Source organism: Mesorhizobium sp. B1-1-7 (genome assembly GCF_006442705.1).
In the GTDB taxonomy this organism is placed as follows: Bacteria; Pseudomonadota; Alphaproteobacteria; order Rhizobiales; family Rhizobiaceae; genus Mesorhizobium; species Mesorhizobium opportunistum.
Map to the genome: position 1 here is coordinate 56565 of NZ_VFWQ01000020.1, position 49331 is coordinate 105895.

45 protein-coding genes (1 of these 45 only partly in view) are annotated in these 49331 nt (G+C 63.0%); 23 read left to right on the forward strand and 22 right to left on the reverse strand.

From position 1 onward, the window contains the following. A protein-coding gene (locus tag FJ978_RS27825) for a glycosyltransferase (protein WP_140575800.1) crosses the window boundary here: on the reverse strand, window positions 1–39 show its beginning. Its footprint begins 1029 nt before the window's first position; only the first 39 of its 1068 coding nucleotides appear in the window; its start codon is at window positions 37–39; the stop codon falls past the left edge of the window. Between the two features lie 147 nt (window positions 40–186). Here FJ978_RS27825 and FJ978_RS27830 point away from each other — a divergent pair, with 147 nt between their 5' ends. Next, window positions 187–372: a hypothetical protein gene (locus tag FJ978_RS27830; protein ID WP_140575802.1), complete on the forward strand. Its 186-nt coding sequence runs from the start codon at window positions 187–189 to the stop codon at window positions 370–372. Window positions 373–392: 20 nt separating this feature from the next. Here the strand turns inward: FJ978_RS27830 and FJ978_RS27835 are convergent, their stop codons facing one another. Further along, a complete protein-coding gene (locus FJ978_RS27835; RefSeq protein ID WP_013896436.1) occupies window positions 393–1181 on the reverse strand; it encodes a fumarylacetoacetate hydrolase family protein in 789 nt (262 codons plus the stop codon). A 374-nt stretch (window positions 1182–1555) separates the two neighbouring features. On the opposite strand from FJ978_RS27835, the gene FJ978_RS27840 reads away from it, so the two are divergent. From FJ978_RS27840 to FJ978_RS27905, 14 genes are all read left to right on the forward strand, one after another. Continuing rightward, window positions 1556–1963, forward strand: coding sequence for a DUF3168 domain-containing protein (locus FJ978_RS27840; protein WP_013896435.1), 408 nt, complete (start codon window positions 1556–1558; stop codon window positions 1961–1963). Between the two features lie 173 nt (window positions 1964–2136). After that, window positions 2137–2436, forward strand: coding sequence for a hypothetical protein (locus FJ978_RS27845; RefSeq protein ID WP_013896434.1), 300 nt, complete (start codon window positions 2137–2139; stop codon window positions 2434–2436). A 143-nt stretch (window positions 2437–2579) separates the two neighbouring features. Next, the gene (locus FJ978_RS27850) at window positions 2580–3245 is read left to right on the forward strand and encodes a response regulator transcription factor (RefSeq protein ID WP_013896433.1); all 666 of its coding nucleotides are present in this window, start codon (window positions 2580–2582) and stop codon (window positions 3243–3245) included. After that, window positions 3229–4656, forward strand: a complete 1428-nt coding sequence (locus tag FJ978_RS27855) for an ATP-binding protein (RefSeq protein ID WP_013896432.1) — start codon at window positions 3229–3231, stop codon at window positions 4654–4656. The genes FJ978_RS27850 and FJ978_RS27855 overlap by 17 nt, the downstream gene beginning before the upstream one ends. A gap of 187 nt (window positions 4657–4843) precedes the next feature. Then, window positions 4844–5281, forward strand: coding sequence for a hypothetical protein (locus FJ978_RS27860; protein WP_140575803.1), 438 nt, complete (start codon window positions 4844–4846; stop codon window positions 5279–5281). A 118-nt stretch (window positions 5282–5399) separates the two neighbouring features. Then, window positions 5400–6539 carry a c-type cytochrome biogenesis protein CcmI gene (gene ccmI, locus FJ978_RS27865; protein ID WP_140575805.1) on the forward strand — a complete coding sequence of 380 codons (1140 nt, stop codon included), beginning with the start codon at window positions 5400–5402 and terminating at the stop codon, window positions 6537–6539. 3 nt (window positions 6540–6542) lie between these two features. Then, window positions 6543–6986, forward strand: a complete 444-nt coding sequence (gene ccmE / locus FJ978_RS27870) for a cytochrome c maturation protein CcmE (protein ID WP_013896429.1) — start codon at window positions 6543–6545, stop codon at window positions 6984–6986. 38 nt (window positions 6987–7024) lie between these two features. Then, the gene (locus FJ978_RS27875) at window positions 7025–9010 is read left to right on the forward strand and encodes a heme lyase CcmF/NrfE family subunit (protein WP_140575807.1); all 1986 of its coding nucleotides are present in this window, start codon (window positions 7025–7027) and stop codon (window positions 9008–9010) included. After that, window positions 9007–9474, forward strand: a complete 468-nt coding sequence (locus FJ978_RS27880) for a cytochrome c-type biogenesis protein (protein ID WP_013896427.1) — start codon at window positions 9007–9009, stop codon at window positions 9472–9474. Before FJ978_RS27875 ends, FJ978_RS27880 begins: the two co-directional genes overlap by 4 nt. 165 nt (window positions 9475–9639) lie before the next feature. Then, window positions 9640–11190: a Do family serine endopeptidase gene (locus FJ978_RS27885; protein WP_140575808.1), complete on the forward strand. Its 1551-nt coding sequence runs from the start codon at window positions 9640–9642 to the stop codon at window positions 11188–11190. Window positions 11191–11547: 357 nt separating this feature from the next. Beyond that, a complete protein-coding gene (locus tag FJ978_RS27890) occupies window positions 11548–12222 on the forward strand; it encodes a response regulator transcription factor (protein WP_023764356.1) in 675 nt (224 codons plus the stop codon). 131 nt (window positions 12223–12353) lie between these two features. Then, the gene (locus FJ978_RS27895) at window positions 12354–13832 is read left to right on the forward strand and encodes an ATP-binding protein (RefSeq protein WP_140575810.1); all 1479 of its coding nucleotides are present in this window, start codon (window positions 12354–12356) and stop codon (window positions 13830–13832) included. Continuing rightward, a complete protein-coding gene (locus FJ978_RS27900; protein ID WP_140575812.1) occupies window positions 13832–16792 on the forward strand; it encodes a bifunctional [glutamine synthetase] adenylyltransferase/[glutamine synthetase]-adenylyl-L-tyrosine phosphorylase in 2961 nt (986 codons plus the stop codon). Before FJ978_RS27895 ends, FJ978_RS27900 begins: the two co-directional genes overlap by 1 nt. A 45-nt stretch (window positions 16793–16837) precedes the next feature. Next, complete coding sequence (locus tag FJ978_RS27905) at window positions 16838–17233, forward strand: hypothetical protein (protein ID WP_140575813.1); 396 nt, start codon at window positions 16838–16840, stop codon at window positions 17231–17233. Window positions 17234–17328: 95 nt separating this feature from the next. Here the strand turns inward: FJ978_RS27905 and FJ978_RS27910 are convergent, their stop codons facing one another. The 4 genes from FJ978_RS27910 to pepN all read right to left on the reverse strand — a co-directional run bounded on the left by FJ978_RS27910 (window position 17329) and on the right by pepN (window position 23298). Further along, window positions 17329–17766 carry a type II toxin-antitoxin system PemK/MazF family toxin gene (locus tag FJ978_RS27910; RefSeq protein WP_013896421.1) on the reverse strand — a complete coding sequence of 146 codons (438 nt, stop codon included), beginning with the start codon at window positions 17764–17766 and terminating at the stop codon, window positions 17329–17331. Continuing rightward, window positions 17763–18017, reverse strand: coding sequence for a type II toxin-antitoxin system Phd/YefM family antitoxin (locus FJ978_RS27915; protein WP_224728940.1), 255 nt, complete (start codon window positions 18015–18017; stop codon window positions 17763–17765). The genes FJ978_RS27910 and FJ978_RS27915 overlap by 4 nt, the downstream gene beginning before the upstream one ends. Window positions 18018–18141: 124 nt before the next feature. Beyond that, window positions 18142–20463 carry a PAS domain-containing sensor histidine kinase gene (locus FJ978_RS27920; protein ID WP_140575815.1) on the reverse strand — a complete coding sequence of 774 codons (2322 nt, stop codon included), beginning with the start codon at window positions 20461–20463 and terminating at the stop codon, window positions 18142–18144. 189 nt (window positions 20464–20652) lie between these two features. Continuing rightward, window positions 20653–23298: an aminopeptidase N gene (gene pepN / locus FJ978_RS27925; RefSeq protein WP_140575817.1), complete on the reverse strand. Its 2646-nt coding sequence runs from the start codon at window positions 23296–23298 to the stop codon at window positions 20653–20655. 151 nt (window positions 23299–23449) lie between these two features. On the opposite strand from pepN, the gene FJ978_RS27930 reads away from it, so the two are divergent. Continuing rightward, complete coding sequence (locus FJ978_RS27930) at window positions 23450–25756, forward strand: xanthine dehydrogenase family protein molybdopterin-binding subunit (RefSeq protein ID WP_140575819.1); 2307 nt, start codon at window positions 23450–23452, stop codon at window positions 25754–25756. Further along, window positions 25753–26718, forward strand: coding sequence for a DMT family transporter (locus FJ978_RS27935; protein WP_140575821.1), 966 nt, complete (start codon window positions 25753–25755; stop codon window positions 26716–26718). Before FJ978_RS27930 ends, FJ978_RS27935 begins: the two co-directional genes overlap by 4 nt. On the opposite strand, the gene FJ978_RS27940 is transcribed toward FJ978_RS27935, so the two are convergent. The 3 genes from FJ978_RS27940 to FJ978_RS27950 all read right to left on the reverse strand — a co-directional run bounded on the left by FJ978_RS27940 (window position 26719) and on the right by FJ978_RS27950 (window position 29394). Further along, window positions 26719–27531: a helix-turn-helix transcriptional regulator gene (locus tag FJ978_RS27940; protein ID WP_013896415.1), complete on the reverse strand. Its 813-nt coding sequence runs from the start codon at window positions 27529–27531 to the stop codon at window positions 26719–26721. Window positions 27532–27796: 265 nt separating this feature from the next. Continuing rightward, entirely contained in the window at window positions 27797–28672 is an 876-nt protein-coding gene (locus tag FJ978_RS27945) for a uracil-DNA glycosylase (RefSeq protein WP_181176733.1), read from the reverse strand. Window positions 28673–28749: 77 nt separating this feature from the next. Beyond that, window positions 28750–29394 (reverse strand): hypothetical protein, encoded by a 645-nt coding sequence (locus tag FJ978_RS27950; protein WP_140575823.1) that lies wholly within the window; start codon window positions 29392–29394, stop codon window positions 28750–28752. Between the two features lie 241 nt (window positions 29395–29635). Here FJ978_RS27950 and FJ978_RS27955 point away from each other — a divergent pair, with 241 nt between their 5' ends. Both FJ978_RS27955 and FJ978_RS27960 read left to right on the forward strand, forming a co-directional pair. Then, window positions 29636–31315 (forward strand): electron transfer flavoprotein-ubiquinone oxidoreductase, encoded by a 1680-nt coding sequence (locus FJ978_RS27955; protein ID WP_140575825.1) that lies wholly within the window; start codon window positions 29636–29638, stop codon window positions 31313–31315. A gap of 139 nt (window positions 31316–31454) precedes the next feature. Further along, the gene (locus FJ978_RS27960) at window positions 31455–32051 is read left to right on the forward strand and encodes a DUF922 domain-containing protein (RefSeq protein WP_140575827.1); all 597 of its coding nucleotides are present in this window, start codon (window positions 31455–31457) and stop codon (window positions 32049–32051) included. A gap of 29 nt (window positions 32052–32080) precedes the next feature. Here the strand turns inward: FJ978_RS27960 and FJ978_RS27965 are convergent, their stop codons facing one another. From FJ978_RS27965 to FJ978_RS27980, 5 genes are all read right to left on the reverse strand, one after another. Then, window positions 32081–33091 (reverse strand): endonuclease/exonuclease/phosphatase family protein, encoded by a 1011-nt coding sequence (locus tag FJ978_RS27965; protein ID WP_140575829.1) that lies wholly within the window; start codon window positions 33089–33091, stop codon window positions 32081–32083. A 134-nt stretch (window positions 33092–33225) separates the two neighbouring features. Further along, the gene (locus tag FJ978_RS27970) at window positions 33226–34686 is read right to left on the reverse strand and encodes an AMP nucleosidase (protein ID WP_224728929.1); all 1461 of its coding nucleotides are present in this window, start codon (window positions 34684–34686) and stop codon (window positions 33226–33228) included. A gap of 117 nt (window positions 34687–34803) precedes the next feature. After that, complete coding sequence (locus FJ978_RS27975; protein WP_140575832.1) at window positions 34804–34998, reverse strand: hypothetical protein; 195 nt, start codon at window positions 34996–34998, stop codon at window positions 34804–34806. A gap of 35 nt (window positions 34999–35033) precedes the next feature. Then, the gene (locus tag FJ978_RS32890; RefSeq protein ID WP_181176734.1) at window positions 35034–35189 is read right to left on the reverse strand and encodes a hypothetical protein; all 156 of its coding nucleotides are present in this window, start codon (window positions 35187–35189) and stop codon (window positions 35034–35036) included. Window positions 35190–35403: 214 nt separating this feature from the next. Then, window positions 35404–35745, reverse strand: a complete 342-nt coding sequence (locus FJ978_RS27980; RefSeq protein ID WP_013896406.1) for a DUF2147 domain-containing protein — start codon at window positions 35743–35745, stop codon at window positions 35404–35406. A gap of 438 nt (window positions 35746–36183) precedes the next feature. On the opposite strand from FJ978_RS27980, the gene FJ978_RS27985 reads away from it, so the two are divergent. Together FJ978_RS27985 and FJ978_RS27990 are read left to right on the forward strand one after the other, a co-directional pair. After that, entirely contained in the window at window positions 36184–36450 is a 267-nt protein-coding gene (locus tag FJ978_RS27985) for a sel1 repeat family protein (RefSeq protein WP_010915070.1), read from the forward strand. Window positions 36451–36884: 434 nt separating this feature from the next. Then, window positions 36885–38006, forward strand: a complete 1122-nt coding sequence (locus tag FJ978_RS27990; protein ID WP_013896405.1) for a branched-chain amino acid ABC transporter substrate-binding protein — start codon at window positions 36885–36887, stop codon at window positions 38004–38006. 121 nt (window positions 38007–38127) lie between these two features. Here FJ978_RS27990 and FJ978_RS27995 read toward each other — a convergent pair whose 3' ends face one another. The 6 genes from FJ978_RS27995 to FJ978_RS28020 form a co-directional block, all read right to left on the reverse strand. Then, window positions 38128–40092 (reverse strand): acetyl/propionyl/methylcrotonyl-CoA carboxylase subunit alpha, encoded by a 1965-nt coding sequence (locus FJ978_RS27995; protein ID WP_140575834.1) that lies wholly within the window; start codon window positions 40090–40092, stop codon window positions 38128–38130. A gap of 49 nt (window positions 40093–40141) precedes the next feature. After that, window positions 40142–40516 (reverse strand): hypothetical protein, encoded by a 375-nt coding sequence (locus FJ978_RS28000; RefSeq protein ID WP_140575835.1) that lies wholly within the window; start codon window positions 40514–40516, stop codon window positions 40142–40144. A 131-nt stretch (window positions 40517–40647) separates the two neighbouring features. Next, window positions 40648–42255, reverse strand: coding sequence for a carboxyl transferase domain-containing protein (locus FJ978_RS28005; RefSeq protein WP_140575837.1), 1608 nt, complete (start codon window positions 42253–42255; stop codon window positions 40648–40650). Between the two features lies 1 nt (window position 42256). Then, the gene (locus FJ978_RS28010) at window positions 42257–43420 is read right to left on the reverse strand and encodes an isovaleryl-CoA dehydrogenase (RefSeq protein ID WP_140575839.1); all 1164 of its coding nucleotides are present in this window, start codon (window positions 43418–43420) and stop codon (window positions 42257–42259) included. After that, window positions 43389–44030 (reverse strand): TetR/AcrR family transcriptional regulator, encoded by a 642-nt coding sequence (locus FJ978_RS28015; RefSeq protein WP_140575841.1) that lies wholly within the window; start codon window positions 44028–44030, stop codon window positions 43389–43391. Before FJ978_RS28015 ends, FJ978_RS28010 begins: the two co-directional genes overlap by 32 nt. 85 nt (window positions 44031–44115) lie before the next feature. Then, the gene (locus tag FJ978_RS28020) at window positions 44116–44400 is read right to left on the reverse strand and encodes an acylphosphatase (protein ID WP_140575856.1); all 285 of its coding nucleotides are present in this window, start codon (window positions 44398–44400) and stop codon (window positions 44116–44118) included. A 136-nt stretch (window positions 44401–44536) separates the two neighbouring features. Here FJ978_RS28020 and FJ978_RS28025 point away from each other — a divergent pair, with 136 nt between their 5' ends. Continuing rightward, on the forward strand, window positions 44537–45112 hold the full coding sequence (locus FJ978_RS28025) for a MarR family winged helix-turn-helix transcriptional regulator (protein WP_246678217.1): 576 nt from the start codon (window positions 44537–44539) through the stop codon (window positions 45110–45112). A gap of 4 nt (window positions 45113–45116) precedes the next feature. Here FJ978_RS28025 and FJ978_RS28030 read toward each other — a convergent pair whose 3' ends face one another. Further along, window positions 45117–46229 carry a pyridoxal phosphate-dependent aminotransferase gene (locus FJ978_RS28030; RefSeq protein WP_140575843.1) on the reverse strand — a complete coding sequence of 371 codons (1113 nt, stop codon included), beginning with the start codon at window positions 46227–46229 and terminating at the stop codon, window positions 45117–45119. A gap of 119 nt (window positions 46230–46348) precedes the next feature. On the opposite strand from FJ978_RS28030, the gene FJ978_RS28035 reads away from it, so the two are divergent. Then, window positions 46349–48013, forward strand: coding sequence for a sulfotransferase (locus FJ978_RS28035; RefSeq protein WP_140575846.1), 1665 nt, complete (start codon window positions 46349–46351; stop codon window positions 48011–48013). A gap of 250 nt (window positions 48014–48263) precedes the next feature. Here the strand turns inward: FJ978_RS28035 and FJ978_RS28040 are convergent. Next, window positions 48264–49331 (reverse strand): porin (locus FJ978_RS28040; RefSeq protein ID WP_140575848.1); only part of this gene is annotated, 1068 nt, incomplete at its 5' end.

A 49331-nucleotide genomic window follows, 5' to 3' on the forward strand; every position in this document is an offset into this window, starting at 1 on the left:
AATAATGGATACCGGGATTTTGTGGGCGGTGGACTGCATCGCATTCGACCTCGCGTCTTAGGTTGATTTTGGCAAAACCCGCCCGTGGGCTGGCTCCTCTTCAAACTCGCGCCGATCCGTCGGGAGACGGATCACGTCTCTCTTTTGCGACTTCATGCAAAGCCGCTATCGCCTTCGAGGATCGCGGTGGCCGACTGGGTCAAGTGTGTGGCCGGCCAGCAAAGCGCCGACGCTCCGGCCATCGACCAAGCTCGACGAAAATGGCGTCGCGTTCGATCGCAGTGGGACCGAAGCGGACGCCTTGAAGGCACGGCCGATGCTGGCCTTCAAATGCGGCTGGAACAAGCCCGCCGCCTGAAAATTGGCATGTGAACGCGTGGCCGTCGGACGGACTAGACAAACCGCACGGAAACGCGGCCGAACCTGCCCAGGTCGCCGGTGACCTCGTCGCCGGCCTCGACGCCGATCGGCGTCACGCAGGTGCCGGTGATCACCACCTGTCCCGGCTCCAGTGCTATGCCTAGGCCCGACAGTTCGTTGACGATCCATGTCAGCGCAATGCGAGGGTCGCCCAACACGGCTGCTCCCGATCCGTTGTGCTGCGACTTTCCGGAGACGAAACCGACCACCGGGTGCTTCGCGAGATCCACGTCGCGCCAATCGTCTTCCACCGCCTCGCCGATGACAAACAGATTGGCGCAGGCGTTGTCGGCTATGAGCTGCGGCGCTCCAACGGCGCAGAAATCGTCATAGCGTGAGTCCGGTATTTCGATCGCCGGGTGCAAGGCCGCCACGGCATCCACCACCTCAGCGATTTCATAGGGTGCCGGACGCGGCGGCAATTGCCGGCCGAAGCGGAAAGCGAATTCGATCTCGGCCACGCACATCTTGCTCGTCGCCAGGGAAACGGTCCCGCCAACCTCGACAGCCTTCTCGGCGAGGAGACGGCCGGCCATCGGGCCGTCGACGTTGATATGCCTTTGTCCGGCCAGGCTGGTTGCCGCGATCTTCCAGCCGAAAAGCGGAGCGGCCGAACGACCCATGACATGCGACTGGATGGCGTACCCTTCGATCCGCGTTTCTGGCCGTAACTCCCGTGGTATGGCGTCGAGACGGGTGCCCCGGTCCCAATGACCTACCAACAACATGGACGCGGCCCTGGTCTTTTCTGGATCGAGCATCATCAACTCCGGAAATTAGGGGAAAATGCCCTGCCATCGTCGCTTCACGGATCAAAGCGAGCAAGGACGTTCCATCCCGTGGGCCGTCCATACGGGGCAAGGATAGGTCACCGGGAATCGAGAGTCCACGTTCACGCTCCGCTGCCAGGCATGTCATCCCATCGCGGTTGCGCTTGGCTATTTCATCGTTAGGTTGCGCGACATCGGCCGAACGGGGTATCGGCAGGTCGTATTTTCGAGATCATCGGCGTTCATCATTCTGATGACGAATCGCCATCGTCTTCGCGTCGCGAACGTTTATATCTGGCAGAACATGCAGACGGACAGGCTTGCGAAAGCCGATGTCGGTGGCGCAAGGCTTGAGGAAAAGGACGATGACCGCGCCCGGCGATTTGCAGCAGGCACTTTTTTTGAGACTGAAGGGCGACGCATCCCTGTCGGCGTTGCTGGGCGGTGCCGGGCTGCTGGAACGGGCGGCCGACAATGCCGCTTTTCCCTACGTGACCTGCGGTCAGACCAGTGCCTTCGACTGGGATACGGGCGTCGAGAACAACGACGATCAGCTGATCACGCTGCACGTCTGGTCGAAAGCCCAGGGCGAAGCCGAAACGCTTGCAATCATGGACGCCATCAAGGCACGCCTTGACGACGCGGTGCTGGTCATCGGTCCTCGCGGCCAGACGCGGCTGTCGCTCGAGTTCACCGAAGCCCGCTACGACGAGGAGCTCCTGGTGCATCACGGGCTGCTGCGGTTTCGCGCCCTGACGCAGGAAAATGCCTGACGCGCTTTCAATATGACCGAAACAGAGTCTAGACTGCCGTTTCCCGGATTTCGTCGGGTTGGGGCGTCGAAATCACGATTGGTCATCTGTGTTTTCAGGGGTGTAGCGGACATGTTTTTTGCGTCGATCACCGTTCATTTCACGTTCAGCACCGATGCGTTACAACGCCGGTCATGAAAACGCTCCGCTCCCATTTCCGAACCGCGACACTGGCGCTATGTGCTGCCGGGCTGTTTGCGTCGCAGGCGGTGGCGATGCCGGTCATTGCCCCCGGTCAGGCCAGCCCGATCGTTCTGGCCGCGTCCGACTGCTATGCGATTGGTCAACAGGTTGCCCAGCAGAATGGCGGAACGCTGGCCAAGGCCTCGCAGTCGACGCGCGGCGGCCAGCCGGTCTGCGTCATCGTCGTGCTGGTGCCCGGCAAGGACGGGCAGCGTCCGCGCCGTTCCGAGATCGTCGTGCCGCAGAACTGACCGGATCTTTCATCTTACGGGCCTCGTTTCCCAGGCCGCCGGAATCGGCCTATATCTGACCCCAACCTTTAATCCGACCCCAACCCTTCGATCTGACCAAGTCTTCAGTCCAAAAAAGCTCTTCAACAGGTATCGATCTCCGCATGCGCGTACTCGTCGTCGAGGATGACAAGGATCTCAACCGCCAGATAGCCGACGCGCTGGTCGATGCCGGCTATGTCGTCGACCGTGCCTTCGACGGCGAGGAAGGCCATTTCCTCGGCGACACCGAGCCTTACGACGCCGTCGTGCTCGACATCGGCCTGCCGCAGATGGACGGCATCAGCGTGGTCGAGCGCTGGCGCCGCGGCGGCCGCAAGATGCCGGTGCTGATCCTGACGGCGCGCGACCGCTGGAGCGACAAGGTTTCCGGCATCGATGCCGGCGCCGACGACTATGTCACCAAGCCGTTCCATATCGAGGAAGTGCTTGCCAGGGTCAGGGCGCTTATCCGCCGGGCCGCCGGCCACGCTTCGTCCGAACTCACCTGCGGGCCGCTGCGTCTCGACACCAAGGCGTCGAAGGCCGATGTCGACGGTGTGCCACTGAAGCTGACCTCGCACGAATTCCGCCTGCTCGCCTACCTGATGCACCACATGGGCGATGTGGTCTCGCGGACCGAACTGGTCGAGCATCTCTACGACCAGGATTTCGACCGCGATTCCAACACCATCGAGGTCTTTGTCGGGCGGCTGCGCAAGAAGATGGGCATCGACATGATCGAAACCGTGCGCGGCATGGGCTACCGCATGCGTGAGCCGGAGGCGTAACTCGGAACCGCTCAAACCAATCGCAAGGACGCCGCTTGCGCTGCGTTTGTGGCCGCGCTCGCTGACGTTCCGCGTCATCGCCTTCTCCACGGTCTGGGCGATCCTGACCCTGGTCGTCATCTTCACCCTGATCACCACGCTGTACCGTCAGGCCAGCGAACGCGGCTTCGACAGCCTGCTTTCGGCGCATCTGTTCAATCTGATCGGCTCCATCGGCATTTCCGATACCGGAGCGCTCACCGGCGCCCCCGACCTCGGCGACCTCCGCTTCTCCGAGCCCAATTCGGGCTGGTACTGGTCGGTGGAACCGGCCTCGGAAGGCGTGCATGGCGACCTCCACTCCTCTTCGATGACCAGGACCATCCCGTCGCCAAGCGTCGCTGAAGTGCCTTTCAATGCCAGCTTCCAGCGCAGCTATTCGGCCGAGGGTATCGACGGCGAGCAACTCGAAGTGTTCGAGAGCGAATTCGTCCTCGACGCCAAGAACCGTGCCGCGCGTTTCCGCGTCATGGGCAACCAGAGCGAACTCGAACAGGAAATCGGAACCTTCCAGCGCCGCCTGCTGACCTATCTCGGCCTGTTCGGCATCGGCATGATCGCCATCAACGCTATCGCTATCCTGCTTGGCCTGCAGCCGCTGCGCCGGGTCAGGAACGCGCTCGCCATGGTGCGCGAGGGCACCGCGCAGCGGCTCGACGGCCGCTTTCCAGCCGAGATCGAACCGTTAGCCAACGAAACCAACGCATTGATCGAAAACAACAAACGCATCGTCGAGCGGTCGCGAACCCAGGTCGGCAATCTCGCCCATTCGCTGAAAACGCCGCTCGCGGTGCTGCTCAACGAGGGCCGCGCGCTCGGCGGCCCAAAGGGGCAGTTGATCGCCGAACAGGCTGCCTCCATGCAGAAGCAGGTCGATCACTACCTGCAGCGTGCTCGCGTCGCGGCGCAGCGCGACAGCGTCGTCTACCGTACACCGGTGGCGCCGCTGGCCCAGCGCATGGTGCGGGTCTTGCAGAAGCTCAATCCGCAGACAAGCCTGTCGCTGACGCTGCCGGCATCCGAGATCGTTTTTGCCGGCGAGCGCGAGGATCTCGAGGAACTGCTCGGCAATCTTCTTGAAAATGCGATGAAATGGGCAAGGAGCGCGGTGTCGGTCTCGGTCGCACCCTTGGTCGGCAAGGATGATCATCTGTTCGAGATCAGCATCGACGATGACGGCCCCGGCATTCCCGAGGACAGAGCGCGCGACGCGCTGAAGCGCGGAAGACGCCTGGACGAGACGAAACCGGGCACAGGTCTGGGGCTTGCCATTGTCGCCGACCTCGTCAACGAGTATGGAGGCGTTCTCGCGCTCGAACGGTCCGGCATGGGCGGATTGAAGGCGGTGGTGCGGTTGCGGAGCCTTCAGTGACGTTTCCCAGCGCCAATCGACACCGATGGACGGCACATGTTATGGCGGCATATCGATTGGTCCCGGAGCGGCCGGCAATGGCCAAATTTCCGACAAATATCAATACTATGGCGACGCCCACTTCTCCGATGACGCGGCCCCAGGCGCATCCATGGCAGGCTCCAACTCAAGAAAACCGGTTGTTGGCATGAAGATTCGCGTCGCGTTTGTTTCCGCATTGCTGGCCGTCTCCGGCTGCACTACCTTGAGCGGCAAGGGCTCCACCGTCGCGCCGACACCGGCCTCGACGCCTCCTTCGGGCGGCAAGGTCACCACCTCGATCATATCCGCGATGGGCGGTGGCCTGATTGGCGGTTCGATCGGCAGCAGCCTCAGCGCAACGGAGAAGCGCAGCGCGCTCGAGGCCGAATACAAGGCGCTCGAATATACGACAAGCGGCCAGAAGGTGACGTGGAAAGGCGACCAGGCCTCGCGCTATGGCGAGGTGGTGCCGGCCCAGCCCTATCGCGTCGGTTCACAGGACTGCCGCCAGTACACGCAGACAGTGTTCACCGGCGGAGCCGGCGTCACCGCCCGCGGAACCGCTTGCCGCAACACCGACGGCAGCTGGACGCCGCTGACCTGATATCCCGGTTGGGAACTGGTCGCTTGACGTCGATCAAGGACGTCAGGCGCGTCCGCCGTCAAAGCGTCGCAGGATGGACATGTTGGCAGGGCAAGTCTCTGCCTTTATTGGAAGAGCCATGCTGTTCTGGGTCATAGCCGCAATCCTGACGCTGGGCGCGAGCCTGGCGGTGCTGTTGCCGTTGGCTGCCGGCTCGAAAGGTGCCGCATCGAGCGGCGACCACGATCTGGAAGTCTATCGCGATCAATTGTCCGAGCTTGACCGCGACGCCGCACGGGGCCTGATCCAGCCGGCGGAGGCAGCCGAGGCACGCGCCGAGATCGCCCGCCGCATCCTGCGCCTCGACAATGCGGATCCAGCTGGCAAGGCATCGGCCAGGCCGGCGTCGGCCACGTCAAGAGTTGTCGCGACCGTCGCGGTGCTGGCGGTGCCGTTGGTCAGCTGGGGGCTTTACAGCCAGCTCGGTTCGCCCGACCTGCCGTCACAGCCGCTTAGCGAGCGGTTGGCCAAGAACCCGGCCGACAGCTCGGTCGACGAGTTGGTCGCGCGGGCGGAAGCTCACCTTGCCGCCAATCCTTCCGACGGCCGGGGGTGGGATGTGCTGGCCCCGGTCTATCTGCGCATGCAGCGCTTTTCCGACGCGGCCGCCGCTTACCGCAACGCCATTCGTCTCGACGGCGACAGTGCTGTCCGTCAGGCCGGCCTTGGCGAGGCGATCGCCGGTGCGGCGGGCGGCATTGTTTCGGCCGACGCACAGGATGCCTTCGAGGCGGCGCTGAAACTCGATCCGGCCAATGCGAAAGCCGGTTTCTATCTGGCGGTGGCGTTGGCGCAGGAGGGGCGAACCAAGGAAGCGGTTGCCTCCTGGCAGGCGATGCTCGGCACGCTGCCGCCGGATTCACCGTGGCGCGGCGCCGTCGAGCAAGCATTGGCCAAATCCGGCAACCCTGAAGTCGCTTCCGGCGCGGCCGCGAAAGGTCCCGATGCCGCCGATGTCGACGCCGCGTCCTCCATGTCGCCGCAGGACCGCGAAGCCATGATCAACACCATGGTCGCGGGTCTCGACGACAAACTGCGGCAAAATCCGCGTGACGCGGAAGGATGGATGCGGCTCGTTCGTTCCTACGTCGTGCTGGGCAAGGCCGATGAGGCGCGCGATGCTCTTCATCGCGCCATTGCCGTTTTTGGGGCCGACAGTGACGAAGCGAAGAAATTCACCATCTTTGCCGCCTCGCTCGGCCTGGCGGCGACGGAGTAGAGCATGACGCGCAAGCAGAAACGATTGTCGGTCATCGTGGGCGGACTGGCTTTCCTGGGCGCCGCCACCGGACTGACCTTCTACGCGCTCGGCCAGAAGGCGTCCTATTTCTACATGCCGGCCGATCTTGCCACAGCCAGCGTCCAGCCGGGACAGCGCATCAGGCTGGGAGGGCTGGTCGAGAAGGGCACCATCGAGCGCGGGCAGGGCGCGACCGTCGCCTTTTCGGTCACCGATACACACAAGTCGGTCAAGGTCACTTACACCGGCATCCTGCCGGACCTTTTCCGCGAAGAACAGGGCGTCATCACCGAGGGCACCTTCGGCCCGGACGGCGTCTTTGTCGCCGACAGCGTGCTGGCCAAGCACGACGAGCGCTATATGCCCAAGGAAGTGGCCGATGGCCTGAAGGCCAAGGGCGTCTGGCAGGAGAGCAAGAGTGAATAGCTCTGGCAGGAGAGCAACGGTGAATTACAGGTACAGTCATGGTTGAGACCGGACATTTCGCCCTGGTCCTGGCATTCGCGCTTTCGCTGGTGCAGACGATCGTGCCGCTGTTTGGCGCGCGCCTGAACAACCAGCGCCTGATGGCTGTCGGCGGCCCGGTCGCGGTGACCGGTTTTGCATTGACGGCACTGTCTTTCGTCGCGCTGGCCAGCGCTTATGCGAATTCCGACTTCTCGGTGGCGAGCGTCTGGGAAAACTCGCATTCGTTGCAGCCGCTGATCTACAAGATCACCGGAACCTGGGGCAACCACGAAGGCTCGATGCTGCTCTGGGTGCTGATCCTGACCTTTTTCGGCGCGCTTGTCGCCGCTTTCGGCTCCAACCTGCCGGCAACGCTGCGGGCCAATGTCCTGGCCGTGCAGGGCGCCATCGGCGCTACCTTCTTCCTGTTCATCCTGGCGACGTCCAATCCGTTCATCCGGCTCAATCCGGCGCCGATCGAGGGCCGCGATCTCAACCCGGTCCTGCAGGATCTCGGCCTCGCCATTCACCCGCCGCTGCTCTATCTCGGTTACGTCGGTTTCTCGATCTGCTTTTCCTTCTCGGTCGCGGCCCTCATCGAAGGTCGTATCGATGCCTCCTGGGCGCGCTGGGTGCGGCCATGGACGCTGGTCGCCTGGATGTTCCTGACTGGCGGCATCGCCATGGGATCGTACTGGGCCTACTACGAACTCGGCTGGGGCGGCTTCTGGTTCTGGGATCCGGTCGAGAACGCCTCCTTCATGCCGTGGCTGGCAGGCACCGCGCTGCTCCATTCGGCCATCGTCATGGAAAAGCGTTCGGCCTTGAAGATCTGGACGCTGCTGCTTGCCATCCTCACCTTCTCGCTGTCGCTGCTCGGCACCTTCCTGGTGCGCTCGGGCGTCCTGACCTCCGTCCATGCCTTCGCCACCGATCCGACGCGCGGCATCTTCATCCTGTGCATATTGACGCTGTTCATCGGCGGCTCGCTGTCGCTGTTTGCGTTGCGCGCCTCGAAGCTGACGGCCGGCGGCCTGTTCCATCCGATTTCGCGCGAAGGCGCGCTCGTCCTCAACAATCTGTTCCTGACGACGGCGACCGCCACCGTGCTCGTTGGCACCCTCTATCCGCTGGTGGTCGAAGCCTTTTTCTCCGACAAGATTTCGGTCGGAGCACCATTCTTCAACCTGACCTTCGCGCCACTGATGGTACCCCTGCTGGTGATGGTTCCCTTTGGGCCGCTGTTGGCCTGGAAACGCGGCGATGTCTTCGCGGTCGCGCAGCGCCTGATGGTGGCATTCGCGGGTGCCCTCCTGACGGCACTGGTCACCACCCTGTTCATCGACGGCGCTTCGGTATTGGCGGCCATTGGCGTCGGACTTGCCGTCTGGCTGATCCTTGGTGCGCTCACCGACATCGCCGTCAAGGCGGGGTTCGGCAATGTCACGACGGGGAACATGGTCCGGCGCCTGCTTGGCTTGCCGCGCTCGGTCTTCGGCACGGCTTTCGCCCATCTCGGCCTTGGCCTGACCACGCTGGGCATTATCGGCACGCTTTGCTTCGGGACCGAGAAAATCCTGTCGATGCATGCCGGCGAGACGGTGGAATTGTCCGGCCACACGCTGCGTTTCGTCGGGCTCTATCCGGCCCAGGGCCCCAACTACAGCGAAGATCGCGGCCGCTTCGAGCTGATCGGTGTCAGCGGCAGTCCCATCGGCGAAATCAGCTCGGCCAAGCGCTTCTTTCCGGTGCGGCAGACGACGACGACGGAATCCGGCATCAAAACCCTTGGTCTTTCCCAGCTCTACATTTCGCTCGGTGACGAAGGCAAGGATGGCTCCGTCGTGGTGCGCTTGTGGTGGAAGCCGCTGGTGACGCTGATCTGGGGCGGTGGCCTGATGATGATGGCGGGCGCTGCCATGTCGCTGATGGACAGGCGCTTGCGGGTCGGAGCACCCTCGCGGCGCCGCAAGACGGCGGTGGCGCCAGCGGGCCTGCCATGAAGACAAGGTTCTCGCTGACGTCGATTGTCCTGCTGCTGGCGCTGCTCTTCGCCGGTGCGGCGCAAGCGGTGAAGCCTGACGAGATGCTGGCCGATCCGGCGCTGGAGGCGCGAGCCCGGGCGCTGTCGGAAGGCCTGCGCTGCATGGTCTGCCAGAACCAGTCGATCGACGAATCCGATGCCGATCTGGCCCGCGACCTGCGCATCCTGGTGCGCCAGCGCCTCGTCGCCGGCGATACCGACCAGCAGGTGATGGACTATGTGGTTTCGCGCTATGGCGAGTTCGTGCTTTTGAAGCCGCGCTTCGACCTGCGCAACGCGCTGCTTTGGGGCACGCCCGTCATTCTGCTTCTGGCAGGCGGCATCTTTATCGCCTTCAACGCCCGTTCCCGCCGGCAACTGGCGACAAAATCCCTCTCCGCCGACGAACAGGCGGCGCTGGACGCGATCCTGCGCCGGGACTGACTGCGAAATGGCGTGAAGGGTGAGACCGCCCGACAGACAGGTCGACCGCCAACATTACCAAAGTTTCATGCGTCGGAAATGGCGTTGTAATGTGCGCCGTTCTAATTCTCCTTTCCTGAGGATGCCTATCAAGGCGTGTCCCTTCGAAAAGAGGATCAGAGACCCATGAATATTGCCCCCAATTCATATTCCCGCACCCGCAAGCGTCTCCTGGCTGCCGTCGCATCCGTCGCGGTTGCCGGTGCGATCGGCGTTGGCGCGCTGACCAGCGGAACCGGCCCCGTCCTGGCCGACGCGGTGCGTGTCGAGGCGCCGCAGGTTCCAAGCTTCGCCGACGTCGTCGAGCGTGTTTCCCCGGCCGTGGTCAGCGTCAAGGTCAAGGCCAAGATCCAGCCGACCGCCGATGACGGCTCCGACGATCAGGACGGTCTCGACAATCTTCCCAACAATCCGCAGCTGCGCCGCTTCTTCAAGGAATTCCGAGGCTTTGGCGACCAGGGCGGTCAAAACGACGAAGGTCACCGTCGCTTCGGTCACCGCGACCGCAACAACGGCCAGCCGCGCCCAGTGGCGCAGGGGTCCGGCTTCTTCATTTCCGAAGACGGCTACCTCGTCACCAACAATCACGTCGTCGAAGAGGGCACCGCCTTCACGGTTGTGACCAATGACGGCAAGGAGCTCGACGCCAAGCTGGTCGGCACCGATCCGCGCACCGATCTCGCCGTGCTCAAGGTCGACGGTGGCGGCAAATTCACCTATGTCGATTTCGCCGATGATTCGAAGGTTCGTGTCGGCGACTGGGTCGTGGCCGTCGGCAATCCGTTCGGTCTCGGTGGCACCGTCACCGCCGGCATCGTGTCGGCTCGCGGCCGTGACATCGGCGCTGGCCCCTACGACGATTTCCTTCAGATCGATGCCTCGGTCAACCGCGGCAACTCGGGTGGCCCGACCTTCAATCTCAACGGCCAAGTGGTCGGCATCAACACGGCGATCTTCTCGCCGTCGGGCGGCAGCGTCGGCATCGCCTTCGACATCCCGGCCTCGACCGCCAGGCAGGTTGTTGGGGACCTGATGAAGAACGGTGCGGTACAGCGCGGCTGGCTCGGCGTCGAAATCCAGCCGGTCACCTCGGACATCGCCGAATCGCTCGGTCTGAAGTCCAACAATGGGGCCTTGGTGTCCAGTGCCCAGGACGACGGACCCGGCAAGAAGGCCGGCATCACCGCTGGCGACGTGATCACCCAGGTCGATGGCAAGGACGTTGCGTCGCCAAAGGAACTCGCCCGCCTGATCGGCGCCTATTCGCCGGGCAAGCCGGTCCACGTCACCGTCTGGCGTGACGGCAAGAGCCAGACGGTCAAGGTCGATCTCGGCAAGCTGCCCGCCAGCGACAAGCAGGCCTCGAACGACCAGCAACAGCAGCCCGCGGCTCCGGCAAAGCCCGACACGCTGGCCGATCTCGGCCTCACCGTCACCAAGTCCGAAAACGGCAAGGGTCTCGTGGTGACCGACGTCGATCCCGACAGCGATGCCGCCGATCGCGGCATCCAGCCGGGCGACATCATCACCGCGGTCAACTCGACCGAAGTCAACGGCACCGAGGACGTCACCAAGGCGATGACCGAAGCTGTGAAGTCCGGACGCAAGGCCGTGCTGATGCAGATCACGCGTGACGACAACAACCGCTTCGTCGCCTTGCCGGTCGCCAAGGGCTGAAACGACTTTTCCGATGCGGCGGTATCAAACACCCCCGAACCGCCGCATGGGGAAGCATGGAGCCGGGTACGTTAGTCAGTCATCGTGCTCTCCTCCGGCGGCAGCGGGTCTCCCATCGCCCGCTGCCGCACATCTTACAGGCTGTCCAGAAGCGCTCCCTGCGGCCCGGTGCGAGGACATGCCGTGACCGCGGTATAGCGACATGCGCTAAAACAGGCATGTCCACGATGAAGACACCAGGGAACAAGATTTTATCGCGCACGCTCGGGATCATCTTGATCGCGATGCGCTTTGGCAAAGGCTAGAATGCAGATGCCTGCTACTCAACCTTCCAGCGAAATCGCGTATAACGGGCCTATGAAGATTCTCGTCATAGAAGATGATCGCGAGGCCGCGGATTATCTGCAGAAAGCCTTCAACGAGGCTGGTCATACCGCGCATGTCGCTGGTGACGGCGAGACCGGCTTCGCGCTTGCCGATGCCGGCGACTACGACGTGATGGTTATCGACCGGATGATGCCGCGCCGTGACGGCCTGTCGGTGATTGCCGGCCTTCGCTCGAGGGGCAACACCACGCCGGTGCTGATCCTCTCGGCGTTGGGTGAGGTCGACGACCGGGTCACCGGTCTGCGCGCCGGCGGCGACGATTATCTGACCAAGCCTTATGCCTTCTCCGAACTTCTGGCCCGCGTCGAGGTGTTGAATCGCCGGGCCAGCGCCAAGGAGGCCGAAACCGTCTACCGGGTGGGCGACCTCGAGCTCGACAGGCTGTCGCATTCGGTCCGCCGGGCGGCGCGCGAGATCACGCTGCAGCCGCGCGAATTCCGGCTGCTCGAATATCTGATGCGCCATGCCGGCCAGGTGGTGACGCGCACCATGCTGCTCGAAAACGTCTGGGATTATCATTTCGATCCGCAGACCAATGTCATCGACGTCCACGTCTCGCGGCTGCGCGGCAAGATCGAGAAGGGCTTCGACAAGCCCATCCTGCATACGGTTCGCGGCGCAGGCTACATGCTGAAGAGCGGCTAGAGTATGATCCCGAAAAGTGGGTACCGGTTTTCTCGGACGAACGGTTTCCGTTTGTCCAGAGATCATGCTCCAACAAAGAGCTGGATCAGCATGACGGCTCTACCAAACATCATGCTGATCTAGGCGACGGCATGGCCTTATCCGTGCCAGCCATCATGAAGACGACGGCAGCGCGGCTTTCGGCGCTCTATCTTCTTTTGTTCGCGATCTGCGCCGTGTCGCTCGTCTTCTACATGACCTCGCTGTCGGCACGCATGCTGACCGCGCAGACGCAGGAAACCATCAACGACGAAGTGCTCGGTCTCGCCCGTGCCTATCAGCGTGGTGGTCTGCCGGTGCTGGTCCGTGTGGTCGAGGCGCGCTCGCGCCAGCCTGGCGCCAACCTCTACCTGATCGCCGATGCCAACGGCCAGATCCTGACTGGCAATGTGCAGAGCCTGGAGCCGGGCGTGATCGAGGCCGAGGGCTGGACGACCGAGCCGTTCTCCTACAAGCGTTTCGGAGAAGGCGAGCTTGATCGCCTGCGCAGCGGAACATCCGACCAGACAACATCTCCTTCAACTGGCGAAAACGCAGCGCAGGCCGAGGGCGAGAAGGGTCACAACGCCATTGCGCTGGTGCTGCGGCTGCCGAACCAGATGATCATGCTGGTCGGCCGCGATCTTGGCGAGCCGGAGCGCTTTCGCGCCGTCATCCGCCGTGCCCTGACGCTGGCGCTCGGCATGATGGGCCTGGGCGGCATCCTGATCTGGTTCTTTGTCGGCCGCGCGGCGCTGAAGCGCATCGACGGGGTTTCGGAAGCGAGCCGTCGCATCATGGGCGGTGATCTTTCCGGCCGGCTGCCGGTGACCGGCGCCGGTGACGAGTTCGACCGGCTTTCGGAAAACCTCAACGCCATGCTGGCCAGGATCGCAACGCTCAACGAAGGCCTGAAGCAGGTTTCCGACAACATCGCGCATGATTTGAAGACGCCGCTGACCCGACTGCGCAACCGGGCCGAGGCGATACTTTCCGGCAAGCACACGACATCCGATTACCGCCAGGCTCTCGAAGGCACCATTGCCGAGTCCGACCAACTGATAAAGACGTTCAACGCCATACTGATGATCTCTCGGCTGGAGGCCGGATATTCGTCTGAGCATACTGCTCGCGTCGATCTGGCGGCAACCGTGCGCGACGTGGTCGAACTCTACGAGCCGGTGGCGGAAGAGGCTGGCGTCTCGCTGGAAGCCAAGGTCAACGGCGCTTTTATCGTCGACGGCAACCGCGAGCTGATCGGTCAGGCGCTGTCCAACATAGTCGACAATGCGATCAAGTATTCGACGGACTCCACGTCCAAGCCGGCGGTCCGTGTGACGCTCGCGCGCACGCATGGCGAGATCAGGCTTTCCGTCGCCGACAACGGCCAGGGCATCCCGGACGACGCCGATCGTGCCCGGGCGACCGAACGTTTCGTGCGGCTGGAGAAGAGCCGTTCACAACCGGGTTCCGGCCTTGGCCTCAGCCTCGCCAAGGCGGTCATGACTTTCCACTATGGTCGGCTTGACCTGTTGCCAGGCAATCCAGGACTATCCGTGGTCATGAGTTTCCCCACACGCGAGGATCACTGATGGCGGCCGTTGCCAAGCGGAGCAAGACCGACTGGCTGCTGAGGCCCGAGGTCGCGCTTGTTCCCCTTGACGCAAGCCGGGCGCGGCAGGAACTGGCCGAGATCGCGGCAGCGGCACGCGAGGAAGGCCTGACACGGCTGGCCAAGTTCCTGGTCGGCAAGGGGAGGGGCCAGGATTTCCTGGCCGGCGTCTTCGACCTCTCGCCATTCCTGCGCGATACGGCGCGGCGCCGGCCCCGGATCCTGGACAGTCTTTTCGACCAGCCGGTGGAGGCTCGTCTGAAAGCGATCACCGCTGCGATCGACAAGGCGCCACTAGCGGAGGCGATCTCGGAATCCGGCCTGATGATGGGGTTGCGCCAGTGCAAGGCCGAAGCGCATTTCCTGATCGCGCTCGCCGATCTCGCCGGCGAGGCCGAAACGTCGCTGACGGTGCGGCGGCTGAGCGACCTTGCCGATGCCTGCACCCGTGCGGCGGTCGACTTCCTGCTGCGTGACGCCCATGGCCAGGGCAAGCTCAGGCTGCCGGACCTCGACAACCCGTCGCGGCAGTCGGGCTGGATCCTGCTCGGCATGGGCAAGCTCGGCGCGCACGAGTTGAATTTCTCTTCCGACATCGACCTCGTCGTGTTCTTCGACCCGGAAGTCCCTGCCGTCGTCGATCCCCTCGACGCCACCGAGCTGTTTTCGCGCCTGACGCGCCGGCTGGTGCGCATCTTGCAGGACCGCACCGAGCACGGTTATGTCTTCCGAACCGATCTGAGATTGCGCCCCGATCCCGGTTCGACGCCGCTGGCGATCCCGGTCGAAGCCGCGCTGCGCTACTACGAAGCGCGCGGCCAGAACTGGGAGCGTGCCGCCATGATCAAGGCGCGTCCGGTGGCCGGCGATCTGGCCGCGGGCGCCGCCTTCCTCAAGGAGCTCCAGCCCTATATCTGGCGCAAATACATGGACTACGCCGCGATTGCCGATGTGCATTCGATCAAGCGCCAGATCCACGCCCATAAGGGACATGGCGAGATCGCCGTGAAGGGCCACAACGTCAAGCTCGGCCGCGGCGGCATCCGCGAGATCGAGTTCTTCGTCCAGACACAGCAGCTGATCGCCGGCGGCCGCTTCCCGGAACTGCGCGGCCGCGAGACCGTACCGATGCTCGGCCAACTCGCGGCGCGCGGCTGGATCACCACCGAGGCGCGCGACGCGCTTGCCCGCCAGTATTGGTTCCTGCGCCGTGTCGAACACGCCATCCAGATGGTGGCCGATGAGCAGACGCACACGTTGCCGGAAGACGATGAGGGGCTGGAGCGCATTGCCCGCATGCTGGGCTTTGCCGATGCGGCAACCTTTGCCGGGGCGTTCCGCACCTCGCTGCAACAGGTCGAGCGCCACTATGCGGCGCTCTTTGAAACGGCACCCGAGCTTTCGGCGGGCATCGGCAATCTGGTCTTCACCGGCGACGTCGACGACCCAGACACATTGCAGACCTTGCATGGTCTCGGCTTCCAGCGGCCGAGCGACATTTGCCGTGTCATTCGTGGCTGGCATTTCGGCCGCTATCGCGTCACCCAATCGGCGGAGGCACGCGAGCGCCTGACGGAGTTGACGCCGGCCCTGCTCAAGGCGTTCGGCCAGACACGGCGGGCGGACGAAGCCTTGATTCGTTTCGATGAATTCCTTGCCGGACTGCCGGCCGGCATCCAGTTGTTCTCCCTGTTGCAGTCGAACCCGGCGCTGCTCAAGCTGATGGCGACGATCATGGGCGCCGCACCCCGGCTGGCTGCTATCATCACGCGCCGGCCCCATGTCTTCGACGGCCTGCTTGATCCAGCCCTTCTCAACGAATTGCCGGACCGTGCCTATCTCTCAGGCCGGCTGTCGGCCTTTATCGAAGGCGACAGGGCCTACGAGGACGTGCTCGACCGCTTGCGCATCTTCGCCTCTGAGCAGAAATTCCTGATCGGTGTGCGCCTGCTCGCCGGTTCGATCGATCCGGCTCGCGCCGGCCGCGCCTTTTCCGACCTGGCCGACCTCACCATCGAGGCCGCGCTACGGGCGGTGATGGCCGAATTCGCAGGGCGTCACGGCATGATTGCCGGCGGCGTGGTTTCGCTGCTGGGCATGGGCAAGCTTGGCAGCCGCGAATTGACGGCCGGGTCGGATGTCGACCTCATCCTGCTCTACGACCACGACGCGGACGCCGAGGATTCCGACGGGGAAAAGCCGCTGGCACCTTCGCATTACTACACCCGCATGACGCAGCGGCTGATCTCGGCCGTATCGGCGCCGACGGCGGAAGGCGTGCTCTACGAACTCGACCTGCGCTTGCGCCCGTCCGGCAACAAGGGACCGGTGGCCACCCATATCGACGCCTTCAAGAAGTACCAGCGCCAGGAGGCCTGGACCTGGGAGCACATGGCACTGGCGCGGGCCCGTTCCATCGCCGGCGATGCCGGGCTCTGCGCCGAGGTCGAGGCGGAAGTCGCGGCGGTGCTGGGCCAGCCGCGCGATGCTGCAAAGGTGAAGGCCGAGGCCTCGGACATGCGGGCCATGATCGAGAAGGAAAAGCCGCCGCGCGACCTGTGGGACATCAAGCTTGTTCCCGGAGGACTGATCGACCTCGAATTCATCGCCCAGGTGGCAGTCATTACGAGGCAGGTCGAGACCGGGCCGCGTGTGACTGGTACGGCCGAGATACTGTCCCGCCTGGCTCCTCGCTTTGCCGATTCCGGGGTGAGGCAGGAGCTTTGCGAAGCCTACGGCCTCTATCTGGCACTGACCCAGATGACGCGGCTGTGCCTCACCGGAGCGTTTGAGCGCGACGACGTTCCGCCGGGGCTTTCGGATATGCTTCTGGCGGTCACCGATCTGCCGGATTTCAGCGTGCTGGAAGCACATCTCAAGGAGACATCGCAGAAGGTCAGGCGGGACTTTGACCTTTTGCTTCGTGCCGGGCGACCATGAAATAGCCGGCCGCATCGGGGGTGACGATGCAACAGGAGAAGACCCATGAGAAAGTCAACCAAGCTTGCCCTTGCCTTCGCAGCGCTCGCCGGCGCCACCGCATACGCTGAAAACAACGCCAGCGCAAAAGTGCGCGAGGACACGATGATGCGCCTCGACAAGGCGATGGGCGATTCGGGCGGGGCTATCACCTTCGACCAGTTTTCCGACGCCATGAACGCGCGGCTGAAGAAGCTGGTTGCCGACAATGGCGGCGCGCTGACCGTCGCCCAGCTCGCCGACGCGCTGGAGAAGGCGCGCTTCCAGCGGATGGCCAAGCGCATCATCGCCCGCTACGACAGCAAGGGCGACGGCACGCTAACATCCGACGATATCGCCAGCCGTGAGAAGAAGGTCTGCGCCATGCTCGGGCCACTTTGGCCGCGACCGTCAGTGGGATGACGACAGTGGCATGCAGTAGTGATGTGCGCGAGTGGTGGCGTCTCTCTGGCGGCGCAACCCGCCAGAGAGACCGGAAATCGAAAACGGCCTGCAGTTTACTCCGTTCGCTGTATCCGGTTGAGGGTGCGGCTCTTGTGGGCCGCCAAAATCCGGTCGCGCAAGTAGGCGTAGAAACGTGGCGGCAGCATGCCGTAGTCGAAGCGGGATGGCTTGCTTCGCGGGATCGGCCTGAGATCGGGACCGGGCCAGAGGAAATCATTGGTTTCGGTCACGACGATCCATGACGGTGCATCATCAAGTCCAAGATGAGTTTTGAGCGTCGCCGGTATCTCTACTGCATCGGCAGAATCAAATGGCGGCGAGTGCGTGATCGGAACCACCGTTACAACCTCGCGCCCCTCCACGACCTGGCGGGCGGCGACGATTGCGCAGGGTCGGCCCTTGCGGCCTTCTTCGGCTCCCGTTTCATGTTCCTTTGCCCAAAGGTATGAATAGCAAATCACCAAACCCGGTATAGGCTTTGGCAGGCTCACGGTGTCCAGTCTTTGAGCATTGCGTCGAGCCCGGCATATTGGTTCGGGACGGCGCTTTCGGCGATGGCGTTCAGCGTCTCATCGTCCAGTTCCTCGATTGGACGGGCGACCCGTCCCTTGACCAGAACCTCGAACATCGCTGCCGACAGAAGCACCGTGTGGGTGCGGCCATTCTTGGTGATCGCGACCGGCGCACGCTGGGCGGCGTCCTGGAAACGTCCGACATTCTGTTGGAATTCCGTTGAAGTCACTCGCACGACAAATCCTCTGTTTCTTATCTAGAGTAGATAAAATAGATAACTTGTCAAGGATTTCCGCTCTCGCCTGCGGGCATCAGGGCGAGGGCCGGGATCGGCTTGGGAGGTAGCGAAATCTTCAAGCGGCGATCTTGACCGCCGGCGTCGCCTTCTTCACCGGTATGCGCACCGACACGATCGTGCCGACACCTTCGGTCGAACGGATTTTCAGTGCGCCGCCCTGGAGCTCGGCCAGCGAACGCGAGATGGCGAGGCCGAGGCCGGACCCCGCATGGTTCTTGGAGAACTGGTTCTGCACCTGTTCGAAGGGCCGCCCGAGCTTGCCGAGCGCCTCCTTTGGGATGCCGCAGCCATTGTCCTCGATCGTCAGCACCAGGGCGCCCGATGTGTTGCGGGCCCTGACCGATATGTGACCGCCCTGGCCGGTGAATTTCACCGCGTTGGACAGCAGGTTGATGACGATCTGCTTGATCGCCCGGCGATCGGCGAACAGCGTCAGCGCGTCGGCGATGCGCGTTTCCACGGTGATCGCCTTCTGCGCTGCCTGCAGCGAGACGACGCGCACCGTCTCGCTGATCAGCGGGCCTAGGTCGATCTGCTCCTGATCCAGCGAGAACTGGCCAGCCTCGATCTTGGACATGTCGAGAATGTCGTTGATGACGCCCAGCAGGTACTTGCCGCTGCTGTTGATGTCGGTGGCATATTCCTCGTAGCGCGACGAACCCAGCGGGCCGAACAGCCCCTGTTCCATCAGTTCGGAGAAGCCGATGATGGCGTTCAGCGGTGTGCGCAGTTCGTGCGACATGTTGGCCAGGAACTCGGATTTGGCCCGGTTCGCCGCTTCGGCGCGCTCGGTTTCCTTCATGTATTTGCGGTTGAGGTCGACCAGTTCGCGCGACCGTTCCTCTTCGGCCCGGCGGGCGAGGCTCAAATCATGGATGGTCGCCATCAGCCGGCGCTCGCTGTCGACCAGCTTCTCCTGGTGCAACTTGATCTGAGTGATGTCCGAGCCGACAGAGACGATGCCGCCATCCCTGGTCTTCAGCTCGTTGACCTGCAGCCAGCGGCCGTCGGACAGCTGCCGCTCGAAAGTGGCGCCGCCTTGCGGACCATTGGTGTTGGCGAGCCGGCGCTCTGAAGCAAAGGCCAGCATCCGCTCTTCCAGCGACACCCGCGTCACACCGGGCATCACGTCGCGATCCGAGAGCCCGTTGTCCTGCTGGTATTTGGAGTTGCACATGATCAGGCGCTGGGCCGAATCCCACAGCACGAAGGATTCGTTGATGTTCTCGATCGCGGTCCTGAGGCGAAGATCGGCTGCCTCCGATCGCAGCGCCAGATGGCGCTGCTCGGTGACGTCGACGGCGATGCCGATCAGCTGGATCTCCGGCGCCTCCGGGTCCATGACTTGTGCGCGGGCGCGCATCCACACCCATTGGCCGTCGGCATGCCGCATCCGGAACACCTGGTCGATGTGGTCGATTTCGCGTGCGACAATTCTGTTGGCGAGCTCGAACAGGTCTCCGTCCTCGGGGTGGATGATCTCATCGACCTCGCCGAAGGACAGCATCGTCTCGCAAGGCTCGTAGCCAAGCATGTCGTACATCGAACGCGACCAGTACATCTTGCCGCGCACCATGTCCCAGTCCCACAGGCCGCAGCGGCCGCGCACCAGCGCCATGTCGATGCGCTGATGCGCTTCGAGGTAGATGCGGTCGGCTGCCTGAGCGCGCGCCGCCTGCCCGAAATAGGCATAGAGGATGATGATCAGCACGCCGGCGGTCAGCACGAACAGGGTGACGTTCAGCGAGACTGTCTTGCGCCAGGTGTCGAAGACGGCTTCCTGCGGAACCAACGCCGCCGCGGCTCCTTTGCCGTCCTTGGCCACGCTTACCGCTGCGTACCAGTCTTGCCCGCCAATGCTGACCTCCATGACCCCGGCGCGGTCGCCGAACATGAACAGCGGCTGGCCGCCCTCGACGAGGCCGTCGAGCGAGTGGCCCTGCCATGGCGTCGAGCGCGGCGATACCGCGGTGATCTTGAAGGCGCCGTCGGTGATGACGAGCACATGGCTGCGGCCCATCGCGCCCTGGCGGCTGGTGGTCTCCAGCAGGTCCTGAATGGCGCCTGGCGGCGTATCGGTGACGGTGGCGAGCGAACTGGCCAGTTGGCCGGCCGCCAGTGTGAGGATCGCCTTGGCGTCGCGCTCCACATCGTCGCGTTCGTTCATCAGCGACAGCACGCGCAGCGCCGCGATGACGATCAGGAAGATGACGATGAGGGCCGGTATCGACCGGCGCAGCAACGGTTCGGCAGCCAGAAGCCGCTTGTAGGCTGGTTCGGCGATGAGCCGCGTATTCCCGGCAAGGCCGTCGCTTCGCGTCTCGCGACGCGCAAAAGCCATCCCTCCGGGCGCGCCCCACGCGTCCGCCTTCGCCATAAATGGCACTCCCCGATTTCAGTATGCCCGACTCTACAGGCTTGACGATCCGGCAACGCCGCACTTCCGAATCGCCATTAAAGAATCAAAGGTGATTCGCCTTGTCCAGTGCTCCGGCGAAAAAAGATTAAAAATCGACTAAAATAATGCCGAAGCGGCCGATCTCCCCACGAGCGGGAGATCAGACACCTAAGCAAGCGTCCGCTCGACAATGTCCCTTAAGTCCGCCGACAGGTTTTCGGCATTGGCGATCGAAAGCAGCGCCTCCCGGGCCTTGGCCTGGCGGCCCGGCTCGAGCGAACGCCATGACCTGAGCGCCGTTGCCAGCCTTGCCGCCACTTGCGGGTTGCGCTTTTCGACCTCGAGCACCGTCTGCGCGAAAAACCGGTAGCCTTCGCCGTCGGGGCGATGGAAGCCGGTCTGGTTGGCGCTGGAGAATGTGCCGATCAGCGAGCGCACCCGGTTTGGATTGCCCATCGAGAAGGCCGGATGAGCGGTTAACGCCCGGACCGTATCCACCGCCTGCGGCCCCGGCACGCTGGCCTGGATCTGGAACCATTTGTCCATGATCAGCGGGTCGGACGCATACTTCGTTTCGAATGCCGCCAGCGCCTTTTTTGCCTCCGGCGAACCGTGGTGTCGATGCGCAAGCACGCCAAGGGCTGCCGCGCGGTCGGTCATGTTGGTCGCCGACTGGAAATGCCCGGCGGCCGATGCCGCGCCGCCAGGCAGCAGCGAGAGATAATCCAGCAAAGTGTTGCGCAGGGCGCGTCGTCCAGCGCTCGCCGCGTCGGGGCTGAACGCGGTCCTGTCTGCAAGGCTGTCGTAGAGGCCGGAAAATACCGCGCCATTGGCGGTGCCGATGGCGAGCGCAAGAGCCTGCCGGGCCGTGTGGATGGCGTCGGGATCGATGTTCCTGCCGATGTCGCGGGCGATGTCGGCATCACCGGGCAGCGCCAGTGCCAGCGCCCGGTAGGCCGGCTCCAGCGTCTCGTCGGCGGCAATGCTGCCGGCGAGCTCGGTCAGCCGTTTCGCGAAGACCGGTTGCTTGCCGCCGAGGATCTCGCGGAACGCTGAAATCAGCGTATCGGTGAGCAGCGTGTTGAATGCCTGCCAGCGCGAGAAGGCGTCGCTGTCATGGCGGGCAAGGAAGAACTGGTCGTCAGCCTTCTGCTCGACCGACAGCGTCACCGGTGCCGAGAAGCCGCGGTTGAGCGACACCGCCGGGCGTTCCGCCACGCCAGAGAAACGCACCATGTGCCGGCGCTTGCGGACATGGATGACGCCGTCGTCGACACTGGCGCCCTCGACGCCGCTGTACGACACCGGCTTGCCGCCGGCGCCGATCAGGCCGAAGGCGAGCGGGATGTGCATCAGCCGCTTGCGGCTTTCGGAGGGTGTCGGCGGCACCGACTGTTCGATCTCGAGCGTGAATTCCTGCAAAGCCGGATTGTGCGTCGAACTGACCGTCAGATTGGGCGTGCCGGCCTGATGATACCAGAGCGCGAACTGCGACAGGTCGCGGCCGGATGCATCCTCGAACACCTTGATGAAATCCTCGATCGTCGCCGCTTCACCGTCATGCCGCTCGAAATAGAGGTCCATGCCGGCACGAAAGGCATCCGGGCCGAGAATGGTGCGGATCATGCGCACCACTTCGGAGCCCTTCTCGTAAACCGTCGCCGTGTAGAAATTGTTGATCTCGCGGTAGCGGCGCGGCCGCACCGGATGCGCCAGCGGACCCTGGTCCTCGGGGAACTGGTGCGCGCGCAGCGTGCGCACCTCGGCGATGCGCTTGACCGCCCGCGAGCGCTGGTCCGCGGAGAATTCGTGATCGCGGAAGACCGTCAGCCCTTCCTTCAGGCAAAGCTGGAACCAGTCGCGGCAAGTGATTCTGTTGCCTGTCCAATTGTGGAAATATTCATGCGCGATGATCGCCTCGATATTGGCGAAATCGGCATCCGTCGCGGTCTCCTGGTCGGCCAGCACGTATTTGTCGTTGAAGATGTTGAGGCCCTTGTTCTCCATAGCGCCCATGTTGAAGTCGGACACGGCGACGATGTTGAAGACGTCGAGGTCGTATTCCCGGCCAAACGCCTCCTCGTCCCATTGCATCGATCGCTTCAGCGCATCCATGGCGTAGCCGGCGAGCTTCTCCTTACCGGGTTCGACATAGATGCCGAGCTCGACCGTGCGGCCCGACATCGTGACGAAACTGTCGGCGACCTGGCCGAGATTGCCGGCCACAAGCGCGAACAGATAGGACGGCTTGGGGAAGGGATCGTGCCAGACGGCGTAGTGCCGGCCATCGCCGAGGTCGCCCTTGTCGACCGGGTTGCCGTTGGACAGAAGCAGCGGCGCCTCGTCACGCAAGGCCTCGATCCGCACGGTGTAGACGGACAGGATATCGGGGCGGTCGAGGAAATAGGTGATGCGGCGGAAGCCCTCGGCCTCGCACTGCGTGCAATAGACATTGCTCGAGCGATAGAGGCCCATCAAGGCTTCATTGCCAGACGGTGCCAGCTCGGTTTCGACGCGCAGCTGGAAACGGCGCGCTGCCGGCGGCTTGAGAATGGTGAGTTGGTCGGGGCTGGCCAGCAGGTCCGCCGGTTTCACTTTCTTGCCGTCGATCTCGATGCGCTTGAGCATCAGCCCATCGCCGTCGAGCACCAGCGGAGCCGACACCGAAACGCCCTCACGACGCTCGATCGTCACTGTTGCGGTGACGATCGTTGCCTGTGGCGAGAGACGGAATTCAAGGTTCGTTTCCGGAATGAGGTAGTCGCTGGGGCGATAGTCTTCGAGTTTGAAGACTTGGCCTGTGTCGGTGCGCATTCCGGGTTTTTTCCTGTCGATTGCGTTGGAGGCGGATTGTTTCCGCTGATCCAAGAAATTTGAAGTCCGCGCTCTTTACACGAAACGGCCCCTCGACAAAACTGCGACAGGGCCTATTTCAGGCCTTCCTTTCCAGCATCGCGAGGCAGTCATGACCATCGTCACACCGAAGTTCGGGATGGGCGCTTCCGTGTTGCGGCGCGAGGATGCCGCTTTCATCCAGGGGCAGGGCCGCTATACCGATGACATCCAGCCGTCCGGCGTGCTGCACGGCTATGTCCTGCGCTCGCCGGTGGCAAAGGCCAGTTTCACCATCGGCTCGACCGATGCGGCGAAGACGGCTCCCGGCGTCCATCTGGTGCTGACGGCCAAGGATATTGCCCATCTCGGCGATCTCAAATCCGGCGTCATGCAGGAACAACCCGACGGCACCAAGGCGCCGACCCGCGACATTCCGGTCCTGTGCCGTGATCGCGTCAATTATGTCGGCGATGCCGTTGCCTTTGTTGTCGCCGACAGCCGTGCCCTGGCGCAGGATGCCGCCGAACTGATCGATGTCGATTATGACAGCGAGGATGCCGCGTCTGGCACGGCGACCGCGCTTGCCGAAGGCACGCCGCTGGTGTGGCCCGAGCTCGGCTCCAACCGCGCCTTCACCTACCACATGGGCGACAAGGCCAAGACGGCGGCGGCTTTCGCCAGGGCGGCTCATGTCACCCGCATCGAGTTCGTCAACAACCGGCTGGTCTGCAATTACATGGAGCCGCGCTCTGCGATCGGCGAATGGAATGCCGGCGAGAACCGTTTCGTGCTGACCACCGGGTCGCAAGGCGTGCATTCCATGCAGTACATCCTGGCCAGCGTGTTCAAGATCAAGAAGAACCAGCTGCGCGTCATCACGCCGGATGTCGGCGGTGGTTTCGGGCCGAAGAGCTTCGTCTACCGCGAATATCCGCTGGTGCTGGAGGCAGCGAAGCGGCTTGGCCGTCCGGTGAAATGGGCCGGCGACCGCACGGAACATTTCCTCACCGACGCGCAAGGCCGCGACAATGCCGTGACGGCCGAGATGGCTTTGGACAAGGATGGCCGCTTCCTCGGCATGCGGGTCGATCTGCTGGCCAATATGGGCGCCTATGTCTCGCAATACGGTCCATTCATTCCCTATATCGGCGTCACCATGTCGACCGGCGTCTATGACATCAGGGCGCTCGATGTCACGGTGACCGGCCTTTACACCAACACCTGTCCCGTCGATGCCTATCGTGGCGCCGGCCGGCCGGAAGCGGCATTCCTGCTGGAAAAGCTGGTCGATGCCTGCGCCCATGATCTCGGCCTGCCCGTCGAAGAGATCCGCCGCCGCAATTTCATCCGGCCGGAGCAGTTTCCCTATCGCACGCAGACCGGCCGCCTCTACGACAACGGCGAATTCGAGGGCCACATGGAGCGCGCCATCGAACGGTCTGAGTGGAAGGCGTTTCCGCAGCGGCTCGAACAGTCGAAAGCCGGCGGCAAGATCCGCGGCATCGGCATGGCGACTTACATCGAGGCCTGCGCCTTCCCGGGCTCAGAGCCGGCGTTTGTCGAGCTCAATGGCGACGGCACGGTGACGCTCAAGATCGGGACCCAGACCAACGGACAGGGCCACGCCACCGCCTATGCGCAGTTCCTGTCGGAAAAGCTCAATCTCGACATCGACAAGATCCATGTACGCCAGGGCGATACCGACGAATTGAAGGCCGGCGGCGGCACCGGCGGCTCGCGCTCGATTCCGCTCGGGGGTGTATCCGCTTCCCGTGCGGGCGAGGATCTGGCCAACAAGATCAAGCGCATCGCCGCCGACGAGCTGGAGGCTTCCGCCGGCGACATCGAGCTGTCCGATGGTGTTGCCCGCATTGTCGGCACCGACCGCACGATCGATTTTTCCACCATCGCCAAGGCCGCGAAAAACCCCGATGACCTCAAGGGGTTCGGCGAGTTCGTCCAGGACGAATGCACCTATCCGAACGGCACCCACATCTGCGAGGTCGAGATCGATCCCGACACCGGCACGACCGAGATCGTCCGCTACACCATCGTCGACGATTTCGGTGTCACGGTGAACCCGATCCTGCTCGCCGGCCAGGTTCATGGCGGCGTCGTGCAAGGCGTCGGCCAGGCGCTGACCGAAAACACCGTCCATGGCGAGGATGGGCAATTGCTGACGGCGAGCTTCATGGACTACGCCATGCCGCGCGCCGACAATTTCCCGTTCTTCCATTTCGAGACCCGGAACGTGCCGTCGACCACCAATGCGCTGGGCATCAAGGGCGCGGGCGAGGCCGGCACGATCGGCTCGACACCGGCGGCACTCAACGCGGTCACCGATGCGCTGTGGCGCGCCTATGGTGTCACGCATATCGAGATGCCGGCGACACCAGCGCGCATCTGGGCGACCATCCAGGAAGCATCGCCAAGGTGACATCAGGGGCGGGGGCGGCACCAGAAACGGCGGGCGGCCACGACACGCTGAGGGGCATTGCCCTGAAGATCGTGTCCGTCGCGGTTTTTGTCGGAATGCAAACCTGCATCAAGGCGGCCGGCGAGGTGCCGGCCGGGCAGATCGTCTTCTTCCGCTCGTTTTTTGCCATCTTCCCGATCATTGCCTTTCTGGCATTTAAGGGACAGTTGCCGACGGCATTCGTCACCAAACGTCCCTTCAACCATGTCGCGCGCGGTATTGTCGGCGTCGGCGCCATGGGGCTTGGCTTCTTCGCGCTCACCAGGCTGCCGCTGCCGGAGGCAATCACCCTGAACTATGCACAGCCGCTGTTGGTCGTGGTGTTCTCCTCCGTTTTCCTTGGCGAGACGATCCGCGTCTACCGCTGGAGCGCGGTGGCAGTCGGTCTGGTCGGCGTGCTCATTATTTCCTGGCCGGAGCTCACTCTGCTCAATTCGGATGAAGCGCTCGACGATCAGGAGGTTCTCGGCGTCATGGCGGCGCTGGTGGCGGCGGCGATCTCGGCCGTCGCCATGCTGCTTGTGCGCAACCTCGTGCAGACGGAGAGGACGGCGACCATCGTGTTATGGTTCTCGTCGACAGCGAGTGTGCTCTCGCTGCTGACGCTGCCTTTCGGCTGGCAATCGCTGACGCCGGTGCAAGCCGCGCTGCTCATCATGGCCGGCTTTTGCGGTGGCCTCGGCCAGATCCTGATGACCTCGGCCTATCGCCATGCAGAAGCCTCGGTGGTGGCGCCGTTCGAATACACCTCGATGATCCTCGGCGTGGTCGTCGGCTACTTTGTCTTCGGCGACGTGACGTCGTTGAGCACGCTGGTCGGCGGTGTGATCGTCGTTGCCGCCGGCATCTTCATCATCTGGCGCGAGCGGCAGCTGGGGCTGGAGCGCACCCGCACCCGCAAGGCGGCACTGCCACAAGGGTAGTCAGGACCGTTCGGCCCGTTCCCTTGCCAGCCGTACCAGCACCGCCCGTGTCTGTTCATCCGCCGGGAAGAACGATTCGATCGCCAGTTCCGACAGCGTCACGTCGAGCGGCGTGCCGAATACGGTTATGGTGCTGATGAACGACAGAACCTGGTCGCCATGCGCAAGCCTGAGCGGATGCACGATCGCATTCGGCTCGACTGGTGCCGGACGGCTGCCCGTCAAGCCGGACGGATAGCCGCGCAGCTCGCGCTCCAGGTCGATCAGCACGGGGTCGCCGGTGGCGTCATTCTGGTGCTTGAGGCGCTCGAGCAGGTGCGTGCGCCATTCCTGGAGGTTGACGATGCGCGGCGCGATGCCGCCCGGGTGCAGGCTGAGGCGAAGCACGTTGACCGGCGCCGCCAGCAAGGAAGCCTCGCTGACATCGGCGAGGAACGGACTAATCGCCGCGTTCGCCGAAACCAGGTTCCAGTGCCGGTCGACGGCCAGCGCCGGAAACGGCTCATGCCCCTTGAGCACGGTCTCGACGGTGGCAAGCGCCGGCGCCAGCGTGGCATCGGTGAGCGGCCTTTCGCCGAAGCTCGGCGCAAAGCCCGCGGCCAGCAGCAGCTGGTTGCGCTGCCTGAGCGGGATCGAAAGCTGCTCGGCCAGATGCAGCACCATGTCGCGCGAGGGCGCGGCACGCCCGCTTTCGACGAAGGAGAGATGGCGCTGCGAGATCTCGGCTTCCATCGCGAGGTCGAGCTGGCTCATGCGGCGGCGCGTGCGCCATTCGCGGATCAGGCTGCCGGCGGAGGTTTGGGCTGTTGTCATGGGAGATGACTAGGGCGGCGAGTGCCCCATTTCAATTACTTGGAAGGTTATCAGCATGGCATTTATGGCAAAGATTGGAGAAAGCGGATATCGCAGCCGATCTCCCCCCTTGTGGGGGAGATGCCTGGCAAGGCAGAGGGGGGCGCTGTCCCGCCGACTTATCGCTTTCGGCAGTTCCTTGCCATGCGGGACTAAGAGAAATGCCGCGTTCCTTCACGCCCCCCTCTGTCCGGACATCTCCCCCACGAGGGGGGAGATCGGCTATTCACTCTAACGCCTTCAGTTTCGCCTTGACCTCGAGAAAATCCCGCCATGCTAGTTTTTTGTGCGCCGGCGTCCGCAAGAGATAGGCCGGATGCAGCGTCGGCATCGCTGGAATGGTCACGCCCGACGCCGTCGTGTGGGCACGCCAGTTGCCGCGCAGTCTGAGGATGCCTTCCGAGGTGTTGAGCAACGTCTTGGCGGAAGGCCCGCCGAGATTGACCAGCACCTTGGGATTGACCAGTTCGATCTGCCGCTCGATGAACGGCCGGCAGATCTCGGTCTCGTGCGGCGTTGGCGTGCGGTTTCCCGGCGGCCGCCATGGAATGACGTTTGCGATGTAGACCGAAGAACGGTCGAGCCCGATCGCAGCCAGCATGCGGTCGAGCAGCCGGCCGGAGCGGCCGACGAAGGGCAGGCCCTCTATGTCCTCGTCGCGGCCGGGCGCCTCGCCGACCAGCATGACCGCGGCTTCCGGGTTGCCGTCGGCGAAGACGAGGCTCTTGGCGGTGGCCTTGAGATTGCAGCCGTCGAAGGCAGCCATGTGCTGGCGAAGCTCATCGAGTGTGGAGGCGCTTGTCGCCATTTGCCGGGCGAGGGCGGCCTGCGCCTCGTCGGGGACGGCGGCGGTGGCGGACACGGTGCGCACCGGCGCATCCGGCACCTTGCTTGCATCCAACCCGGGCGATGCTGCTGGCCGCTCCGGCGTCTTGTCTTCGCCAGGCGACGGCAAGGGCGCCGGCGCGCGCTCGACAGGCCTTGGCGCCACCTCGGCGAAGCGGTTCACCGGAGCGCCTTCCAGCGCCTCATCGACGCCGGCGCTGGCATAGAAGGCCAGGATGTCGGCGATTTCGGTCGGGCTGTTGGGGGCGGCAGTCATGGCGCGCACATTCGTCCGCAGAGCGCCAATTTGCAAGCAAGACAATCCTTTTCCGCACCAACGTGTATCAGCGCACCCTATCCCGTCGGTATGCGCGGGTCCTGCACCAGGTAGAAAGTCCATCGCGGCGTGTAGTCGGTCACCAGGAATTCGAAACTGGCGGTTTTCAGCGGGTCGACCTTGCCGTTCTTGAACAGCAGTCGGTCATAGGGTTCGAAGTCGCGGTCGAAATCGGCGAAATTGCTCGATGAGATATTGTCAGGCGTCTTGTTGCGTTGGTCGAACGAAAGCCCGTCGCCGAACACGCTCGGCTGGTTCAGCGTCTCCTGAAGCTCGAACTGGAATTCGATCCAGGCCTGGCCGCTGTTGTTGAGCACGTCGATGCGCATATACATGATGCCATTGGCGAACTCGCCCGCCTTGCCGAATGTCTGGATCGGCTTCGTGGTGCGGATGGTCAATGTCACCGGTGTCGCCGAATTCAGCTCTTCGGTGATGACCAGCGGATCATCCTTGGTTCCGATGCCGGAGGCCCCGGTGATGCGGAAGCCGCCAAGTTCGTCGGAGAAGGAGTAGGCGCCTGTCGCCCAGACCTTCACCCCGTCCGCGGCGGCATGACCAGGTGCCAACATCAGAAGTGCCAGAAGAACCGCCCGGCAGGCCCGGCCGGGCGGGAAAACAAAGCGCGTTGGAGAAAAGCCGGCTGGGCCAGGAATGCGCATGCCGGGAAGTATGGCCGATAAGCAAGCCGTCGAACAAACAAAAAAACGCCGGCGCGGCGGATCTCATCGGACAGCAACGGCGGCCAGGCCGCAAGATGCGCGACTTTTTGGCCGAATCCGCCCAAATCCGCCCAAATCCGCATTGTCACGTATGCGCCGGTTTCCTGTCGTCAATTGATGCGCTATGCAGCGCAAGAGCCAGCAAGATAGGCAACAGCGGCAAGCCAGTGCGGAGGGGTTGATGAGCGATATCGAACGCGAAAGCATGGAATTCGACGTGGTCATCGTCGGTGCCGGACCGGCCGGCCTTGCCGCGGCCATCCGTCTCAAGCAGGTCAATCCCGAGCTTTCCGTCGTCGTGCTGGAAAAGGGCGGCGAGGTCGGCGCCCATATCCTTTCGGGCGCCGTGGTCGATCCGATCGGCATCGACCGGCTGCTGCCGGGCTGGCGCGAGGAGGACGGCCATCCTTTCAAGACGCCGGTCACGGCGGACCATTTCCTGGTGCTCGGGCCCGCCGGCTCCTTCCGCTTGCCCAACTTCCTGATGCCGCCGCTGATGAACAATCACGGCAATTACATCGTCTCGCTCGGCAATGTCTGCCGCTGGCTGGCCGGCAAGGCCGAGGCGCTTGGCGTCGAGATCTATCCGGGCTTTGCCGCCACCGGCCTCATCTACAATGACGAAGGCGCCGTCACCGGCGTCGTCACCGGCGACATGGGCGTCGAGAAGGACGGCACGCACGGTCCGGGCTTTGCGCCGGGCATGGCGTTGATGGGCAAGTATGTGCTGATCGGCGAAGGCGCGCGCGGCTCGCTCGCCAAGCAGCTGATCGCCAGATACAAGCTTTCCGACGGCCGCGAGCCCGGCAAATATGGCATCGGCCTCAAGGAACTCTGGCAGGTCAAGCCGGAGAACCACCGGCCGGGTCTCGTCCAGCATTCCTTTGGCTGGCCCCTCGACATGAAGACCGGCGGCGGCTCGTTCCTCTATCATCTGGAGGACAACCAGGTGGCGGTCGGCTTCGTCCTCCACCTCAACTACAAGAACCCCTATCTGTCGCCCTTCGAGGAATTTCAGCGCTTCAAGACCCATCCGGCGATCGCGGCTACGTTCGAAGGCGGCAAGCGGCTGGGCTATGGCGCGCGCGCCATCACCGAGGGCGGCTGGCAGTCGGTGCCGAAACTGTCCTTCCCCGGCGGCGCGCTGATGGGCTGCGCCGCGGGCTTCGTCAACGTGCCGCGCATCAAGGGCTCCCACAATGCGGTGCTCTCCGGCATGCTGGTGGCCGAGCATGTCAGTGAAGCAATTGCCGCTGGCCGCGCCAATGACGAGCTCGCCTCCTACGAGGAAGCCTGGCGCACGACCGACATCGGCAAGGATTTGAAGAAGGTGCGCAACGTCAAGCCGCTCTGGTCGCGTTTCGGCACCATCGTCGGCGTCAGCCTCGGCGGCCTCGATATGTGGCTGAACACGCTGTTCGGCATCTCGCCCTTCGGCACGCTGAAGCATGGCAAGGCCGACTATGCGACGCTAGAGCCTGCCGCCCAGCACAAGAAGATCGCCTATCCGAAGCCCGATGGCGTGCTGACCTTCGACCGACTGTCCTCCGTGTTCCTGTCCAACACCAATCACGAGGAAAACGAGCCGGTCCACCTGCTGGTCGCAGACATGGACCTGCAGAAACGCTCAGAGCATGATGTCTTTGCCGGACCCTCGACACGCTACTGTCCGGCGGGCGTCTACGAATGGGTCGACAAGGATGGTAATGCTGCGGCCGACCCATCGGCGAAGGATGTGCGCTTCGTCATCAACGCGCAGAACTGCGTCCACTGCAAGACCTGCGATATCAAGGACCCGAACCAGAACATCAACTGGGTACCGCCCCAGGGTGGGGAAGGGCCTGTCTACCAGGGTATGTGACCTCGCGCCACCCGCTCGCTTGGAGCGGCGGCAGCAAAAAAAGTGGGTCAGGGCTGGCTGCAAGGGTGTCCAGGCCAGCAGGGACGTTGAAACGGCCATCGGTCTATGGTTCTTTCTCCAGGGATAAGGAGAAAGGCCGATGCGCCGGACCGTTCTGACATGCCTCGTTGCTATCGGGACGCTATGCGCTCCAGAAGCCTTTGCCGGCACAAGGGCAGTTATCCAGACGCGGACCTACGACGTCACCGGAAGCTCGGGCGCGGCCTTCATCGACGCGATGGACAGCAAAGGCCCCAGGCACGGCTTCATGACGCATGCCATCGCCACGACTGCCTATACCGTCGACTGGGATCTCGGCGGAGGTCAGGAGAACGGCTTCTGCCGGCTGCGGCGGGTCAACGGCACGCTTAATCTGTTCTACACCTTCCCTCGCATTGCCTCGCCCATGACGCCGGCGCTGAAGCGGCGCTGGAGCCGGTTTTTCGCCGGCGTTCGCGGCCATGAGGAAACGCATGGGCGCATCGCCAGGGAGATGATGCGCACCACCGAAAGGTCGATCACCGGCCTGCGGGTCGCCAACGACCCGTCTTGCTACAAGACGCACCGCGAGGCCCGGCGTCGCATCCAGGCGGTCTATGCCGAATATGAGGCCAGACAAAACGCCTTCGATCGGCGCGAGCATAGCCGCGGCGGCCACGTCGAGCATCTGATCGCGGCCTTGATCCGAAAACCATGAACGAGGGAGTGCTTGGCTCGGCTGAAGCGTCAGCCTTGCGGCTCGGCTGGCAAGGCGCTCGCCGCGAGCGCCGTGGCGTGCCCATCCTCAGGCTGCTTCTCAGCGGAGCGAACCGAGAACTCGACCAGCACGGGCAGATGGTCCGAGCCGGTATCTTCCAGCCGCGTCGCGGAATGAACAGTCACCCCGCCCTTGCTGAACACCTGGTCGATCGGCAGTCCCGCAAAGCGCCGCAGCACGTCCGGCAGCTTGATGTAGAGCCACGTCGGTCCGGCTGACGGCATGACGGTCAGCCCGCCGAGGGAGGCGACCCGCCGCACCGCCGCACTCCACGGCACGGCGTTGCAATCGCCGGCCATGATGGCGGTTTCGCCGAGCGAGGAAATCGAATTCGAGAGCTCACCGATCTGCCAGTTCTGCTCGCGCGGCCATGGCCAACTGAGATGGATGGCTGCGACGTTGACGGCGGTGCCGCCGAAATCGACCGCCGCGATCGCCATCGCGCCCCGCGGCTCGCAGTGCGGCGCGCTGTCAGCGGCAAAGGGCCGTCGCGACAGCAGCGCCACGCCGAACACGCCATTGGGGTAGGGGCAGAGGATCCGGTATGGGTAGGCGCTGGTGATGTAACCGAGCTCGGTTTCCCACATCGCCGACACCTCGTCGAGGGTGATCACGTCGGGGTTGGTCCGGCCAATCAGCGAAAGAACCTTTTTCGGCGTCGGATTGTCGTAGCGCAAATTCATCTGCAGCAGGTGGTGGACGATCTGATCGACGGGCTTGGCGACCGCTTGCACGGGCCAAAGGCGCGGCAGCGTACTCATCGTCGTGGCAACGCTGGCGATCGCAAAGAGCAGTGCCACGGCCGCTTGCAGCCGAAACGAACTGGCAAGCAGCGGCAACGCCAGAAGCGCGATCAGCAGGCACAGGTGAAGGCGAAAATGCGAGAAGGAATCAAAGGCCGGATGCAGCGTGCCGAGGAATCCGGCCAACAAGGCGAGCGACAATGCCGTCATCGCCAGGAATGCCACCCCAGCTATCATATTCGAGCGCGCGCCGCCTGTTGTCATTGAGGCCGTGTCTGTCGAGTGTGCCTGACGATCCGTTCGATCTGCTTATCGATCAAATTGCGGCCTGAGCAAGACGACGAATTGCCTCGCCGGGACTTCCAGACCGCCTACTGGAACGCGGTCTCCGAAAAGCTTCTGAGCTTGCGCGAATGGAGCCGCTCCATCGGCATTTCCGCCAGCTTTTCCATCGCCCTGATGCCGATGGTCAGGTGCTGCGCCACCTGGCGCTTGTAGAACTCGGTCGCCATGCCGGGTAGCTTCAACTCGCCGTGCAGCGGCTTGTCGGAAACGCACAGCAGCGTGCCGTAGGGTACGCGGAAGCGGAAACCATTGGCCGCGATCGTCGCCGATTCCATGTCGAGCGCGATGGCGCGCGATTGCGACAGGCGCTGCACCGGTCCGCGCTGGTCGCGCAGTTCCCAGTTGCGGTTGTCGATGGTGGCGACCGTGCCGGTGCGCATGATGCGCTTCAGATCGTAGCCCGACAGGCCCGTGACCTCGGCAACCGCTTCCTGCAGTGCGACCTGGATCTCGGCCAGCGGCGGGATCGGCACCCAGACCGGAAGATCGTCGTCGAGGACGTGGTCCTCGCGCACATAGGCGTGCGCCAGCACATAGTCGCCCAGCGCCTGCGTGTTGCGCAGACCGGCGCAGTGGCCAAGCATCACCCAGGCATGCGGCCTCAGCACCGCGATATGGTCGGTGATCGTCTTGGCGTTGGAAGGCCCAACCCCGATATTGACCATGGTGATGCCGCCATGGTTCGGTTTCTTCAGGTGGTAGGCCGGCATTTGCGGCAGGCGGGCGGGCGGGGTGCCCTCGCTTGCCGCGCTGGCGCCGGCGCGGGTCACGACATTGCCCGGTTCGACGAATTCCACATAACCGCCGCCGCCATTCTCCATCAGGCCACGCGCACGGGCGACGAACTCGTCGATGTAGAACTGGTAGTTGGTGAACAGCACGAAGTTCTGGAAATGCTGCGGGCTGGTGGCCGTATAATGGGTCATGCGGTGCAGCGAATAGTCGATGCGTTGCGCCGTGAACGGTGCCAGCGGCCGTGGTTCGCCGAAGGCGACCTCGAACGTGCCATTGGCGATCTGGTCGTCGGTGCCGTCCAGGTCCGGAACGTCGAACAGGTCGCGGATCGGCCGCTTGATGCGTTCGGCGGCGGCCCCGTCGACATAGGTGCCTTCCAGGAAGGCGAAATGCAGCGGGATCGGCGTGGTCGATTCCGAGACCGTCACCGACACGCCATGATTGCGCATGATCAGGCGAAGCTGCTCGACCAGGTAATTTTCGAACAGTTGCGGCTGGGTAATCGTGGTGGCGAAATGGCCAGGTGTCGGCATATGGCCGTAGGCCTGCCGCGAATCGACCTGGGTAAACGAATTCGTGGTGACGCCGATCTCGGGGTAGAAGGCCCGGTAGCGCTTGCTGCCGTCGGCGCCGGCGGCCAATGCCGCGAAGGAGTCGCGCAGGAACTTGGTATTGCGATCGTAAAGCGCCTGCAGCGCCGCGACGGCTTTCTCGGCCCTGTCAAAGCTTTGCCGGCCAAAAGGCTCCGGCATGACGACTGATTCTATGGCCTGAGGGTAGATTCGCTTTTCCATAGCTCAATATAGAGACTTGGATGGGCGGTTGGGAGGGGTGTCGCTGTCGAAGGCGCCCAAAGCGCGTTTTTTTCTTCACCCACGCTGCAGGCTGACCAGCAGCACGAAGCCGACACCTGACTTCCTCAGCGCCGGAGCCTCGATGGTCGAGCCGGTATCGGCGCGCATCATCGGCACGGCCAGGACCGGGGCAGCCAGGAGCACCAGGATAAGCGCCGCCCGCGGCAGAAGCCGGAGGGTCTTGAGGGCGTTGGCGGCGATGCGGTTCATGATGTCTGTGCTTTTCTTTTCGAGGTTTTCTGGTTTCAGTGGCGAAGTTTGGTCGGGCAGGCGAGACCGCAAAGTCTCGTGGCTTCGTCCCAGGAGCGGGCCGGACGGCCTGCTTCGGCGACGAGGATGGCGAAGAACATTCCAAACAGGCTCATCAGCAGGCAGACGATGGTGAAGCGGCGAGCAAGCATCGGTGGTGTCTCCTTCAACACGCAGGAGAATGCCCTGACGCCTGTGAACCGGCTCTGAGACCGGCGTTCATCTGCGGTTCAAATTGATTGACGGGATCTGACTGGCCCGAGGACGCCAACAGCGGAAGCCATCGAGCGCCGGAGCCCGGCGTGTCGATGAAACGAAAACGGGGCCCGTCAGGGCCCCGTGGTCAGGTCGCAAGGCTGCAGACGATCAGAGCTTGTGCCAGGTCTGGCTCTTGCAGATCAGTCCGCCGAGCACGCAGCCGCTCATCTTGAGCGAGGTGCCCGAAAGCGTCGCCTTGCCGGAATAGGTCTTGTCGTTCGCCGGATCGGTGATGTTGCCGGTGTACTTGTTGTCGCCGGCCGCCTTGAGCGAGCCGATGGTCTTGCCGGCATATTTGCCGGATTTGAGCGTGATGGAGAACGAGCCGCCGCCGGATATGGCCGCGGTGTCGCCGGCCTGCGTTTTCCAGTTGCCCTCGATCGGATCGGCCCACGCCGCGCCCGCCATGATCAATGTGGCTGCAAGGGCCAGGCTCACTTTTCGAAACATGTTCTTCCTCCCTTTGGATAGCCAGCCGGATGCTCCGCCTCGCCGGTCTGCCGCTTACGCAAACGTAAGCTAATCCAGCTCCCATCAAAACAAAAGCGGTGCCGTTGCGGAAGAGTTTCCGATTTTGAAGGCGCCTGAAAGCGCGTCTTCGGTGAGAAAATGAAACGATCGCCGGATTGGCTTTGTCTCCCGTGGTTAGCGGAGTGTTGATTCCCACTCTGAAAATTTTCGTCAAATTTTGCGAAAACCAGCCGAATTGCTGGCTTCGTATCCTTAACGAATTTTCGTGTTTACCTCTTGTTTTAGCTTTGTTTTCCTCAAATTAAGCACGCCATTTAACGGCGGATTCAAGCCTGCGCGGCATTCTCGAAAGCATCGAAAGAGCGGCCCGGACAAGACAAACGGAGGCAGCTCTCGGGAGCCAGACAGGGGACTAAAATGGCACGTTTTGAAATGCTTGAAGCAGGTTTCGGCGCCATGGGGGCAACTGCCCAGGCCGACATTCTTTTCGAACTGGGTATGATGTATGCAACCGGCCGCGATTGCGAGACCGACGTCGTCGCCGCCCACAAATGGTTCAACATCGCCGCCATCAAGGGCTCGGCCCGCGCCGCGGAATTGCGCTCGGAACTGTCGGCGGCCATGTCGAAGGTCGAGATCGCCAAGGCGCTGCGCGAAGCCCGCGAATGGATGACCATGCACTGAGTTCCACCAGACGGGGACGCTCCGGCCAAGACCGCGAAGACGGTCGGGCCACGACAGGGACAAGGCTGCTCAGACAGCCAGGCCACAGGCCATCAACGACAAGAATGCGGCAGGCCGGGAAGGCTGAAGCCGTGCGAAAGACCATGGTCCCGAAACGGGGAATCCGGTTTTCGGACCGAGATCATGGCCTTGGGAAGACAGGGAAGGCGCGTTGGGCTCGGGGTGCGGGGGCGCTTGCGGAACAGCTCGACGAGCGAAAAGCCACGACCAGCCGAAACAAGGCTGGCGTGGCTTTTTTGCGTGGATGAGGGACCCCAGGCCCAATCGAGCGGCGCCAATGCGCCTAGACAGGCCCAATGAAGGATGAAATTGTCCGGCCTCTCTGGAAGAAGCGCGGCCGGGCGGCCGTGCGTGAGTGGAGGAGTTCTATCACCATGAAAAAAATGAGTATTTTGAGCGCGGCCATTTTCGGCCTGATGATGAGCGCGCCGGTCGCGTTCGCCGACGACATCACCGTTTCGGTGGTCGGCCCGATGACCGGTCAGCTCGCCACCATCGGCGATCAGTTCAAGCAGGGCGCACAGGCCGCCGCCGATGCCATCAACGCCGCGGGCGGTGTCAACGGCTCGATGATCAAGCTCGACATCGAGGACGACCAATGCGATCCCAAGCAGGCCGTGTCGGTCGCCAACCGCATCGTGGCCAATGGCGTCAAGTTCATCGATGGCCATGCCTGCTCGGGCTCGAGCATTCCGGCCTCGGCCGTCTATGCCGAAGCCGGCTTCCTGATGATGAGCCCGGCCTCCTCGAACCCGGTGTTGACCGACGCCGCGGCCAAGGCCGGCTGGCCGACGATCATGCGCCTCTATACGCGTGACGACGCGCAGGGCGCCTTCATTGGCCCATGGATCGCCAAGAAGTATGCCGGCAAGAACGTCGTCATCCTGCACGACAAGAGCGCCTATGGTCAGGGCGTTGCCGACGCCGTCAGGGCAACCATGAACACCGGCGGCCTCAAGGAAGTCTACTATGACGCCATCAATCCCGGTGAGAAGGACTATTCGGCCCTTGTCACCAAGCTCAAGGATCTGAAGGCTGACGTCGTCTATTTCGGCGGCTATCATCCTGAAGCCGGCCTGATCCTGCGTCAGTCGGCCGAACAGAACCTGAAGTTCCAGCTGATCATGCCGGACTCCATTGCCTCGCCGGAATTCTGGCAGGTTGCCGGCCCGGCCGGCGAGGGCACCATGTTCGTGTTCCCGTCGGATCCGCAGGCAAAGCCGGAAGCCAAGGCAGCGGTCGAGAAGATCAAGGCCGGCGGCTTCGTGCCCGAGGGCTTCACGCTGTTCTCCTACGCCGTGGTCCAGGCGTTCGCCGAAGGCATCAAGCGCGCCGGCAGCGACGATCCGGCCAAGGTTGCCGAAGCCCTGAAGAACGGCACGCCGATCAGCACCGTTGTCGGCGATGTCACCTTCGACGAGAAGGGCGACCTCAAGAATGCCAGCTACGACATCAACCAGTGGCACGACGGCAAGTACGCGCCAATCGCGCAGTAATCGCTACCATTCGCTGTTGGAAATGGCCGGCTTGCCCGGCCATTTTCGTTTTGGTCGGCCCTCTAGGGCGCCCCCTCTGTCCCGCCGACACAGCTATTTTAGTCAACCAGCAACCAGGCGTTCAGCCATGGCTGTCCTCGGCGAACCGCACCAGCACGGTCCCATCGGTGACCTGCGACCCTTCGGTTGCGATCTCGGCGATCAGCCCGTCATGCGGCGCGGCGATGGTGTGCTCCATCTTCATCGCTTCGAGGATCAGCAGCGGCTGGCCCTTGATCACCGCATCGCCCTTCGCCACGCGCACAAGCTTCACCAGCCCCGGCATCGGCGCGCGCAGGCTGCCGGAGGCGGCAGCCGCCTCATCCGCCCTTGCTAGCGGGTCCGGAACCGCGAATGTATAGCCGACGGCGCCTTCGAACACGGTGACGTGGCCGGGCCAGCGGGCGAGGCGCGGAACGGCGCGGAAATCATGCGCATTGGTGCTGTCATAGGGTGCGTCGAGCGCCACCTGGAAGCGCCCGTCCGGCCGCACCGAAACCTTTGCCACAATGTCGTCCTCGCCGAACTTCAGCCGCGTACGCCGCGCCACGCCGTGGAAATGCGCATAGCCGGCAAGCGACGACCATGGGTCGTCCGAACCCGGCGATGCTTCCGCGCCCGAGGCGGCGAGGACGGCTGCCGAGATGATTTCGCCGCTTGGCGGCGCGACCTCGGTCAGCACGGCCTGATGTCTGCCGATCAAGCTCGTGTCGACGTCTCCGGCAAAAAAATCCGGGTCGGCCGCCAGAGCTGCAAGAAAAGCGGTGTTGACGGTGGAACCGGCAATTTCGGTTTGCGACAACGCCGTACGGAGCGCCTCCAGCGCCGCCTGCCTGTCCTTCGCATGGACGACAAGCTTGGCGATCATCGGATCGTAATAGGGCGAGATGGCATCGCCGGCCCGAACGCCGGTCTCGATGCGCATCGTGGCCCCTTCGGTGGCTGCTTCAGGAAATTTTAGATGATGCAGCATGCCGGTTGCCGGCAGGAATCCCTTGGCCGCATCCTCCGCATAGATGCGCGCTTCGAAAGCATGGCCGGCAAGCGCGATCTCGCTCTGCGTCTTCGGCAGCTTTTCGCCGCTGGCGACGCGCAGCTGCCATTCGACCAGATCGGTGCCCGTGACCATCTCGGTGACTGGATGCTCGACCTGCAGGCGCGTGTTCATTTCCATGAACCAGAAGCGGTCGGCTTGCAGGCCTTGCGAGGCGTCGACGATGAATTCGATGGTGCCGGCGCCGGAATAGCTGATCGCCTTGGCGGCCTTTACAGCGGCGTCGGTCATGGCCTTGCGCAATGCCGGCGTCATGCCGGGGGCGGGCGCTTCCTCGATCACCTTCTGGTGGCGGCGCTGCGCCGAGCAGTCGCGTTCATAGAGATGCACGGCGTTGCCAAAGTTGTCGCCGAACACCTGCACTTCGATGTGCCGTGGCTTGTCGACATATTTCTCGACCAGCACGCGGTCGTCGCCGAAAGCGGCCTTTGCCTCGCGCCGGGCGCTGGATAGAGCCTCGGAGAAATCATCTGGATGTTCGACCCGGCGCATGCCCTTGCCACCACCGCCGGCGCGCGCCTTGATCAGCACGGGATAGCCGATTTCGCGTGCCTTGGAGGCGAGCAGCACGATCTCCTGTGCCTCGCCATGGTAGCCCGGAACGACCGGAACGCCGGCCTTCTCCATCAGCCGCTTGGCGGCGTCCTTGAGCCCCATGGCACGGATCGAGGCGGCCGACGGGCCGATGAAGATGAGCCCTGCCGCTACCACCTGGTCGACGAAATCAGGGTTTTCCGACAGGAAACCATAGCCGGGATGGATGGCCTGTGCCCCTGTGGCCAGGGCCGCCGCGACGATCCGGTCGCCGCGCAGATAGCTCTCGCCGACCGGCGAGGAGCCGATATGCACCCCCTCGTCGGCCATCTCGACATGCAGCGACTTCGCGTCGGCATCCGAATAGACGGCAACAGTGTGCACGCCCAGCTTGCGCGCCGTGCGGATGACGCGACAAGCGATCTCGCCCCGATTGGCGATCAGGATCTTGGCGAACATGGAGCCTCCCGGTTTTGTCTCGGGCGGCGCTGGTTCGGCAGATGCCCGGCTATTTCGAAGCAGCGATCTCGCAGGCGCCGCCCGTCGTCACCCTGTGGCGGGCGACCGTACCCTCGCAGGATTTCATCGCCAGATCTTCGGCCACCTTCTGAGAGGGAGCGTTCAGCTTTGCGCCGCAGATGATATACAGCGATCTCACCCGTGTATAAGGCGTGGTGGCGTAGGCCGAATGGCCGTCCGCCGCAATATAGGCCTTGTAAGCCTTGGTGCATGGTGCCTTCTGCGTGTAGGGCAGAGTTGGCGGAAAACGCTTGTCTCCTTCGCTTCCCGAAAGCGACACGGCGATACTCACGCTGGATGCCGCGAGCAAAAGAATTACTGAAAGTATTGAGGCGGATGCATTCTGTAGGTATTTCGGTTTCATTTTTAGCCCATTCCCATTGCGTAGTGCAGCGCAAGCACAAGCAATAGCGAATATTTCCCGCCATCACTAGCTCTGCGGCGAAGGCTCGCAATTTCGTGATGGGATGGATGACCACGCCGATATCGTTCATCTCACATCCTGAACACGCCGAAGCGGGTTTCCTCGATCTCCGCATTGAGTGCCGCGGACAGGCTGAGCGCCAGCACCTCGCGCGTCTTTGCCGGGTCGATGATGCCGTCATCCCAGAGCCGCGCGGACGAGTAGAGCGGGTGCCCCTCATGCTCGTACTTCATCAGGATCGGCTTCTTGAACTTCGCCTCCTCCTCGGCGCTCCACGCCCCGCCCTTGCGCTCGATGCCTTCGCGCTTGACCATGGCAAGCACCGTTGCCGCCTGTTCGCCGCCCATCACCGAGATGCGGGCATTCGGCCACATCCACAGGAAGCGTGGTGAATAGGCGCGACCGCACATGCCGTAATTGCCGGCGCCGAACGAGCCGCCGATGATCATGGTCACCTTCGGCACCTTGGCGGTGGCAACCGCCATCACCAGCTTGGCGCCGTCCTTGGCGATGCCGCCGGCCTCGTATTTTCGCCCGACCATGAAGCCGGTGATGTTCTGCAGGAAAACCAGCGGTATCTTGCGCTGGCAGCACAGCTCGATGAAGTGCGCGCCCTTCAGCGCGCTCTCGGAAAACAGCACGCCATTGTTGGCGATGATGCCGACCGGCATGCCATGGAGATGGGCAAAGCCGGTGACAAGCGTGGTGCCGTAATTCTGTTTGAACTCATCGAATTCGGAGCCGTCGACGATGCGCGCGATCACCTCGCGCACATCATAGGGCTGGCGCAGATCGGTCGGCACGATGCCGTAGAGTTCATCCGCCGGATGAAGCGGCGGATGAGCTTTCCTAGAGGTCAGGCTTACAGTCTTGTTTCGATTCAGGTTCTTGACGATGCGCCGGCAAATGGCCAGGGCATGCTCGTCCTCCATCGCGTAATGGTCGGCGACACCGGAAAGCCGCGTGTGCACGTCCGCGCCGCCCAGGTCCTCGGCACTGACATCCTCGCCGGTGGCCGCCTTCACCAGCGGCGGGCCGCCGAGGAAGATGGTCGCCTGGTTGCGCACCATGATCGTCTCGTCCGACATCGCCGGCACATAGGCGCCGCCCGCCGTGCAGGAACCCATGACGCAAGCGATCTGCGGAATGCCGGCCGCCGACATGTTGGCCTGGTTGTAGAAGATGCGGCCGAAATGCTCACGGTCGGGAAACACCTCGTCCTGGTTGGGCAGGTTGGCGCCGCCGCTGTCGACGAGGTAGACGCAAGGCAGATTGTTCTGCAGCGCGATCTCCTGCGCGCGCAGATGCTTCTTCACCGTCAGCGGGTAGTAGGTGCCGCCTTTCACGGTGGCATCGTTGACGACGACCATGACCTCGGTACCTTCGACGCGGCCGACGCCGGCGATCAAGCCGGCCGCCGAAATCTCCTCGCCATACATCGACCACGCCGCGAACTGGCCGATCTCGAGGAAGGGCGAGCCGAAATCCAGCAATTGCGCGAGGCGCTCGCGCGGCAACAGCTTGCCACGCGAGACGTGGCGTTCACGGGCCTCCTCGGAGCCGCCGCGCTCGACGCTAGCCGCCTTCTCCGCAATGTCGGCGACCAGCGCCCGCATGCGCTCGGCATTGGTACGGAAGGTCTCGGAGGAGGGGGAGATCTGGGTTCGGAGAACGGCCATGCTACACCCCCTCGGCCATGATCTCGCGGCCGATCAGCCAGCGGCGGATTTCGCTGGTGCCGGCGCCGATCTCGTAGAGCTTGGCATCGCGCAGCAGACGCCCAGTCGGATAGTCGTTGATATAGCCGTTGCCGCCAAGCAGCTGCAGCGCATCGAGCGCCATCTGCGTCGCCTTCTCGGCGGCGAACAGCACGCAGCCGGCGGCATCCTTGCGCGTCGTCTGGCCGCGATCGCAAGCGGCGGCGACGGCATAGACGTAGGCGCGCGCGGCATTCATCGTCGTGTACATGTCGGCCAACTTGCCTTGCACCAGCTGGAATTCGCCGATCGCCTGGCCGAACTGCTTGCGCTCGTGCACATAGGGGATCGCCACGTCGAGGCATGCCGCCATCAGGCCGATCGGACCGCCGGCGAGCACGGTACGCTCATAGTCGAGGCCCGACATCAGCACCTCGACGCCGCGCCCTTCTTCGTGCAGCACATTGTCGAAGGGCACTTCGACATTCTCGAACACCAGCTCGCCAGTATTGGAACCGCGCATGCCGAGCTTGTCGAGCTTTTGCGCCACGGAGAACCCGGCCATCGCCTTCTCGACGATGAAGGCGGTGATGCCGCGCGATTTCCGCTCCGGATCGGTCTTGGCATAGACGACCAGCGTTTCGGCATCCGGGCCGTTGGTGATCCACATCTTGGTGCCGTTCAACACATAGCGGTCGTTGCGCTTTTCGGCGCGCAGCTTGAGTGAGACGACATCGGAGCCTGCGCTGGATTCCGACATGGCGAGCGCGCCGACACGCTCGCCCGAGCACAGCGGCGGCAGGAATCTTTCCTTCTGCGCCTGTGTTGCCCAGCGGTTGATCTGGTTGACGCAAAGATTGGAATGAGCGCCGTAGGAGAGGCCGACCGAGGCGGAAGCGCGCGAAATCTCCTCCACCGCGATGACGTGGGCCAGATAACCCATGCCGCTGCCGCCGAAATCCGGATCGGCCGTTATGCCGAGCAGGCCGAGCGCGCCGAACTCGCGCCACAGATGTGCCGGAAATTCGTTCTGGCGATCGATGTCGCCGGCGATCGGCGCGATCTTGTCCTGGGCGAAGCGCCGCACCAGGTCGCGCAATGCCTCGATGTCTTCGTCATGCCCGAAGCTGAGCGTGTTCGTATACATGCCGTTCCTCCCCGGTAGTTGTCGCGCCAACCAGCCGCATTGTCATCGAAAGATATGTCGCCGTCACTTCAGCGATCGACAGCCGCTCGCCCGGGCGAAACCAGACGATGACACCGGTCATCATCTGGATCAGCGCCATCGCCGTCAGTCCGGTGTCGTCGATGCTGAAGGCGCCGGCCTCCGCGCCATCGCGCAGGATCGAGCGCAGTTCCTTTTCATAGGCCGTGCGCATGCGCAGGATCTGCGTCAGCCTGTCGGGCGAAAGGCTGCGCAATTCCATGTTCGACACATGCGTGGCGTGCCGTCGCTCGATATGGAATGCGATATGGTTGCGCACATAGGCCGCAAGCTGCTCCGCTGGATCGGCGCCGACTGGCCTGGCCTGTTCCCAGGCCCCGCGAAGCCCTTCCATGTGCTCGCGCATCAGCGTGAACAGCAGGTCTTCCTTGGTCGGGAAATAGCGGTAGAGCGCGGCGGCCTGCACGCCGACTTCCGCCGCCAACTGGCGCATGGACATCGCCTCGTAGCCATAGCGCGCAATCAGGCTGACCGCTGCCTGGCGGACAGCCGCCTCGGTCTTTTCGCCATCGGATCCTGTGGTACGCGCCATGGTCGCCTCATTGAAGCGGCATTAATAAAACGAACGTTCAATTAATTCAAGTGGCCGATGCTAAATCAAGTGGGCGCAAATCCGCCTATGCGACGATCCTGAAGTCTCCAGGCGCGGTCCATGTCTCGAGTTCTTCCACATCGATCCGCGAAACCGATGCACCCACCGGGCCTTGCCAAAGCCGTTCGACCATCGTTGAAACCGCGGCATCGTGACCGGCAAGCCATGCCGTTACCGAGCCGTCTCTCTCGTTGCGCACCCAGCCTGCAAGGCCAAGCGCTGTCGCTTGGCCTTGCGCCCAGATCCTGTAGCCGACGCCTTGCACTGTGCCATGCACGCGCGCCTGCACCGCCCTTTTCCGGTCATCCATGTTTCGGTCATCCATGGCTCGCTCCCTTGCAGAGGCTCCCTCGCATAGAGTCTGGCGCAGGATTGAACGAAGGCAATTGGCGCGAAGGGATCGATGTCGTTTGAAAGGGCGGAAGATGGGTCAGTTGGTCCGCAGAATGGTTGACTTGGTCAACTTTCATGTAATGATTGGACGAAGCGGAAATCTCAGGGAAGGCGCCGACATGCCAACCGAGCGGAATACCTTGATCGGCGACATCCGTCGCTTCAACCGGTTCTACACCGGCTTGATCGGGCTGCTCGACGAAACCCTGACGCAAAGCGCCTATACGCTGACCGAGGCGCGCATCCTGTTTGAACTCGCTCAGCGCCCCGGCCACATCGTCGGAAATCCTGGCGGCAAGACAGGCTTTCTGACGCGGGCGCTTCGACTGGATATCGGACCAGCAGCATCCGAAATCGCCCGGGAACTCCGCTTGGATCCTGCCTACGTCACGAGAATCCTTCGAAAATTCTTCGCTGCCGGCCTGGTCGAAATGCGCACGGACCTCGACGTACCTCGGCGTCTTCTCTCGCTCACGGCACGCGGCCTCGCCGCGCTGGCCGGACTTCAGGCGGCCGCCGATCGCGATCTCGCCCGCTTGACTGAGGGTCTTGGCGATAAGGACGCCGCCGAGTTGTCGGATATGCTGATGCGCGTCAGCCACCTGCTTGGCGGAGCGCCGGCATCCTAGCGCCCTAATTCCCCCGTGCCGCGGCCAATGCGCCGGGCAGCTCCTCGGCGAAAATGTCGAGCTCGTGGTCGAGCCCGACGCTGACGCGGATGCAGCGGTCCAGCCGTGGCGCCATCGGCTTGCGGATGAACACGTCGCGCGACAACAACCCTTGCAGCACTTTCAGCGCGAAATTGGCGTCATGGCCACAGTCGATGGTGACGAAATTGGTCGCCGAAGCCAACGGCTTCAGCCCGCTCTGTTCGGCGATCGCCGTGATGCGCCGGCGCCCGGCAGCCACCCGCGCCACCACTGTCTCGAGATAGGCCTGGTCGGCAAGCGCCTCGACACCGGCGATCTGCGCCATGCGGCTGACACCGTAATGGTTACGGATCTTTTCGAAGTCGCGGATCACTTGCGTCTCCGCCACCGCATAGCCGCAACGTATTCCGGCGAGCCCGTAGGCCTTTGAAAAGGTGCGCATGCGGATGACGTTCGGCCGGGAAATATCGATCGGCGGCAGGGCCGATGCCGGCCCCAATTCGCCATAGGCCTCGTCGAGCACCAGCATGGTGGTTTCAGGCAGCGCCTCGATGAAGCGGATGATTTCGCCCGCCTCCCACCAGGTGCCCATCGGATTGTCCGGGTTGGACAGATAGACCAGCGGCGCCCTTTCCTTGACGACAGCCGAAAGCAGGCCGTCCAGGCTTTCGTGGTCGTTCTCGTAAGGGACGGTCACCAGCCGCCCGCCGACGCCGGCGACATGGAAGTTGAAGGTCGGATAGGCGCCGAGCGAGGTGACCACCGCATCGCCTGGCGCCACATACATGCGCGCCACCAGGCTGAGCAGGCCGTCTATGCCTTCGCCGACAACGACATTCTCGACCGCCACGTCGTGATGCGCGGCTACTGCAACCTTGAGATCGTAATTGTCCGGGTCGCAATACATCCACATGTCGCGCGCGATCTCGGCCATGCGGGCTATGACGCGCGGCGACGGCCCAAAACTGCTCTCATTGGCGCCGATGCGGGCACGGAAAGCCCGCCCGCGCTCACGCTCCTGCGCTTCGGGGCCGACAAACGGCACAGTCGAAGGAAGCGCTGCGATGAGCGGTGTGAGGGGAGGGCGCTGGCGCATGACGGAAGCTCGCATGGAAGGGGAACTTCTTGCTAGCGTGAGCGGATGGTTGGCGCAAGCTGTGCGGGCCTCGGTTTGTCGTGCTGGATTCCTGCGACTGTTTTTGCTAGCGAGGCAAGATGAACAATCGTCTGCCGCCCGCTTGGTCCAAGCACCTGAAAGCTCCGTCCGGCTCGAAAATCCCGCACCCGAAAATCGCACAGCCACAAGCGAACCAGCTATCGCGGGCACAGGCTGACGACGCGCTGCTCAGGCAGGCGGTAGAGCTTCATCAAGCAAACCGGTTGCTTGAGGCCGAGGCACTGTGTCAGCGCGTCCTGGCCCATAGCCCGCGGCATCCTCTTGCCTTGTACATACTGGGAACCTTCGCGCTCGGTCTGGACGACGAGATGGCCATTCGTTGTTTTGAGCTAGCGGTCAACGAAGCACCTCAAAATCCGCATTATCAGCTGACGTTGGGTGAAGCCTATTTGAAGGTCGGCGAGCATTCGGACGCAATCAGGCATTTTGAGTTGGCTTGCGAACTGAAGGCTGATTGGGTCGAGGCGCTTTGCGCACTGGGTCGCGCCTACACCGAATTCGGCAAGGCCGATATGGCAGTGCCACGCTATGAGAAAGCGCTCGAAATCGACGGCGGCCATTCCGCCATCCGAATGGGGTTGGCCAATGCGCTTGTCAGTCTCGGCCGGATGGAGGAGGCGACAAATTATATGAAGGAGGCGATCAGCCATCGCCAGGATATCGCCTCTGCTTACAACGGCCTGGTCAGCATCCGGAAATTCACGGACGAGCCGGCAGAATTCAAATCCATTCTGGCTGAGCTGAAAAATCCGGCGCTTGATGAGAACAGCCTAAAGAAGCTCCATTATGCGGCGGGCAAGGTGCTCAACGATATCAGGCGCCATGACGAGGCGATGGACCATTTCCGTGAGGCAAAACGCTCGGCCCGCCGCTTTGACATGGAGGCTTACCGCCGCAGCATCGATTTCATGATCGAATTGTTCAGCCCTGGGATGTTGGCCGCCAAGGCAGGGCATGGAAGCGCTTCGGAAGTGCCTGTCTTCGTGCTTGGCATGCCGCGTTCGGGCACCACTTTGACCGAGCAGATCTGCGCGAGCCATCCCGATGTCCACGGTGCCGGTGAGCTGACAAAGCTACGGCGCATCACCAACAGGCTTGCGCCGAAAACGCGCTCGCCCGAAGAACTGCGCAGATCGATCCTGAACATGACGGTCGATCAGTCGAAGTCCCTGGCCGAAGAATATCTGGCCCACATCAGGCAACGATCGCCGGACGCTCGACGAATTATCGACAAATTGCCTCATAATTTTGAGCTTATCGGCGTCATAAGGCTCCTTTTCCCCAAGGCGCGCATCGTTCACTGCCGTCGTGATGCTATCGACAATTGCCTCTCGTGCTATTTCCTGGGTTTCAACGAGGACAACACCTATACAGCCGATCTCAGCACGCTCGGACTGTACTATCGTGAGTACGACCGGCTCATGCGTCATTGGGACGAAGTTTTTCCGAGGCAAATCCTGCAGAACCGCTATGAGGACATGGTCTCCGACCAGGAAGGGCAATCGCGCCGCTTGATAGACCATCTGGGTCTGCCCTGGGACGGTGCCTGCTTGCGATTCTTCGACAAGGGCGGTTCGGTGAACACGTTCAGCCGTTGGCAGGTTCGGCAACCGATCTACACCTCGTCCGTCAGTCGCTGGAAGAACTATGGCAGCGCGATCGAGCCGCTGATCGAAGCCCTGGGCGATCTGGCCGGGAATTGATCCTGCACGAGTGTTGCCGGACGGATGAGAGCGTTGGTCGATGACCTGTGATGGAGCCGATTTCCGGCTGAGACATCAGACGAGAAACTGCAGAGTAGCGTCTCTCGGCTTGACGGCCGGTTGCTCCGGTCCGCAAGCCTTCAAAAACAGGGGCTAGGCCTTTTTGGGAGCCTAACTGTACGTTTGACGAGTCCATGAAAAAAACCCGGCGGTTGCCCGCCGGGTTTCGATTTCGACAAGGCGAAATTGATTAGAAGTCGCGCTGGAAGCGAAGGATGCCAGCGACGTTGCTCTTCTTGGTCGCGCCAACCCAGCCCTGCGACAGGTCGTCAGCACCGCCAACGTTCTGGTAGTCGACTTCGGCCGTGACCGTGAAGCCGGGAACAACGGTGTAGGCGACGTTCGCCGCGATGCCGAGGTTCTTCCAGTCGTCATAGGACGCCTGCAGGTTGAACGAGGTCTTCTCGTTGAACTTGTAGGTGCCACCGCCCCACACTGCCCAGTTGCCGCCCCACTGCTTGTAGAAGCCGCGGCCGCCAGCAGGGACTGCCACAGTAGGATCGTTGAGGTTGTCGTCGGTGCCGTAGCCGGCCATGACCCACAGCGCCAGTGCTTCGTTGACGTTGACGTCCAAACGAACCTTGCCGGCAACTTCTTCATAGTTGCTGTCATAGGAAATGACACCGGTGAGGGCGCCCCAACCCTGGGTCCACTTCAGGCCGCCGACGACATGCGGAACGTAGCTGTCGATCGTATCGATGCCCGAGCCTTCTTCGAGCGAGACCACGGCCGAGAAGCCGTTGCCAGCATCGAAGTAGTACTGCACGACGTTGGTGTCGAAATTGCCGTAGGGGACAATCGTATCCTCGATGACGTTGCCGGCATAGCCGATGAACGTATCGAAAGCAGATTCGTCTTTACCGACGCGCAGGCCACCGAGCTGGATCCAGGCGAAGTTCAGCGAAACGCCCTTGTTGTGCCCCTGCCAGCCGTCACCGCCGGTCAACGGTCCGGCACCATCCGGATCCGAATAGTCGCCATAGCTGTTGCCGAAGTTGAAGCGGGTCTCGGTGTAGGTCTTCAACGTGCCGAGTTCGGTTTCCTGACCGGTCCAGGTCTTCAGCGTGAAGCGGGCGTTCTTCCAGTAGGTGTCGTTGGTGTCGCCAGCGTTCAGGTGGTCCGGAACGTTCTGGGCGCCACCGAACGCGCCGTGATCGCCCACGCCGATGTCGTAGCGGAGATAGCCGCCGATGCGCAGGCAGGTCTCGGTGCCGGGGATGTAGAAGTAGCCAGCGCCGTAGACGTCGCAAATCTTGAC

What these genes read in the sequence shown, in the direction of transcription:
- FJ978_RS27835 (WP_013896436.1), bottom strand. Translation starts at nt 1,181, where the DNA reads ATGCTCGATCCAGAAAAGACCAGGGCCGCGTCCATGTTGTTGGTAGGT.
- FJ978_RS27840 (WP_013896435.1), top strand. Translation starts at nt 1,556, where the DNA reads ATGACCGCGCCCGGCGATTTGCAGCAGGCACTTTTTTTGAGACTGAAG.
- FJ978_RS27845 (WP_013896434.1), top strand. Translation starts at nt 2,137, where the DNA reads ATGAAAACGCTCCGCTCCCATTTCCGAACCGCGACACTGGCGCTATGT.
- FJ978_RS27850 (WP_013896433.1), top strand. Translation starts at nt 2,580, where the DNA reads ATGCGCGTACTCGTCGTCGAGGATGACAAGGATCTCAACCGCCAGATA.
- FJ978_RS27860 (WP_140575803.1), top strand. Translation starts at nt 4,844, where the DNA reads ATGAAGATTCGCGTCGCGTTTGTTTCCGCATTGCTGGCCGTCTCCGGC.
- ccmI (WP_140575805.1), top strand. Translation starts at nt 5,400, where the DNA reads ATGCTGTTCTGGGTCATAGCCGCAATCCTGACGCTGGGCGCGAGCCTG.
- ccmE (WP_013896429.1), top strand. Translation starts at nt 6,543, where the DNA reads ATGACGCGCAAGCAGAAACGATTGTCGGTCATCGTGGGCGGACTGGCT.
- FJ978_RS27875 (WP_140575807.1), top strand. Translation starts at nt 7,025, where the DNA reads ATGGTTGAGACCGGACATTTCGCCCTGGTCCTGGCATTCGCGCTTTCG.
- FJ978_RS27880 (WP_013896427.1), top strand. Translation starts at nt 9,007, where the DNA reads ATGAAGACAAGGTTCTCGCTGACGTCGATTGTCCTGCTGCTGGCGCTG.
- FJ978_RS27885 (WP_140575808.1), top strand. Translation starts at nt 9,640, where the DNA reads ATGAATATTGCCCCCAATTCATATTCCCGCACCCGCAAGCGTCTCCTG.
- FJ978_RS27890 (WP_023764356.1), top strand. Translation starts at nt 11,548, where the DNA reads ATGAAGATTCTCGTCATAGAAGATGATCGCGAGGCCGCGGATTATCTG.
- FJ978_RS27895 (WP_140575810.1), top strand. Translation starts at nt 12,354, where the DNA reads ATGGCCTTATCCGTGCCAGCCATCATGAAGACGACGGCAGCGCGGCTT.
- FJ978_RS27900 (WP_140575812.1), top strand. Translation starts at nt 13,832, where the DNA reads ATGGCGGCCGTTGCCAAGCGGAGCAAGACCGACTGGCTGCTGAGGCCC.
- FJ978_RS27905 (WP_140575813.1), top strand. Translation starts at nt 16,838, where the DNA reads ATGAGAAAGTCAACCAAGCTTGCCCTTGCCTTCGCAGCGCTCGCCGGC.
- FJ978_RS27920 (WP_140575815.1), bottom strand. Translation starts at nt 20,463, where the DNA reads ATGGCGAAGGCGGACGCGTGGGGCGCGCCCGGAGGGATGGCTTTTGCG.
- pepN (WP_140575817.1), bottom strand. Translation starts at nt 23,298, where the DNA reads ATGCGCACCGACACAGGCCAAGTCTTCAAACTCGAAGACTATCGCCCC.
- FJ978_RS27930 (WP_140575819.1), top strand. Translation starts at nt 23,450, where the DNA reads ATGACCATCGTCACACCGAAGTTCGGGATGGGCGCTTCCGTGTTGCGG.
- FJ978_RS27940 (WP_013896415.1), bottom strand. Translation starts at nt 27,531, where the DNA reads ATGACAACAGCCCAAACCTCCGCCGGCAGCCTGATCCGCGAATGGCGC.
- FJ978_RS27945 (WP_181176733.1), bottom strand. Translation starts at nt 28,672, where the DNA reads ATGACTGCCGCCCCCAACAGCCCGACCGAAATCGCCGACATCCTGGCC.
- FJ978_RS27950 (WP_140575823.1), bottom strand. Translation starts at nt 29,394, where the DNA reads ATGCGCATTCCTGGCCCAGCCGGCTTTTCTCCAACGCGCTTTGTTTTC.
- FJ978_RS27955 (WP_140575825.1), top strand. Translation starts at nt 29,636, where the DNA reads ATGAGCGATATCGAACGCGAAAGCATGGAATTCGACGTGGTCATCGTC.
- FJ978_RS27960 (WP_140575827.1), top strand. Translation starts at nt 31,455, where the DNA reads ATGCGCCGGACCGTTCTGACATGCCTCGTTGCTATCGGGACGCTATGC.
- FJ978_RS27965 (WP_140575829.1), bottom strand. Translation starts at nt 33,091, where the DNA reads ATGATAGCTGGGGTGGCATTCCTGGCGATGACGGCATTGTCGCTCGCC.
- FJ978_RS27970 (WP_224728929.1), bottom strand. Translation starts at nt 34,686, where the DNA reads ATGCCGGAGCCTTTTGGCCGGCAAAGCTTTGACAGGGCCGAGAAAGCC.
- FJ978_RS27975 (WP_140575832.1), bottom strand. Translation starts at nt 34,998, where the DNA reads ATGAACCGCATCGCCGCCAACGCCCTCAAGACCCTCCGGCTTCTGCCG.
- FJ978_RS32890 (WP_181176734.1), bottom strand. Translation starts at nt 35,189, where the DNA reads ATGCTTGCTCGCCGCTTCACCATCGTCTGCCTGCTGATGAGCCTGTTT.
- FJ978_RS27980 (WP_013896406.1), bottom strand. Translation starts at nt 35,745, where the DNA reads ATGTTTCGAAAAGTGAGCCTGGCCCTTGCAGCCACATTGATCATGGCG.
- FJ978_RS27985 (WP_010915070.1), top strand. Translation starts at nt 36,184, where the DNA reads ATGGCACGTTTTGAAATGCTTGAAGCAGGTTTCGGCGCCATGGGGGCA.
- FJ978_RS27990 (WP_013896405.1), top strand. Translation starts at nt 36,885, where the DNA reads ATGAAAAAAATGAGTATTTTGAGCGCGGCCATTTTCGGCCTGATGATG.
- FJ978_RS27995 (WP_140575834.1), bottom strand. Translation starts at nt 40,092, where the DNA reads ATGTTCGCCAAGATCCTGATCGCCAATCGGGGCGAGATCGCTTGTCGC.
- FJ978_RS28000 (WP_140575835.1), bottom strand. Translation starts at nt 40,516, where the DNA reads ATGAAACCGAAATACCTACAGAATGCATCCGCCTCAATACTTTCAGTA.
- FJ978_RS28005 (WP_140575837.1), bottom strand. Translation starts at nt 42,255, where the DNA reads ATGGCCGTTCTCCGAACCCAGATCTCCCCCTCCTCCGAGACCTTCCGT.
- FJ978_RS28010 (WP_140575839.1), bottom strand. Translation starts at nt 43,420, where the DNA reads ATGTATACGAACACGCTCAGCTTCGGGCATGACGAAGACATCGAGGCA.
- FJ978_RS28015 (WP_140575841.1), bottom strand. Translation starts at nt 44,030, where the DNA reads ATGGCGCGTACCACAGGATCCGATGGCGAAAAGACCGAGGCGGCTGTC.
- FJ978_RS28020 (WP_140575856.1), bottom strand. Translation starts at nt 44,400, where the DNA reads ATGGATGACCGGAAAAGGGCGGTGCAGGCGCGCGTGCATGGCACAGTG.
- FJ978_RS28025 (WP_246678217.1), top strand. Translation starts at nt 44,537, where the DNA reads ATGGTTGACTTGGTCAACTTTCATGTAATGATTGGACGAAGCGGAAAT.
- FJ978_RS28030 (WP_140575843.1), bottom strand. Translation starts at nt 46,229, where the DNA reads ATGCGCCAGCGCCCTCCCCTCACACCGCTCATCGCAGCGCTTCCTTCG.
- FJ978_RS28035 (WP_140575846.1), top strand. Translation starts at nt 46,349, where the DNA reads ATGAACAATCGTCTGCCGCCCGCTTGGTCCAAGCACCTGAAAGCTCCG.